We start from the raw sequence: 57,671 nt of genomic DNA, 5'->3' as shown, positions 1-57,671 counted from the left end.
AGGTTGTCGTTCAGTTTATGGGTTTTAGTCTACAGTTGAATAAAACCCAAAACGAACGAAAACCTTATCGTTATGAACAACCTGCTAAGGAATGCATGGGGTGGACTACTGTTAGCGGCGCTGCTCGCAGTAGTATTCCTGCTCCCCGGATTTTCAATCAGCAGCACCAGGCCAGTTGAAACGGATTTTCTGCGTCAAACCTCAGCCGACAAAGCGCTGGTATTTTTCGGCTTTACTGGTTGTGGCGATGTGTGTCCCGCCAGCATGACAATACTCAGACAGGTGCTGAACCACTGGCAGGTTGCAGAGTCGCGTCCTGCCGTATTTTTCATCGACATTGATCAGCGCAGTTCTGCACAACGAGCACAGGCTTATGCCAGCCAGTTTCATCAGGATTTTATCGGTGTACACGCCAACGAACCGATACTGCGATCACTCAGCGCTGACTTTAACCTGAATATTCAGCAACGCGACGACCAGATTCTGCATCGCGGACGCACCTACCTGCTGCAAAAGAAACAGCAGCAGTGGTACCTGACCAAAACATACAATCCCACCACTTTTGACCATCAAACTCTGATTCAAGAGCTATTCGAATAAGGAATCACCATGCTTCGGAACCTGCTGATTTGTTACGACGATAATATGAATGACTACCTCAAAGGTTGCTTCGAGGAAGACTTCAAGCTCGCCGATAAGATTGTGCTGATCACCCTTTTTGCCTACTTCGTGATCGTTGCCGGGCTAACATCACTGCACAATGGCTACTACATTCTTGGCCTGGTCGGCGGCGGACTGGTCTTTGGGATTTGCTTCGCTGCCTATAAGACCATTCCCGGCACATTGATGTCGCGGCTGATTATGGCAGTAGGTCTTACGGCGATGATGGCGATCAGTATTCAGCAGGCAAATGGTTTGGGAGAAGGCCATTTTCTGTTCTTTCTTAATTTCGCCATTCTGATTCGCTATCGCGATATTCTGCCCCTGCTCATGCTGATTGCAGTAACCGTGGTCCATCACCTGACAATGACCTACTGTCAGTATGTCGGTGCCGAACTATGGGGACAGTCCATCATGATTTTTTCCTGGGGGGATCAAACCGAACTCGGATTGCTGGCACCTCTGATTTATCACGTAGTGATCGCGGTAATTGGCGCCATCATTGCCACGTATTACATTCTTGAAGGGAATATCCGCTTTCTGGAAGCGAGCCGTGTAATTGGCCTGGTGCAGGAAGGCGCCAAAGGTAATCTTGCAGAGCGTATTAAGACCGACTCACCTACTGCGGTGGTGACGGCGGTGAACGGTTTCTTTGATCGACTGGGTAAGGCATTACAGGAAACATCAACCACTGCAACAGCACTAACCGAGCAGGCGTCACAGAGTTCTTCACTCGCTCATGCCAGTTCAGAGCAGGCCAATCAGCAGCAACAGGCCATCAGCATGGTGTCATCAGCAGTACACGAGATGACCTCAGCGACACGCGATATTGCACAAAATGCGGAGACAACGGCCAAAGCACTGGATGACACCGTGCACATCAGTAAAGACGGTCAGCAATTAGCGAAAAAGTTTGAAGACACCTCCACCCGACTGGCTCGCCGGGTTGAAGAGGCTACAGAGGTATTAAGCAAGCTGGAAAAAAACAGCCAACAGATCAACAGCATTGTCTCTACTATTCAGGGCATTTCTGAACAAACCAACTTACTGGCCCTCAATGCAGCCATTGAAGCAGCACGGGCAGGTGAACAGGGGCGAGGCTTTGCCGTGGTGGCTGATGAAGTGCGGGTACTGTCCCAGCGCACCCATGACTCTACAGAAGAAATTTCAGATATGATTACTGCCCTGCAAAGTAATGCAAACTCGGCCGTGACTATGATGAGTAGTTGCGTCGATATGACAGAAGAGAGCGTCAACGACGCCGCCAACGCATCGAAAAGCTTTACGCAAATTGCAGAGGCTATTCAAGACATCAGTGATATGGCCGGCCAGATTGCCACTGCAGCCGAGCAGCAAACTACCGTGACCGAGGAAATCAATAAAAACACGGTGGATATTCAATCAGTGTCAGAGCGGTTCCTTGAAGATGCCAAGCAAAGTCTGGAGAAAGCCTCTGAGCTCAATACGCTATCGACGGACTTATCTGCTCAAATCCAACAGTTCCGACTGTCTTAATAGCAGCAGGCTCTCGATAGGCAGATACGTCAGTCCTTGGAAACTGAATTGAGCCGGCCCTAGTAGTGGCTGGCCAAAAACTGGCTGGCAACACCCAAGCTTGCTGTATAAGACAAATAATCGGTAATAACGGCCAAAGCCCTTGCTAAGTATTCGCAGATTTCATTTACTGGTATTCATACAAATGATTTTGCGGAGTACATCATGAACATTGGTGAAGCGGCTAAGAAAACCGGTCTCAGCGCTAAGATGATTCGCCACTACGAGTCTCAGGGGCTGTTTCGTCCCGCCGGGCGAACCGCCGCGGGATACCGGCACTACAACCAAGAGGATATTGAAATCCTTGAATTTATTGGCCGTGCCCGGGCGCTGGATTTTTCTCTGCCACAAATCGCTGAATTGCTTGAACTCAGAAGCAACCCCAAACGGGCTAGTCGTGATGTTAAACACACCGCCGAACAACATCTGTCTACGGTAAGATTCAAAATCCGCCAGCTCAAAGCCATGCAAAAAACCCTGGAAACCATGATTGCTCAGTGCCCCGGAGATGATACGCCAGATTGCACTATTCTTAGCGCGCTGGAGACACGTTAACTTTCGCTGGCATACCGCTTGACCTTGACATAATGTCAAGGTTCATACTGATGACATCGCAATCATAACGACGAGCCAAACCGCATGGACAAAGGCGCTACAAAGCAAAATAAGTTGCACTTAAAGCTAACCGGGCTTAGCTGTGCATCCTGTGTCAAACGGGCTGAGAAAGCCTTAAACGACACCCCGGGCGTCAGTGAAGCCAGTGTGAATCTGGCTACCGAGGGTGCAGAACTCCTGCTTTCCCAGCAGGCTAAACTGAGTGATGTCACTGAATCCCTCAAAAAAGCGGGTTACCCGGCTCGCACACAACAGATTACCCTGGCGCTATCGGGTATGAACTGCGCTTCCTGTGTGGCCAAAATTGAAAAGGCGTTGCAACAGCAACCCGGTGTGCTCAGGGCCCATGTCAACCTGGCCTCCGAAAAAGCCAGAGTCGACGTGCTGGAAGGCATGGTTAATACGCAGCAACTGATCTCAATCATTCGTGAGGCCGGATATGATGCCCGCACTGAGCAGAACAATGCAGATGAACAGAGCAATCACAAGGCGCAGGAACAGCAACGTCTGAAAAAGGCCTTCTGGCTGGCCGCCCTGTTAACCCTGCCGGTATTTGTTATGGAAATGGGGGGCCACCTGGTTGCGCCGTTCCATCATTGGTTAATGGATGCCATTGGGCAGCGCACCAGCTGGGCAGTACAGTTTGTGCTGACCACCTCAGTACTTGCCGGACCCGGCAGACAGTTCTTTCGGATTGGCTTTCCCGCCCTGTTCAAAGGGGCGCCAGATATGAATTCGCTGGTTGCACTGGGTACCAGTGCGGCCTGGCTGTATTCCACTGTCACCTTGTTTCTGCCCTCCATCCTGCCCGAGGGTACGCACAACGTTTACTTTGAATCCGCTGCGGTCATCGTCACATTGATCTTACTCGGGCGTTTTCTCGAAGCGCGGTCAAAGGGCCGTACCGGAGATGCCATCAGTCGCCTGGTCAATATGCAGGCAAAAACCGCCCGGGTAAAACGCGATGATCAAAGCGAAGATGTGCCGCTGGAGGAGATTGTTAAAGGCGATCTCATTATCGTCAGGCCAGGAGAACGCATCGCCGTGGATGGCACGGTAGTCTCCGGAGACACCTGGGTGGACGAGTCCATGCTCACCGGCGAGCCTATACCGGTTGAGAAACACCCGGGCGATAAGGTAGTGGGCGGTACGGTGAATCAGAAAGGCTCTCTGGTGATCGAAGCCGAGAATGTTGGCGAAGACAGTGTTCTGGCCAATATCATTCGTATGGTGGAACAGGCGCAGGCCACACGACTGCCCGTACAGGCTCTGGTGGACAAAGTGACGGCCGTGTTCGTACCTGTGGTTATGACGCTGGCGCTTATCACACTGCTCATCTGGTTCTGGTTCGGGCCTGAGCCCTCACTCACCTTTGCACTGGTGAATGCCGTGGCGGTACTCATCATTGCCTGCCCATGCGCCATGGGATTAGCCACACCGGTGTCTATTATGGTGGGCACCGGAAAGGCAGCAGAAAACGGTATCTTGTTTCGCAAGGGCGAAGCACTGCAAATCTTGCAGGACGCCAGAGTCATTGCCTTTGATAAAACCGGCACCCTGACCCGCGGCCAGCCAGAATTGACAGATTTCCATGTGAAGGACCAACAGGATGAAGACAGGCTGCTGGCCATGGCGGCGGCGATTGAGGATAATTCTGAACACCCCATCGCCCAGGCCATTGTGCGGGCAGCCAGACAACGTAGCCTGAACTTACCCCAGGTCAGTGATGTTCAGACCCATTCAGGATTAGGCATTGAAGCCCGAATTGATAATCAACACATTCAGCTCGGTGCCGATCGCTATCTAAAAGAAAGCGCCAACTTAAGCGAATATCAGGATAGCGCCGCAAAAATGGCCGATGAGGGCAAAACCCCACTATACATGGCGGTAGATGGCGAAATTGTCGCGCTCATTGCCGTGGCCGACACCTTGCGTGAAGGCGCAAAAGAAGCCATTGAGGCATTGCATCAGGCTGGTTTTGCTACGGCAATGATTACCGGGGATAACCGTCGCACCGGCGAGGCGATTGCCGCAAAGCTTGGTATTGATCAGTGCATGGCTGAAGTGATGCCTGAGGGAAAAGTGGAAAGTATTAAAAACCTTAAAGCAAAGTATGGACAGGTGACGTTCGTTGGCGATGGCATTAACGATGCGCCGGCACTGGCAGAAGCGGATACCGGCATTGCCATTGGTACCGGCACCGATATCGCCATTGAATCTGCCGATGTGGTGCTGATGCGGGCCGATATTGGTGGTGTGGTCAATGCGCTTAAGATCAGCGGCGCCACATTGACAAATATTCGCCAGAACCTGTTCTGGGCCTTTGCTTATAACGCGTTACTGATACCGGTTGCGGCCGGCATACTGTATCCTCATTTTGGGATCCTGCTCTCACCCATGCTGGCGGCGGGCGCAATGGCCCTTTCCAGTCTGTTTGTGCTCTCTAATGCACTCAGACTGCGCCATGTTCCGATGAACTGACATAAAAAAGGCCAGCATTGGCTGGCCTTTTCTAGCGTTTCTGGGGTTAAGAACCGGTTTTTTTGGTTTTGTCCCGATGAAGTGTGGTGATGGTCTCGGCCAGTATTTCATTCTCTTCAAAAATACCGATATTAAAATCACCGGTCACCGAGACGAACTCGCCTTTATCAATTTGCTGATACCCCTTGTCATCCATCGGGTTGTACAGCATCTGCGAGGTATCCACTTTGATCTTTCTGTTGCCAGTATCAATGGTAAATTCGCGGCCATTAACCTGGGTCACCGTACCACTCAGTCTCAGATCGTTGTCGATGTAGACCGTGGTAACAGCGGGTGCCATGAGGCTTTCCTCATCGGCATCATTGGCATAAAAGTAGGTGTTCAGATCTTTTACGTAAACGCTCCCCGCCTCGATAGAGGTGGTCTCGTATAGATCATCATCCACCCGGCCATTTACCTTAACCTGGTCGCCATCAAGAATCGGGTAGGCATCGCCGTACCAGTCCCAGTCATCCATTTCGACCGTGACATAGCCTTCACCGTAATCCAGTACAAAGCTGTCAGCATCGGACTCCACCACCGTGCCATTAAGGCTAATCCAGCTTCCGTCAGGGCGAACATAGGGGTTATCTGCCATTGCCGGTGCAACTACTGCTGACGCAAGGGCAATAGAGAGTAAAGATTTGGAAAATCTCATACTTCCTCCTTTAGTCAATGAGTTTGCACGCGGTTTGATGCGCAGGCGCATGACCTGCGAGAGAAAATATTAAGACGACTGCGTATCTCTTAACGTCTTAACTAAGACCTTTGGGCACAAATAACATTTTCAAGAGCATATCTACCAGACAGGCTGATGTTTTAACAGAAGCAGACATACAAAATGTTTCAGAAGGAGCAGACGCCGCCTCTGCAAGAAGAAAATCCATTCGGATCCAACCCATACAGGCGTTTGAGCTGGTTTATCTCTTCCACTTCCTGCACCAGATAATCATTGAGTGATGCCAGCAAGGGTTCATGGTGCAGAGTAGACATCTGATAAGCCACAGCAGATTCCGGTACTGCCTTGGCAGCGACAACCAGTTGAGAGGGATCAAAGCCAAGCTCCGACGCATAATGCGCCACCGCAGTTTGGTGCAAATCCAGACCATCGATGGCTCCCATATATAAGAGCCTGACCAGCACCCGGATGGAACGATCCCGTACCAGTGTCACATCGCCGCTTTCAATACGCTGTTGCCAATGGGTACTGGGGGTAAAGCCATACAAAATACCGAGGCGCTGAAACTGTTCAAACGGCAGATTCTCGTGGGATTTGAGCACCACGGTGGTAGGAAAAAATTCAAACAGTGCGTCACTGTAGTGTAAATCAAGTTCATCGCTGCCGTTCCACAGCGGATTGTCAGGCAGGCGAAAATCAATATGCTTCTCACGGTACCAGTGATTGAAACGGGTAATGGGCAAGGACACATAATCAAACTCAATGCCCTGCCGGCGCGCGAAACGCTCGAGTATCTGGCGCAGTAACCCGAAGTCCTCAGCACTGTGGCCGTGCTCACTGGAAAAAAGAGGGTAGTAGTCAAGGTCTTCAATGCCTATCCGGTAAACCCGCTGCTCATGGGCGTGGGCCGCGACGAAAAAAAACAGCGATGCCCCCATCCACAAGAACGCTAATATTGAACCGAATGTTTTCATTGTTTACCTCTGTTGCTATGGCGGCGCGCATCTTAGAGTGACAGAGCAGCCCACGCAACAGCACAAAAGGTCTGAGGTCTTACCAGAGAGGCTTGGTTATTTCGTTCCATAACCATTTTTTCAAAAAAACTTGTCAGAATAGTCATCGCGGTGAGGTTACAAAAGACGTGCCTGTGCCTAAGTAGTAAAAAAACAAAGGAATTAATTTATTAAGGGATAAATCATGGCCTAGCGACAACTGACCATAAGCGCGTTAATGTAACGCTAAAACAGATACGTTATTTTTTATAATTAAAATGCTAATCCTAATCCAATATAAAGATTGAGCGGTGCATCGAAGGCTCGTTACAACTAACTACCAGCGCAGCTTGCCGGTCAGCACGTCTTTGAGCATCACCCAGTCCCCCATCAGGCTATAGAATGGGTACTTAAAGGTAGCCGGCTTGTTTTTTTCAAAGAAAAAGTGACCCACCCAGGCAAAGCCATAGCCCAATACGGGCAATAACCATAACAGGGCATAGTTGGCGGTCAGTAGCGAAGTAGCCAGTGTCGCCAGTACCAGCAAGCTGCCCACCACATGCAAGCGCCGACAGGTGCGATTCTTATGTTCTTGCAGATAATAGGGGTAAAAGGCCCTGAAGCTCTCGAACCTCTTATGTTGTAATGCTTCGCTCATATCACTCTCCTGGTATCGGGTTGCCCGGGCGCAGCAGCCTTATTAATAAATACCTGTAGCAATCTGCGCTATTGTCATTGTTAGCACTACAACCTCGCCATGGCAATAGCGGTGGATTACCCGGCTCAGATGAGCATTGCTCACACCACAGTGCAGATGTGCCTTGCGGGATGAGCAGTGCCATCAGCCCGCCGCAAGGTACCAAAGGCGTGCGATCCATTTTTTGACATTTACGTTACCCCTTTGAGCCTGATATCTGGCGCAAGGATCACAGTTTTATTCATCACATGATTTATGACATGCTCGGTCAGGCTTATTTTTTAGGTAAGATTAACCCGCAACACAGGAGGCAATTTATGTCCAAAGTCATACTGATAACCGGTGCTTCCAGCGGCATCGGCAAAGCCACAGCCCTGCAGGCGGCCAAAGCCGGTCATAAGCTCATTGTTACCGCGCGTCGCCAGGCCCTGCTGGATGAACTGGTCGCAGAGTGCGGTGAGGACAACATGCTTGCCATAGCGGCTGATGTGACTGACTACACGGCCCTGAAGAAAGTGATTAATCAGGGCATAGAGAAGTTTGGGCGACTGGACGTGGCCTTTGCCAATGCCGGTACAGGCGCTTCAACACCCGGCACAGAAGCAGGGGATCCGACAGAATGGGATAAGATGATCCAACTGAACATTAATGCCCTGCTCTACACCGCCAAACTGACGCTGCCCCACCTGCGAAAAACCACAGGTCATTTTATTATGACCGGCTCAGCAGCCGGACGTATTACCCTCAAGGGCTCGGTATACGGCGCGACTAAATGGTTTGTACACGGATTTGCCAGTAATCTGGCCGAAGAAATGAAAGAGTGGCAGGGGCGCCTGACGACCATTGCTCCGGGCATGGTTAACACGCCGTTTTTTGACGAGCCCAAACCCGATAAGCTTGATCCACAGGATGTGGCCGACGCCGTACTCTATGCCATTAACGCCAACCCAAGAAACTGTGTTCGCGAAGTGTTTCTGATGCCGGCGTATTAAGCAACATTAAATATAACCACCGGGTTAGAGGGAAGGGCACTGGATTCCCGCCAAAAACACGCGGGAATGACAGACGGTCATGCCCGAATGTTGTTATCGGGCATCCAGCGACCTTTTTATTTTTTACAGATCTATCTGCTCTGTATCGATGCGGGTTTCCATCAGTTCACCGTACTCACTCACCACCGGCCGTAGTGCTTCAGCATTACCAATCACCACCATCTGCAGATGGTCTTGAGGGAAGTACTGCTCAATCAGCGCACCCGCCTTGTCGAGATTCAGCGCATTAACGTTGTCGCTGAATTCATTGATGAAGGCCTCATCGTACCCATAGATATACATGCCGCTGAGCAGGTCAGCCAGCTCACCAGAGGTTTCATACTTAGGCGGAAACTGGCCTTTTACATAAGCCTTTGCAGAATCCAGGGTGGCCTGATCAATACCTTTTTCCCACAGTCTGTCATAGGTCTTGAGCGTCAAATCAATCGCTTCCTTGGTGGTTTCAGTCTTGGTGAACGTGTAGATACTGAAGCTACCGCCTTTCTGGTAAGGCCTGAAGCTGCTTCTGGCACCATAGGTTAGGCCCGTATTCACCCGCAACTCATCATTCAGCCAGGACGTGAAACGTCCTCCCAATATGGTGTTGATCACCTGCAAGGCCACATAATCAGGATTGCTGCGGGCAATGCCTGGGCCTCCGATGATGTAAGTACTCTCGCGGGCATCAGGCTTATCCACTAACAGCACTCTGGCCTTCTGCGGATTGACCTCGGCGACTGGCAAAGCAAACCCTGCACCTTTTCCTTGCCACTGACCAAACAGCGCCTTGATTTTTTTCACCATCGACGCTGTATCAAAATCACCCACGATACTGATGGCAGCATTATCAGGCTGATACCATTTGCTATAAAAATCTTTTATGTCAGCCAGTTGCATAGCTTTCACCGACGCTATGCTGCCGTTTTGAACGCTGGCATAAGGATGCTGACCAAATAACAGCGCATTGAAATAGTCACCGACTACCGCCTTTGGACTCTCCTGTGCCTGTTGCAATGCGGCCAGGTGACGCTGTTGATATGCCTTAACTTCCTGCTCGTTAAAGGCAGGACGTAACAATGCATCGGCCAGCATCTTCAGCACTTTGTCCTGATCTTTACTGGCAAATGAGGCATACAACTGACTGGCTTCCATTCCTCCGCCAGCATTAATATTCGCACCGATAAAGTCCAGTTCACGCTCGAAAGCAGCACGATCCAGTTCGCCACTGCCAAGCAACAATGCATTGGCTGTCATCTCAGCCTGACCAGCCTTATTGTCCTGCACCGCACCGGCTTTAACAGTAATAATGGCATCTATCAGCGGCACTTCCTTTTGCTCCATCAGATAGAGTGTCAGGCCATTATCCAACACCATTTTTTTGTAGGCTGGCAGGGTAAATTCTGCTGCGGAAAGGCTGAATGCGCCAAGCGCCAGCAGTACCCACAGTCGATTAATTATCTTGTGCATAGGAATCTTCCTTATTGTCCAGAATGCCCACAGTGCTGTTGGCCTTGCGCAGGTAGGTTTTAGCGACGCGCTGAATATCTGCCGCAGTGACTTTTTCCAGGGCTTCGGGCAGTTCAAACAATTGCTGGTAATCACCGAAATAAACCTGATAGGTACCGATAGTGTTGGCTTTACCATTGATGGTTTGCATTTCACGATAGAAATTCACCAATTGGCTGTTCTTGACCTTTTGCAGCTCTTGTTCAGTGACACCCTGTTCAATCACCTTGTTAATTTGCTCCACCAGCCCCTGCTCCAGCGCCTCTGGCGAAGTACCTGGTGTGGCAATGGCATACAGATAAAATAAATTGGCGTCAAAAGACTGGGGAATATAGGTCATTACATTTGTGGCCAGCTTTTGTTCAAACACCAGCGACTGTTGCAGTCTGGAGCTGTTACCCTGGCCCAGAATATCGCCCAGCATCTGCAAAGCGTAATAGTCCTCATGGCCCGTCTCAGGCACATGGAAGGCCATGAGTAAATTCGGGCTGGTGACGGACGATTTGTGCACATATGTGCGCCGCTCACCCACTTGCTTTGGCTCCACCGTATGCACTTCACGGGGTGCGGGTTGTGCCGGAATCGGACCGAAATACTGCTCGGCCAGTTTCTTCACCTGATCGAATTCGACTGCGCCGGCGATCACCACCACGGCGTTGTTGGGGGCATAATAAGTCTTGTGATACTGACGAAGATCTTCAAGGGTCCAGTTGGCAATATCAGAATCATGACCAATCACCGGCCAGCTGTAGGGATGCGCCCGAAACGCAACGCCCTTAACCTCTTCATGAAGGGTGCGAAAATTGGAATTTTCCAGGCCGGTGCTGCGCTCTGAGGCCACCACACCACGCTCACTTTCGACCACCTCGGCATCAATATCCAGATTGGCAATGCGATCGGCTTCGAGATCAAAGATCAACTCCATCGCATCACTCGGGAACCAGTTGGTATACACGGTCAGGTTTTCCGTGGTGTAGGCGTTGTTAGCCCCACCTGCGGCTTCCATGGTGCGGTCGAACATTTTCGGACCATACTTTTCTGAGCCGTTAAACATCATATGTTCAAAGAAATGGGACAATCCGGTGATGCCAGGGTACTCATTGCGTGAGCCCACTTTCCAGAACAGGTACATATTGGCATTGGGAATAGAGTCATCCTCCAGCACCAGAATGTGCATGCCATTATCCAGGGTAAATTGCTGTATGTCCTTAGCCTGGGTTGCAAGCGCAAAAGGGCTTGCTAACGCCAGCGCCAGTAACAGCGCATTGATACTTTTCATTGTTTGTTTTTCTCCGTGTCAGCACAGCGCTGAGGTTACACCGCGGGTCAGTCTATCCGTGTTATATCGCTATTTCCAATAGGCATATAGAAATACTGCACAACAAAATGTAAACAGCTATTTCAGCCTCGGACTTGGCTTTGTCTGTATCAGGCGATATGCTCTGAGCCCTCTATACTCACAACCCACACTCCCTGAATATGCCAAATCCTGTAGACACCATTTACACCGTGAGTCGCCTTAATCGTCAGGCACGCATGGTGCTTGAAAGTGAAATCGGTCAGGTATGGGTCAGGGCTGAGATTTCCAATTTTGTTGCCGCCAGCTCCGGCCACTGGTACTTCAGTCTCAAGGATGACAGAGCACAGGTGCGCACCGCCATGTTCCGCAACGCCAACCGCAACGTATCGCTGCGTCCGAAAGAAGGTGACCGGGTGCTAGTCAGAGCCACCCTTAGCCTGTATGAGCCGCGCGGTGATTATCAGCTGATTGCAGAGCACATGGAGCCTGAGGGAGAGGGGCTGCTCAAACAGCAATTCGAACAGCTTAAACAGCGGTTGGCGGCTGAGGGATTGTTCGCCCAGCAACACAAACAGCCCCTGCCTCATCCCATACTCAAAGTGGGCATTATTACATCGGCCACCGGTGCAGCACTGCATGACATTCTCACCGTGTTAAAGCGGCGTAACCCGGCTATCGACGTGATCATTTATCCGTCTCAGGTACAGGGAGAGAGCGCCGCCTTGCAACTGATACAGGCATTGCATGTTGCCAATCAGCGTAACGAAGTGGACGTGCTGATTGTTGGTCGTGGCGGCGGTTCACTGGAAGACTTATGGTGTTTTAATGATGAGCGCCTGGCGCGGGCTATCTTTGCCTCCGGTATTCCCATCATCAGTGCGGTAGGCCATGAAGTGGATATCAGTATTGCTGATTTTGTGGCCGATCTGCGCGCTCCGACGCCCTCTGCAGCGGCGGAAATGGTGAGCGAGGACAGACTGGAACTTCAGAAGCGTCTGCTCAACACCCAAAGGCGCCTGCACCGCGCCATGGCCAGTCAATTACAGCAACTGCAAGGTCGCCAGCAACTGGCTGTCGAACAACTGCAGCGCACTCACCCCAAAGCCAGACTGGCCCAACAAAGCCAATACCTGGACAGATTGTACAGCGATCTCCATCATTTGATGTCAGGCCAGTTTAATCGGTCTCTTCAACAGATAAACCATTTGCAGGCGAGGCTGCAACAGCACTCACCGCAGCACAAACTGCAGCAGATGCGTCAACAGCTGGCCTATCAGTCTCAGGGCCTTCATCGCCAGATGCACAAATTGCTGCAGGACAAACAGCAAGGACTGGCCAACTCCAGCCATTTACTCAATACCGTCAGTCCGCTGGCCACCCTGAGCCGGGGCTACAGCATCAGTCTGAAACAGGGTGAAGTGGTCAAACGGGCAGCAGATCTGCAATCGGGGGATAAGCTCACTACCCGTTTTGTCGATGGTGAAATCAACAGCAAGGTCGAGTAATCAGTCAGAAAGGTTCAGAATGTCCAGCTCATCGGAAGCTGCACACTATGTTCTGGCTTATAGGGCTGTTGCTAGGCAAGGAAGGGCATCAACAGTCGATCCAGCCACCCACTATGTTCCATTTGTACCTGACTGCCCCAGTCATCCTCTCTGATCCCAGGCAATCACAGCTCTGCCAGTCAGTTTGCCAACGTGGTGTGGAGAAAGGCTGATTTCAAAATCAGTTCACAGTGAGATAAAAATAACAGGGGAGATCGCAGAAGCCGGGCAGCGAGTAAAGCCCTACTGCACAGACATCAAAGTGACAAACGCACGGTCAATACGTTGTCACCGCTTACATTAAGCTGGTACACATCACCATAATCAGACTCACTCATCGCCTCTGCCTCACCGCCTAACAGTTTGACCAGTTCAGGCGTGGTATTGCTGTGCCCGACAACAACAACATTTTTCTGCAGTTGCCTGAGCTCCATGGCCAGCACATCAAGCCGACGGGGATCGTATTGACGGATATCCACACCCAGCTGTTGTGACAGCGGCAATACCGTCTCACGTGTGCGGCGATAATCTGTACTGTAAATCCGTTGAATGCCGGCCTGGTGCAGCAAAGTGGCTAGACGCTCGGCCTGAGCCTGACCAGCCTCGCTAAGCGCCGGATCCGATGTTCCGTCAGCCTGTTTGTGAGCATGGCGCAATACATAAAGACTGTAGTCGGCCATCGCAAGGGGCGCTATCAACAACAGTGCCAGCAGGGTGAACACTCTTGTCATTATTATTTCTTCTTATGAAAGGCCATCAGACGCCTGCGCTTACGCTGCTGCGACAAGGTAAGCTGATTTTTTTTGCCCTCAAAGGGATTCGCCCCCTCTTTGAATTCAATACGAATGGGGGTACCCATGACTTTGAGGGACTTGCGGAAGTAATTCATCAGATACCGTTTGTAGGCATCCGGCAGATCTTCAACCTGATTACCATGAATCACGATCACCGGTGGGTTATACCCGCCTGCGTGAGCATATTTCATTTTCACCCGACGCCCGCGCACCAATGGCGGTTGGTGATCATCCTGCGCCATTTCCATAATACGTGTCAGAATTGACGTATTGATACGCCGGGTCGCCGACGCATAAGCTTCCTGCACAGATTCAAACAAATTCCCCACACCGGAACCATGCAGTGCCGAGATAAAATGCAAACGGGCGAAGTCAATAAAACCCAGGCGGCGATCCAGCTCGCGCTTAATCTCGTCTTTAATATCCGAGTCCAGACCGTCCCACTTATTGACCGCCAGCACCAGTGAACGTCCAGAATTGAGCACGAAACTGAGCAGACTGAGATCCTGATCGGTAATGCCTTCGCGGGCATCAACCACCAGTAAAACCACATTGGCTTCTTCAATGGCTTGCAACGTTTTGACGATGGAGAATTTCTCCACCATGTCTGAGACTTTCTTACGCTTCCTGACACCGGCAGTATCGATCAATACATATTCGCGCTCGTCCCGGCTCATGGGAATAAAGACACTGTCACGGGTTGTGCCAGGCTGGTCATACACCACCACCCGCTCTTCACCAAGAATACGGTTGGTGAGTGTGGACTTACCAACATTCGGTTTACCCACAATAGCAAGTTTGATGGGCAGATCCTGCAAGCGCTTAAGCTGCGCTTCGGCGTCTTCTTCTTCGTGATCAACCGGGGCTTCAACCGCCAGCATATCGGGAAAGGTCTCGGAAAGAGGATAGAGTAGTTTTTGTAATAACTGACTGATACCGCGACCATGTGCCGCCGCAATCTGATGCACGTCGCCCAGCGCCAGGGCATAGAACTCAGCACTTTCGCTGTCACCGTCAATACCGTCCACCTTGTTAGCCACAATATGGACGGGCTTGTTTTGCAGGCGCAGATGACGGGCAATGCCCTGATCTGCAGCGGTAATACCGGTGCGGGCATCCAGCAAAAACAGCACTAAGTCGGCTTCTTCCACCGCCAGCAAAGATTGCTGTGCCATCTCCGCATCAATGCCTTGCTCATCGCCACTGATACCTCCGGTATCAACAACGATAAACTGCATACCTTCATAATTGGCCTGACCATATTTACGATCCCGGGTCAGGCCAGGAAAATCCGCCACCAGTGCATCACGACTGCGGGTCAGACGATTAAAAAGTGTAGATTTACCTACATTGGGACGACCGACCAAAGCGACGACGGGTAACATAATAATTTTTCCTAATATTCAGCTGTTCAGGGCGTATCAATGGCTTTGAGCTGACCATCACGGGTCACTGCAAACAAACGCTGGCCCTGCACCACTGGCTCAACGTAGACCCCTTCATCGATATCATCATCGCCTACGGCCAGGCGCGCGACAATCTTGCCATCGCTCTGATTCAACCAATGCAAAAAGCCGTATTTATCGCCGACCACAATGTAGCTGGAAACCGGTGCCGCAGACGTCAGGACTCTGCCACGCAAGGTATTCTGGCTCCACAATTCCACGCCGTTACGGCGATCGAGGGCGTACACCACGCTGTTAGTGTCAACCACGTATAGGTTGTTACCATCCAGAGTGATGCGGCGATAGGAACGATACTCCCGTTTCCAGATCACCCTGCCACTGCGCAGTTCCAGCGCCGCCAGGGTACCGTCGAATGAAACGATATAAATGACGCCGCCGAGGACCAGTGGCTCCACATCAATATCCACAATCCGGTCCAGTTCGGTGGCACCGGAAGGGGAAGAAATGGTCTGCTCCCAGGCAACCTGACCGTTGTCCATGATGACGATAGCCATTTTACCCGATGCGGTACCAACCATGGCACCGCCACTACTGATAGTGGGGGTGGCGATACCACGCAGTGACAGTGGCGGCACTTCTGACTCGTAACGCCATTGCTCTTCACCGGATTCGGCATCGAGTCCCAGCATCAGCCCTGAGCCGGTATTCACCACAACCATGCCCTCTTCCACGGCAGGTTTGGCCAACACTTCACCTTTCACATCCTTATGCCAGATGACCTCACCGGTATTGATGTCCAGTGCAAAAACGTGACCGTGCTCAGTACCGAAATAGAGTTTCTCGTAACTGGCGGTGAGCCCACCACTGATTTTGGCGGCTTCACCGGATTGCCATAATCTGGCAATACCGGACAAAAAGCCTTCGTCTTTATAGGTGGCAAAATTCTTCTGCCAGACCACTTTGCCGGTATCCGGCTCAAAGGCCTTGACCTCGCCATGGCGACTGGCGGCAAATAACGTGTCATAGGCCAGCACGGGCTGCAGCCGCGAGAAATGCTCACCGACGCCGTCGCCCACTTCTTTTTCCCATACCAGCTGCGGCGTAAATTCCGCCTGAATGGGGGCAAGCTGCTGAATTTTCAGCTCTTCCTCATCAGTGAACCAGGTGGAGGCATCCATCCATTGCGGCATAATGGAGCAACCAGATAAGCCGAATAGCATCATCAGGCTGAGTGCCCGCAACGGATTTTTCAGTTTAGAATCACTCATAGGCTTGCCAATACCTGCAGGTTATCCAGTTTGAGCTTAAGCAGATTGTTACCTGCATTAAGCTGCAGCGCTTCACTGTATGCAGAACGAGCCTGTTCAGGCTTCTCCTGAGCCACATAGACATCGCCTTTCAACTCCAGCACCAAAGACCGGTAGCTTTCATTGGTCACCTTATCGAGCGTGGCCATCGCATCATCGTAAGCCTGTTGCTGAAGCTGCACTCTTGCCAGACGAATGCGGGCAACGCCTGCCAGCGCATCCACACCGGCTTTCTCAGCAGCCAATTGCAGCTGGGTAGCAGCGTCATCCAGATTACCGGCATCCACCGCCTGTTGGGCCAGTTGCAAGGCAGCCAGTGCCGCATAGTGATTATCAGGATTTTCGCTGACGAACTGCTTAGCCGTTTGGTAACCCTGTTCACCTTCTACCAGTTGGATTACAGCCTGTTCGTATTGTTCAGAGGCCTGCTCCTGGGCAGCGATGCGCTCTTCGTTGTAGTAGCGCCAGCCCCATAATCCGCCAAGACCAATCACGGCGCCAAGAATGATCGAGGTGCCGTTTTCCTTCCAGAATTTCTTGATGGCTTCAACCTGTTGTTCTTCTGTGCTGTATTCTTCCACCACATTCCCCTACTTATGGTTAAATATCTGTTTTAACATTGGCAATAACACTGCCTCTGCAACCTGTTCCTGAGGGCGATCTTCGCGCAGGTATTTCAGCGAAACCTGCTGTTGCTGTGCCTCTTCCTCACCCACTATGAGCGCAAGACTGGCACCGCTTTTATCAGCCCGTTTAAGTTGTTTTTTAAAGTTCCCGCCACCGCAATGGGTCTGCAACCTCAGTTGCGGCAAATGATCACGCAGGGTTTCTGCCAGTTTCATGGCATAGGGCTGAGCCTGTTCCCCCATGATACACAGGTACGCCTCAACCGCAGGCCGGGCCTCTCCTTTACCCAGCGCATCCAGCAACAGCACCAGTCGCTCCAGCCCCATGGCAAATCCTACCGCCGGGGTGGCCTTGCCGCCCAATTGCTCGACCAGTCCATCATAACGGCCACCGGCACAGATGGTTCCCTGTGCGCCCAGCGCATCGGTTACCCACTCAAACACCGTGCGGTTGTAATAGTCCAGCCCCCGCACCAGACGAGAGTTAACCCGGTATTCGATGCCCAGTTGTGTCAATCGTTCACATAGCATATGAAAATGTTGCGTGGACTCTTCATCCAGGTACTCGAGTAAATCCGGCGCATCGGCGAGCAGCAGCTGCACATCGGGGTTTTTACTGTCCAATACCCGCAATGGATTGCTATGCATGCGCTTCTTACTGTCTTCATCAAGACTTGATTCATTGCGCTCGAGGAATTCAACCAGCGCGTCTTTATAACGTGCCCTGGCTTCATTGGAACCCAGTGAGTTAATCTCCAGCGTCACCTGATCACTGATGCCCAGACGTTGCCACAGTCTGGCACTCATCAGGATGACTTCAACATCGATATCCGGGCCATCCAGACCAAAGGCTTCTACACCAAACTGATGAAACTGACGATAACGCCCCTTTTGCGGCCGCTCGTGGCGGAACATGGGCCCCATATACCACAGGCGTTGTTGCTGATTGTACAACAGGCCGTGCTCATTGCCCGCACGCACACAACTGGCCGTTCCTTCGGGCCGCAGGGTCAGGCTGTCGCCATTGCGATCCTCGAAGGTATACATTTCTTTTTCGACAATATCCGTCACTTCACCGATGGAGCGCTTAAAGAGATCGGTGCTTTCTACAATGGGAGTACGGATTTCCTGATAGCCATAAGCAGCCACCAGATCACGAATTTTGTTTTCGACCCACTGCCATGCCCCTGATTGCTCGGGCAAGCAATCGTTCATGCCGCGAATAGCCTGAATTTGTTTTGCCACCTGTGACCTATCTTCTTTTGCTTAATAAAACCAAACCGCTACAGACGCGATATTTTTTGCGACCGGCGATTATAGGGATTTTGTACCCAAAGTCATACCTAAATCAGGCGTTTTTCACATCGATACGCTGGTTCTGATCCAGCATGGCAGCCTTAGCCCGGATGCGTTTTTCCAGTTGGTCCACCAAATCGTCATTGTCCAGTCGCTCTTTCTGACGCTGTCCGTCAAGATAAAAACCACTTTTATTGCGCGCGCCGGTGAGTCCCAGATCAGATACCTCCGCTTCACCAGGGCCATTCACCACACAGCCAATGATTGACACATCCATTGGTGTCAACAGATCTTCCAGACGTTGTTCGAGCGCGTTGACCGTGCCGATAACATCAAACTCCTGCCTGGAGCAACTTGGACAGGCAATAAAATTGATGCCGCGGGAACGAATGCGCAGTGATTTGAGAATATCGAAGCCCACTTTGATTTCTTCCACCGGATCGGCGGCCAGCGAGATACGAATGGTATCACCAATGCCCTCAGCCAGAAGCATGCCCAGCCCTACCGCGCTTTTTACGGCCCCGGCGCGCAAGCCACCGGCTTCCGTAATGCCAAGATGCAGAGGCTGGTCAATTTGTGCCGCCAGCAACCGGTACGCGCCCACTGCCAGAAACACATCGGAGGCTTTAACACTGACCTTAAACTGGTCGAAGTTGAGCCTGTCGAGTATGTCCACATGTCGCATGGCCGATTCCAGCAGGGCTTGTGGCGTGGGTTCGCCATACTTTTCCTGCAGATCTTTTTCCAGTGAGCCGCCGTTCACGCCGATTCTGATCGGAATATTTTTGTCTCTGGCACAATCCACTACGGAGCGAATGCGCTCTTCGTTACCAATATTGCCAGGGTTGATACGCAGACAATCCACACCGTATTCGGCGACTTTGAGCGCAATGCGGTAATCAAAGTGAATATCCGCCACCAGCGGGATATTGACCTGCTGACGAATCTGTTTAAAACCCTCGGCGGCATCCATAGTGGGCACCGACACCCTGACAATTTCACCGCCCACAGCCTGAATTCGCTTTATCTGTGCAACGGTTGCCTCAACATCAGTGGTAGGGGTATTGGTCATGGATTGCACCGCGATCGGTGCACCATCCCCGATTGGCACACTGCCAACGTTAATCCGGGTTGATTTACGACGTTTTATCGGTGATTCACCAAACATGATCCTGGCTTCCTGAAAATCGTTGTTCTGAAGTATTACTGACTTAGCGGTAAATTAAATCGCGCGGTACGGCCACTGGCGAAACGGGACATGTCAACGGCTTCGCCGGCGTAAGTGATACTGACCACCTCGGGGGCGCCTAACGTCACTTCAAAAGGAGGTATGCCGGACACCGGCATGACGCGGCCCTGCACTTTTACACCATAGGCGATGGCTTCACCTGTGGCATCGACGATATTGACCCAGCAATCGTCGCTAAATTCAAAAACCAGTTCCACGGCATCGAGCATTTCATTGGCAGGCGGTTGCGGCTGGGCTGACGCCGTTTCCTCAGGTGTTGTTGTTTCCTCAGGTGCAGCCCCTTGCTCAGTGGCGACATCGCCCGCGTCGGCACTTTGCGTTGTGGTATCCTGACCCTGACTGGTCAGAGCGCCGTTCTCCTGCGCCCCGGAATTATCCGGTCCCGACTCTGGTGCTTGTTCAGAGCTTGTTTGCGCCAACTGCGGCGTCTGCTCCAGCGGCTCGTCTTGTTGTTCCTGAACCGAAAAATCAGATACCGACTGACTCTCCGGCTGTGTCGACTCGATAGGGGTGCTCACTTCAGGCAAAATATCGCTGTCGCTTTGCTGGAACCACCACACCACCACCAGCGCCAGAATCACGGCGAGGATCAGATAGGAGACCATCATCAGCCTGTCGTCATTGGCCTGCAACGACATCTTGCGGGAAAAGCTTTGTAGCTTAGCAGGCTCTGGTGTCACGGTATTGACCCGCTCATACGCTTCCAGCACGCTTTCTACCGGGAGTTCGAGCAACTTGGCGTAAGCCTTCAGGTAGCCGCGGATAAAGGTCACTGAAATGGCTTTATCGAAACGTTCTTCTTCCAGATCCTGCACGTTGGTAAGCCGCAGGTTCAGCCGGCTGGCAACGTCCTCCTGACTCAGGCCTTTTTCAACCCGGGCATTTTTAAGTAGGGTGCCGGGCCCTGCAAGTTGTTCTTCGGCTGACTGTTCGTCTGTCATAATACTGCTTAAACTCTGTGCTTATTTTATTGGTGATAGACCCAGCAACATTTTATGGTTGAGACACCCGCAATGTTTGCCCCATTTTGATGTCCTGCGCGTCTGCAAGGTTATTCCACTCAATCAGCTTATCCATGCGGATATTGTACTTTAGCGAGATACGGTACAGGTTCTCACCCGGCTGAACTTCGTGCCATTGTGCTTCGTCCTGGACTTCCTGATCCTGAGACTGCAATGCAGCCGTGTCGGTCTTTTCCGCCAGGCGGGCCGCCGTTTCACTGCGCACCTCAGGCTGAGGTGCTGATGTCACAGCGCCTTGTTGTGCCTGTGCCGTTAAGGGGTGCTGTGGATATAATTGCATGAGCATCTTAGCGTATCCGCGCGCTCCTTGCAGGTTCTGTAATCCCGATTCCGCCTGATACGCCATATATAAGCTACGGGGCGTCACCCGTCCCTGACGTTCATAGCGTGCCAGTGCATCTTTTGCTGCCTGCCACTGCTGAGCATCTAATAAGGTCTCCGCCAGCAGCATCAGGCTCTGACTGCGCCCCGGCTGATGATTCAGTGCCCGCTCCAGATACTCAATGGCATCTGCGGTCTGCCCCTGGCTACGGCTACACAAGGCCAGGTTTTCATAGGTCTCGGCAACCCGGTTATAACTTTGGCTATTGACCGCCTGCATAAAGTAGCCCTGGGCCTGGTCATAACGGCCGAGCTGGCATAAAAACGCCCCGTAGCTGTTGAGGATATCGGGATTGTTGCGGTCAAACTGCATAGCCTGGCGGTACGACTTTTCTGCCTGTTCAAATTCTTCTACACGCTGATAGTAATAGGCCAGGCTGAAGTGCACGTCAGCCATCTGCGGGGCAAACTCCAGCGCTTTATCCAGATTACGCTTGGCCTGACTGAAATTACCATTTTTGAGGTAGGTAAGCCCCAGCGAGATACGGGTTTTCGCCGCCTCTGCGGCATCGAAGTTGTTCATTCTGTCCTGTGGTGATTGGCTGGCACAGGCAGTGAGCAGCAGACAGATTGAAATCAGAACAAGCTTTTTCATAGGTTCCCGATTTAAAAACATTAATTTATCAGGCCATTCTTACTGATATTTGTTCACCCTTCATCTGTTTTTTCATCATTCGCCGGGTTCTGTCCACCACATCCCCCACCAATTGCCCACATGCAGCATCAATATCATCCCCACGAGTCTTGCGCACCACGACCGTGTAACCATACTCCATCAGCACTTTAGAAAAACGATCAATACGCGAATTGCTGGAACAGGTATAGGGCGATCCCGGATAGGGGTTAAAGGGAATCAGGTTGATCTTACTCGGTGTATCTTTGAGCAACCGTCCCAGCTCATGGGCCTGATCTGTGCTGTCATTGATACCATTAAGCATCACATACTCGATGGTAACCCGGCCCTGATTAGCATTGGATTTACCCAGATAACGACGGATCCCCGCCAGCAACTCAGCGATAGGATACTTTTTATTCACCGGGACAATTTCATTACGCAGTTCATCATTAGGCGCATGCAGTGACACCGCCAGCGCAACATCTATCTGATCACCAAGCATATCCAGTGCGGGTACCACGCCAGAGGTGCTCAGGGTCACCCGACGCTTAGACAGACCGAAACCAAAATCATCAAGCATGATGTCCATGGCCGGTACCACATTTTTAAGGTTCAGCAGGGGTTCGCCCATGCCCATCATGACCACATTAGTAATGGGACGGCGCGACGTATCATTAGACAAGCCAATGGTTTTGGCGACCCGCCAGACCTGACCAATAATTTCCGAAACAGACAGGTTACGGTTAAAGCCCTGCTGGGCCGTTGAACAAAATGTGCATTCCAGTGCACAACCAACCTGCGAGGAAACACACAGGGTTGCTCTGTCTGTTTCAGGGATCCACACAGCCTCGACTTCCTGACCACCAGACACCGTTAACGCGAACTTGATCGTGCCATCGGTCGCTCGCTGCAAATAGGCGATTTCCGGCGCCCTGATCTCCGCCTGCTCCGCAAGTTTGGCCCGCAACACCTTGTTGAGGTTGGTCATCTGCTCAAAATCTTCCACACCATACTGGTAGATCCATTTCATGATCTGATCGGCACGGAAAGGTTTTTCACCGATGCGGGTTAGAAAGTCCCGTAATCCCTGACGGTTAAGATCGAGCAAATTGGTTTTAGCGGCGGCCATAGTCATACCTAAATTACAACGGGTGCGTATTGTACATTTTTTATACGCAGTTACCAAACATACTGCCTGTCAGCACAGGGAGCGGTTTCAATTAAAAAGGGAGCCGCAGCTCCCTTCTTGGTTCACAGTAACTGCGACTTAGCGAGTGCGGGGGCAGACTTCTTCATCAGAGAAGAAGTAAGCGATTTCCCGCGCTGCGGATTCAGGGGCATCTGAGCCATGAACCGCATTCTCATCGATAGACACGGCATAATCTGCACGCAAGGTACCGGCAAGGGCTTCTGATGGGTTAGTGGCACCCATGATCTCACGGTTTTTCTTCACTGCGTTTTCGCCTTCAAGCACTTGTACCATCACAGGGCCAGAAGTCATGAATTCAACCAGAGCACCAAAGAAAGGACGCTCTTTATGCTCTGCATAAAAACCTTCTGCCTGCTCTTTACTCATGTGCAGCATTTTCGATGCAACAATGCGCAGTCCGGCTGTTTCAAAACGGTTGTAGATTGCACCGATCACGTTTTTCGCAACGGCATCTGGCTTGATGATAGAAAAGGTACGCTCAAGAGCCATGTAAGTCTCCGAAATAGATAGAGTTGAAAATTTGAGCGCGGATTATATGCAAAAAGCGCGCGCTTTGCTATCCATTGCCGACAACAAAATCATGCCGATGACGCGCACAGGCCGGTAGGGCCCGTTCATGAGTCCAATCGCGCCCAAAAACTCATTCCTGTTTCGCCTGAGACAGTGCCAGGCCCATCAGCCGTTTTGCAACTGGCACCCATTGCCATCCCCTAAGTGCCCAAGCTGGCACCATGGTTCACCGGCAAGTGCAGGCGGCGCGAAATAAGGGCGTCTGATCCTGTCAGATTTTTCATTTAAGCCGCTATAGTTATAGGTAAATTCTTAGTCGTAATAGTCTTAGTCGTAACAGTGATGAAAGCACTTTTATTGGCGGGCCCGCTTCTGTGCTTTGCCTCGATGGTGATGGCACAACCCCGATTACTGGTGGCGACCGACCTGTGGCCACCAAACTTTACGCTGCGCTCAGGCGATGGACTGTATCAACAGATATTGCAACAGGTGTATCCCGAACACCGTATTGCTTATGTTTATACCAGCTATGCCCGCTCCAAAAATATGGTGCTCAGTAAAAAGGCCGATCTGTGGCTTGCCTCCTACAAGCACGAAGTGCCTGACGCCCTCTATCCCAGTTTACCCTATGACGCAGACATCCTGACTCTGGTGCGAAAACACAGTACCCAGTGGCAATCCATGGCTGATCTGAATAACACGCAGGTTGGCTGGATTCAGGCTTATGAACTGGATCAGTATCTGCCCGAATCCGGGTTGCAAATCTATGAAGTACCGAGCATTGAAGACGGCATCAGAATGCTATTGGCCGGACGCATTACCTTTTATCTGGATGACAGCTGGAATGTGCGGGATTATCTTCATCAACATCCTGAGCTGACACATCAGCTGGCGAGCAACAACCTGGCTTTACTGCCTCTTTATCCGGGTTTTGCCAACACAGCGCAAGGAAAGCAGTTATCAGCACACTGGGACCAGGCCCTCAAAGAACTCTATCGAAGTGGTGCATTGCAGGCGATTTACGCGCGCTTTGAGAATGACTATGTGGCCGCATCCTGCCATGCCGACAGCGCACCACCAGCAGCATCGCAGTGGGCTCACTTACCTTGCCTGACACGCTACCCAGCACCTTCATACGACACCCAGGCATCCGCCTCACATCGCCCATAAATCCTGTATTTTTGCGGGCACCAATACTTGAGTAAAACGCTCAGGTAATATAGAATCGGCACAAGTTTAAAACCGTTGTCCGCGTTTGTCCTGGTTTTTTCCTGCCTTCACAGGTGAAGAATGAATCATTTACTGCCAGGCCTATCAGTAGAGCGTTAGGAACAACAGCATCAGGGTGAAACCAGACTATGAGTGAACAAATCGATCAGGCGTTATCTCGCAAATACGATGCCGGATTTGTCTCTGACATTGAGTCGGAAACCTTTCCCATTGGCCTGGATGAGGATGTTATCCGTCGCATCTCAGCAATGAAGGGTGAGCCGGAGTGGATGCTGGAGTGGCGTCTGCGTGCCTATCGCAGTTGGCTGACTATGGAAGAGCCTGAGTGGGCCCATGTGCACTATCCGAAGATCGATTACCAGGCAATTTCTTACTACTCTGCGCCCAAAAGCATGAAAGACAAACCCAAATCTCTGGATGAGGTTGATCCTGAGCTGTTGCGCACCTACGAAAAACTGGGCATCCCCCTGCATGAACAGGAAATGTTGGCAGGCGTCGCGGTGGATGCCGTGTTTGACTCGGTTTCAGTGGTGACGACGTTCAGAGAGAAACTGGAAGAGGCCGGGGTGATCTTTTGCCCCATCTCAGAAGCCGTACACAAATATCCGGAACTGGTGAAAAAGTACCTCGGCTCTGTGGTTCCGCGCTCTGATAATTACTTTGCGGCGCTGAACAGCGCGGTATTTACTGATGGCTCTTTTGTTTACATTCCCAAGGGCGTTCGCTGCCCCATGGAGCTGTCCACCTATTTTCGTATCAACGAGCAAAATACTGGGCAGTTTGAGCGCACCCTGATTGTTGCCGATGAAGGCAGTTATGTCAGCTACTTAGAAGGTTGTACTGCCCCGCAGCGGGACGAAAATCAGTTGCACGCCGCCGTGGTCGAACTGGTGGCCATGGATAATGCGCAGATTAAATACTCTACGGTGCAGAACTGGTATCCCGGTGATGAGGATGGCAAAGGGGGAATCTATAACTTTGTCACCAAGCGGGGCATATGCCATACCAATGCAAAAATTTCCTGGACCCAGGTGGAAACCGGCTCCGCCGTCACCTGGAAATACCCCAGCTGTGTGCTCAAAGGCGACAACAGTGTCGGAGAGTTTTATTCTGTGGCACTGACCCGGGGCCGCCAGCAGGCCGATACCGGCACCAAGATGATTCATCTGGGGAAAAACACCAAATCCACCATTATTTCCAAGGGTATCAGTGCCGGTAACAGCAATAATGCCTATCGCGGGCTGGTACAGATGGGCCCCAAGGCCGATGGTGCGCGGAACTTCACTGAATGTGACTCATTATTGATCGGCGATCGTTGCGGCGCCCATACCTTTCCTTATATAGAGAGCCGCAACCCGTCCGCCATCGTAGAACACGAGGCCACAACGTCCAAAGTCAGTGATGAACAATTGTTTTTATGCCAACAACGTGGTCTGGATGCAGAAAAAGCCGTATCCATGATCGTTAACGGTTTCTGTAAAGAAGTTTTCAAAGAATTGCCAATGGAGTTCGCCGTAGAAGCAGGCAAACTGCTCGAGATCAGTCTCGAAGGCTCAGTAGGATAAGCGGGGAAGTATCATGCTAAAAATCGAAAATCTGCACGCCAGTGTAGAGGAAAAGAACATACTCAAGGGCCTGAACCTCAACATTCAGCCCGGTGAAGTGCACGCTATCATGGGCCCCAACGGCGCGGGAAAAAGCACCCTGGGATACATTCTCTCTGGCCGTGAAGGCTATGAAGTGTCGGAAGGCAGCGTGGAGTTCAATGGCGAGGATTTACTCGATATGGACGTGGAAGAACGGGCCCGCAAAGGCTTGTTTCTGGCCTTCCAGTACCCGGTAGAAATTCCCGGTGTCAGTAACATGGAATTCATGAAAGAAGCCGTCAACGCGATGCGCGAGCAACGTGGTGAAACACCACTTAGTGCTGCAGAATTTCTGAAAAAAGCCAAAGAGGCCTGCAAGCAGGTTCAGTTGCCGCTTGATTTTCTCAAGCGTGGCGTTAACGAGGGCTTTTCCGGAGGTGAGAAAAAGCGTAACGAGCTGATGCAAATGATTCTGCTTGAGCCTACGTTGTGTATCCTTGATGAGTCCGATTCAGGTCTGGATATTGATGCCCTGCAGGTGGTGGCCAATGGCGTCAACAGTCAGCGCGACGGCAAGCGTAGCTTTATCGTCATCACCCACTATCAGCGTCTGCTTGACTATATCGAGCCGGATCACGTACATATTCTGGCCAAGGGTAAAGTGGTGAAAAGCGGTGACGCCTCATTAGCCAAAGCGGTGGAAAAAGAAGGTTATGCCTTTTTAGGACAGGATAACACCGAGGAGGCTGGCGCATGAGTCAATGGTTGGATCAGGTCATCGAGCGTGGCCAGGCCATTGATGACTGGCTCAGCCCCGTGCGGACTCAGGCGCTGGAATCCCTGCGTCAAAGCCAGTGGCCTAACCGGCGCACTGAAGCCTGGAAATACACCTCATTAACGCCCGTTGAAAAGCTGGAGCTGAGCCCGACCACTGCAGCCGATAACGCGGCGGTCAGTGATATTGACGGCCTCAATAGCCTGAATCTGGTCTTTGTGGACGGCAAGCTGGTCACTGATATTGATAACCTGCCCTTGCCAGCGGGATTGCACATACACAGCCTGCGGGCCATGCCCGCATCGCTACAGGAAACCGCCAGGGAACTGTTTGGTACCATCAAACCGCCTCGTCATCTGTTCGGGCTGGTGAATGATGCGCTGGCAGAAGACGGGCTCTTCATTGATATTGACGCCGGTGCACACATTGAGCGCCCTCTTCGTCTGGTCAATTTCAGCAGCGCTGGAAAAGAGTCTCATCATCGCGTGCTGGTCAGACTCGGTACCGGTTCCACAGCAACCGTTATCGAACATGGCCAGGGCCATGATAGCAGTATGAGTACCGGCTTTGCTGAATATGAGCTGGGTGAGAAAGCGCATCTGGAGCACTATCGACTGGCGATGCATACCCATCAGGCCATTCACATTGGCGGCTGCCATTTCAGTCTGCATCAGGAATCCAGGCTCAACAGTACCCTGATTGGCTTTGGCAGCCAGTTGTCGCGTCTGGATGTGGACATCATTCACAGCGGCGAACATGCCAAAGCCAAATTCAATGCAGTGTATTTGTTAGGCGAGTCCGAACATTTTGACCTGCATAGCACCATAGAACATGCTGTGCCTAATGGCACCACTGAAGAAAATGCCCGCGGCATCATTGGCGACAAGGCAAAAGCGGTATTCAATGGCCGTATCCACATCCACCGAGATGCACAGAAAACCCTGGCAGAGCTGAATAACCGCAATCTGTTACTGTCCCGACGCGGCCAAATCAATACCAAGCCAGAACTTGAGATCTATGCCGATGACGTTCAGTGTGCCCACGGCGCTACGGTTGCAGAGATCGAAGAGGAAGCCTTGTATTGCCTGCGCTCTCGCGGCATCTCGCGCTCACAGGCCCTGGTCATGCTGAACTTTGGCTTTATACAGGAACTGGTCAATCAGATGCCCAATCAGGCCCTGGCGCAGTGGCTACAACCCCAACTCAGAGACCGTTTCGTGGAGATGGAAGTAAAATGACCCACTCTTCAGGTGTGCTGGATGTGGATAGCATCCGTGCCCAGTTTCCCATTTTGCACCAGCAGATTGATGGTAAGCCTCTGGTTTATCTGGATAATGCTGCAACCACACAAAAGCCCCAGGCAGTCATTCAGGCACTGACGGACTTCTACACGCAGTGTAATGCCAATGTGCATCGCGGCGCCCATCACCTGTCAGACGAGGCCACCCGGCGCTACGAGCGGGCCAGAGATTGTGTTGCCGGTTTTATTCATGCCGGCAATCGCAAAGAAGTGGTCTGGACCAGCGGCACCACAGAAAGCATCAACATCGTTGCCAATGGCATGGCGCAGCGTTTGCAGTCTGGCGACGAAGTTCTGGTGACGCAGATGGAGCATCATGCCAACCTGGTCACCTGGCAACAGGCCTGCCTGCGCAGCGGAGCGACCCTCAAAGTGGCGCCGATACTGGATAATGGTGCGCTGGATACCGATGCCTTTACCGAGCTATTAAACGAAAAAACCAAATTCGTGGCGTTGCCCCATGTGTCAAATGCTCTGGGTACCATCAATCCGGTTAAGGCGCTGAGCGCGCAGGCCAAGAGCGTTGGCGCTCTGGTGCTGATTGATGGCGCACAGGGTGTGGCGCACGGCAATGTCAATGTCTGCGATATCGGCTGTGACTTCTACGCTTTTTCCGGGCATAAGCTGTTTGGCCCTACCGGCATCGGTGTGCTGTGGGGTAAAGAGGAAGTGTTGCAGAATTGGCCCGTATGGCAAACCGGCGGCGAGATGATCGCCAAAGTCACCTACGAGTGTTCTACCTGGGGAGAGTTACCCAATCGGCTGGAGGCCGGCACCCCTAATATTGCTGGGGCCATTGGTCTGGCCGCAGCCATCGACTGGTTTACCGGACTCGATTGTGACGCCATTCAGGCACATGAAAAGGCACTGATGGCCTCAGCACTGGAACAGGCTGACGCCTTTGACGGCTTGAAAGTCATTGGCAATGCACCCAATAAGATAGGGGTGTTAAGTTTTATATTACAGGGTACGCACCCGGCCGATGTGGGCTTTATTCTGGATCGCCAGGGTATTGCCATACGTACCGGTGATCATTGTGCCCAGCCGCTGATGAGACGGCTGGATGTACCGGGTACCGCCCGCGCATCCTTTTCGGTGTATAACACCCTGGCAGAGGTGGATGCGTTATTTGTTGCCCTGAAAAAAGCCCAGAGCATGTTGGGCTGAGGAGAATCCAATGAGTGTAGAAACCTTTGTACCAGAGCAAAAACAGGGCGATGTGATAACACTCACCCCTGCGGCCATTAAACACTTTGAAAATAAGCTGGCTGGTCATCCCGGCCAGCTGGTTCGCCTGTCGACAAAAGTCAGTGGCTGTACCGGTTACGCGTATGTGCTGGATGTTGTAGAGCAGGCTGAAGCCGATGACACCCTGATTAAAGCCAGCGAGAAGCTCACTCTGGCCATTAGCGCCAAGGCGCTTGATCTGGTGCGAGATACAGAAATTGATTACGTCAAAGAAGGCATCAATGGTGTGGTTAAGTTCAATAACCCGAATGTGGTTAACGAATGCGGCTGTGGCGAGAGCTTTAATGTCAGCTAAGCAGCTTATTCTGGCTAAACAGAGAGGGAACCATTAGTGCAACAAAAGATGGTGGTAACGGAACGGGAGTGCAAAGCCCGGCGTGTGCCCAGCGGCGAAGTAAAAATTATTCCGGAGGGTGAGTTTGTCACTATCACCCAGGACCTTGGCGGCAACTACACGGTAACCTGGCGGGGCAATATGCTACGCATCGACGGTACCGACGCCGACGCCATTGGCCGCGCTCCGATGAAACTCGACTTCGACACCCCCACTGACGAACGTATTCATGAAGACCAGGTCATGCAGGCCCTGGAAACCGTCTATGACCCTGAGATCCCGATTGATTTAGTCTCTCTGGGACTGATTTATAAAGTCCGCATCGACCAGGACCAACACACCGTTCACATCGACATGACGCTGACCGCCCCCGGCTGTGGCATGGGCCCGGTACTGGTAGGTGATGTGGAATATCGGGTGAGTATGGTGCCCAATGTCAAACAGGTTAGTGTTGAGCTGGTATTTGATCCGCCCTGGTCCCGTGACATGATGAGTGAGGAAGCCCAGCTGGAAGCTGGCGTGTTTTTCTAAAGAGAGAAGATCAATGACATTACCCAGTAGCGAAGAGATTGTTGAAGATATTGCCTTTTTTGATGACTGGGAACAGCGTTATCAGTACATCATCGATCTGGGTAAAAGCATTCCGCCAATGGATGCGCAGCTGAAAACCGATGATCGCTTAGTGCGTGGCTGTCAGAGCAGTGTGTGGCTGGTCAGCGATGAAAAAGACGGTAAGCTACAGTTTCAGGTGGACAGCGATGCCATCATCGTCAATGGACTACTGGCGCTGGTCATGGCCGCCTACAATGACAGAACACCCGCACAAATTCTTGATTTTGATATCGATGCGTATTTTAACCAGCTCGATCTTGAGCGTCATATCACCCCAACCCGGGGTAACGGCCTCAGGGCGATTGTTTCCAAAATCCAGGGCATTGCCCGGGAAAGCCGCTGACAGCTCTCGTCTCTGTCTTTGATAAGTCATCACACTGGTTGTCGATTTCTATCTGGCTGTATTGAATGCTAACGCTCAGTTAAATCAGATTGCACAACGCTTTCGATCGCATCCGTAATCCGACTGTAAGTGCCACAACGACAAATATTCCCGGTCATATGACTTTTAATGGTCTCTCTGTTTGGATGTGCATCGACCTTAAGTAAAGCAGCAGCCGACATGATTTGACCGGATTGGCAATAGCCACATTGCGGTACACGATGCTCCAGCCAGGCTTTTTGTAATGGGTGCTCACCCTGCTCACTGAGTCCTTCTATGGTGGTAATCGACTGGCCCAGTACACTGGAAACCGGGGTGATGCAAGCGCGTACCGCGCTGTCATTTACCAACAATGTGCAGGCCCCACACAGCCCTTGTCCGCAGCCGAACTTTGTCCCGGTCAATTGCAACTTCTCTCTCACCAACCAAAGCAATGGGGTCTGATCGTTATCGTCCACCTCAATCGGTTGGTTATTGACGGTAATTGTGGCCATAGATTCACTCCTGCTCAGACTAGTTTCACGGGTAAGGACCGGACGCGGATACCACTGGCATCGAATATAGCGTTGGTTAATGCGGGGCTCACAGAGGGTAAACCGCACTCGCCGACGCCGGCAGGTGTGTCACCATCAGTGAAAAGGTGGATATCGATCTCAGGCATTTCATGGTGACGCAGAACCGGATGGTCATGGAAATTAGATTCTCTGATAGCCCCGTTTTCGAAGTGGATCTCATTGTAAAGCGCCGAGCTGAGCCCAAATACGATACTGCCTTCAAGCTGCGCCCTGACACCATCCGGGTTAATGGCCACCCCCACATCAAATGCACAGGCCACTTTTTTAACCTTAATGTTTTGGCCGGCCACTTCTACCTCGACAATATGGGCTGCATAGGCATGAGTGTCGTAGCAATGGCAGGCAATACCCAGGCCAGTGCCCGGTTGACTGGCTTGCTTACGTGTTTTCCACTGCATCATATCAGCGACTTTGGTCAGGACTCGCTTTAACTTCTTGTGTTCAATTTCAATATCACTGTCCAGGAAATGTTCGACTTTGGTATCTGCCTGTAACAGCTTCAGTCGGTACTCCAAAGGATCCTGCCTGGCAAGGTATGCCAGCTCATCCATCAGCGATTCGATGGCAAAACAGTGATGATTGGCGAAGGTACCTCGCCAAGCTACCAGGTTGACTTGGGGTAAGTCGATTAACTGATGGCTCAGACGCAGATTCGGGACGTGGTAGGGAATGCTGCGCAGGCCCATCACCGCCGACCAGTCCAGTCCATTCTTGAAGTGTTGGTGATCTGTTTTAGCCAGAATGCTGGGGGACGCCGCCTTAATGTCCAGATTTGACGGGTAGCCCCGCTCATCCAGAGCCACCTGCACCCTATCCTTTCCATAAGGGCGCAGGAAGCCGTTTTTGATATCGTTTTCCCTGGTCCACTGCAGTTTGATCGGACGCTTGAGTTTTTGGGAGATGCGCACCGCATCCATGACGAAATCATTTTTCAGCTTACGACCAAAGCCACCGCCGATCAGTGTGGTGTGGACCACAACATTGTCAGCATCCAGGTTCAGAAACTGAGCAATCTCACTTTGCGCTTGACTGGCGGTTTGCGTAGGCGCCCAGACTTCAGCCCGGTTTTCGAATACTGAGGCAAGGGCAACTGGCGGCTCCATCGGGACATGGGCGACAAAAGGCAAGTAGTACTCGGCACTGAATGTGTGTGCGTCAGATGACTGTATTACCGACTCTTGCTGACGACAGACGATGCCAGGCTGTGCCAGCGCGTACTCCATCTGTTGTTGCAGCCAGACATCATCAACCGCCGTGTCAGTTGGCGACTCCCAAACAACATCGATCTTATCTTTAGCAACAAGCGCAGGCCATTGGTGCTGGCAGACAATGGCGAGCGCGTTCTCCAGTGCCACCAGTTCGACTTGTTTATATAGTCGCGGGTCGGCTTTCAGGCGAGAGATATCCCATCCTTTCAGCTTATAGCCCGGTAACGGGGGATGGACGATACTGGCACAAAGCATATTGTCGACCGAAAGGTCTGCCGCATATTGGGCTTGCCCTGTAACGATCTGGTTAGTGTCGAGCCGGCCCATATTTGTGCCGATATACTGATAATCCTTGCTTGGTCGCAAGGGGGCGTTGTCCACAGCGCTGAGCTGACGAGCCACAGAAACCAACTCACCAAAACTGAGTCGCTGCCCACCCAGCTGGTGCACCACCTCACCTGCTATGGCCAAGCATTGCTCCTTCGGGCATTGCCAGATCTGAGCGGCTGCAGATTCCAACAGAAACCGGGCATTGGCCATCAGTTGACGCAAGGGCACCCAGTGACCGGGTATGGACCAGCTTGCGCCGGTAAATATGTTGCTAAAAGGTGACCGGGTGTCTGCCATATGCACCCGGACCTGCTTTAAATCAGCACCCAGTTCATCCATGGCGATTTGCGTTAATGCCGTATGCACATGCTGGCCCATTTCCGCCTTTTTAACCCAGAAGTGCACTTCGTTATTGGGCAGAACTTTCAGGTAAATATTGGGTTCCAGTGACCCGGCCGCAGGGGCTGTCCCAAGCTGCTTACCGCGCACGGGGGGAAGATAAGCGCTTAGGCTGAGGCCCAGCGCCAGTTGAAAGCTGGCTGTGATAAATCGGCGGCGTGTAACCAAGATTCGGCTCCTGAAGAATTCACCTGTTCAGAAGCCAGTAAACTCGCAAGAAGCCCGTTAGACAACGCTCCAGTGACAAACAACCGATAGCCGTGACAGACGACAGGCTCAGATTTTAAACTGTGAAAGGGCGGCTTTAAAATTACGTCCCACAGGTAATAAGGAACCGTCAGACATGCGCACCACAAGCTGACCGGTTTTTTGAGTCATCAGTGTGTCAATCCACCGTGTATTCACCAGATATTGACGATGAATGCGGATAAAGCTGTGGCTCTGCAACTTTTCAGCCATGGAGCTTAACGTCGCCCGGTACAGATAACTTTTACCCTGGCTGAACAATTCCAGGTAATTTCCCGATGATTGGACGTATATCACGTTGTTAATGTCGATTAGCTTCTGATCTGCCCCCGCCATCACCAGTAGTTGCGAGCCGGGTTGTATCACCTGCTCCGCCTTTTTTTCTTTAACCAGTGTCTTTGATCTGAGGTCCCGGACCACCGCCATGAGTATGATGACGCCACTGGCAATGAGCGCTTTAGGTAGATACTGATAGCTGAGGTAGAGTATGCTGGAGAGGCTTTCGGGCCACCATATCAATAGTTGTACTGAAAACCCCATCAGGCTGGTGGTCACCGCCAACCCCACCAACATCGCCAGCCTTTTGGTGACACTTACCACAGGTAAAACCTGCTCGCACAGACTGAGCAGCACAGGCAAAGCCAGTAGCCAGAAAAGCAGGATCTCAAATGCCCAGCGTAGGGAAAAAACTAAGTCTGGTTGTCCGTCACTGGAGACAAGGCCGTGGCTATAGCAATACAAAGTGGTGGCGGATAGCGCGATGCACCATATAACGAAAAGCTGAAGCAAGGTTTTCTGTGATGGCCAGACCTGCAGGTTATCAATCTTCTCCATGACCATGCCTGTCAATATAGCGCCGCCCTTGAAGCGATGCGCTGTCGAATACAATGGATAAATCCATTATACGCACTTGTGATGCCTGTGTAACACCCGCTCTGAAGCTGGCTAATCGGCCCATAGCCATATCAAAAGCGGGGAAACGACGGAGCTGTCCAACAGCCTTTACCAGCTAACCGTCATCTTGTGCAATGTCGTGAGCGTCTGATTAATATGCTCAATGGCAAAGTCAATGTCTTCTTGCGTGGTAAAACGCCCAATAGACAGACGGATCGAGCTGTGCGCCAGTTGATCAGACAAACCTAACGCTTTGAGTACATAGGAGGGTTCCATGCTGGCAGAGGCACAGGCCGAGCCACTGGATACCGCAATCTCCTGCAAGGCCATTAACAGGGCCTCACCATCCACGCCGGCAAAGCTGATATTCAGGTTGCCCGCAACCCGAGCCTGCTCATTACCGTTGAGGCCGATACCTTCAATGTCACGAATCCCCTGCCAGAGTCGCTGTCGTAACGCCAGAATACGCTGATTTTCTGACGCCATCAGCTCACCGGCCAGTGCAAAGGCTTCTCCCATGCCGACTATCTGATGGGTCGCCAGTGTGCCTGAGCGCATTCCACGTTCATGACCACCACCGTGGATCAGCGCCTGCAATTGTATGCGTGGCTGACGACGCACATATAACGCACCTATGCCCTTGGGACCGTAAGTCTTGTGTGCAGAGAAAGACATGAGATCAACAGGCAGTTGCTGCAAATCGATGCTGACTTTGCCCGTACTCTGTGCTGCATCCACATGCAACAGTACCTCATGCTCACGGCAAATCTGACCTACCGCAGCAATATCCTGTACCACACCGGTTTCATTATTGACCTGCATCACAGAGGCCAGGATGGTGTCGGGGCGAAGGGCCGAACGAAACTTGTGTAGGTCCAGCAATCCGTCGGGTTCAGGATCCAGATAGGTTACCTCAAAACCTTCTTCTTCCAGCGCGATACAGGTGTCCAGTACGGCTTTGTGTTCTGTACTCAGGGTCACAATGTGACGACCTTTGTGCAGATAAAAGCGGGCGGCACCTTTGATGGCAAGGTTATCTGATTCGGTGGCGCCGGAGGTGAACACAATTTCGCGGGGATCGGCATTGACCAGTTCAGCAATCTGACTGCGGGCAACCTCTACGGCCTCTTCTGCCTGCCAGCCATAGCGATGTGAACGGGACGCCGGATTACCAAACACGCCATCCAGCGTGAGGCACGCGGCCATCTTTTGCGCCACCGCCGGATCAACGGGAGTGGTGGCAGCATAATCCAAATAAACAGGCTTTTTCATACTCTGGCTACGACTTAAACTTGTAGGGTAATCTTCATTCCGGCATCGGCCTGGTGCTTATTGGTGTCCTGACGCAGCGCCACCTGTTTGATGTCCTGCTTGGCCATGAGTTCACCCAGGGTAATGCTGTTGAGGAAATCCGCAATACGATCGCTGAGATCGCTCCACAGGCTATGGGTAAGACAACGCTCGCCCCCCTGACAGTCAGACTTTCCACTGCAGCGGGTGGCGTCGACGGATTCATCCACGGCGCGAATCACTTCCCCGACCGAAATCTCTGTGGCATTGCGTCCCAGTTTATACCCGCCGCCGGGGCCTCTGACGCTGGAAACCAGCTGTTCACGGCGTAGCCGGGAGAACAATTGTTCGAGATACGAAAGAGAGATTTCCTGACGCTCGGAAATATCAGCCAGAGGCACAGGACCTCGCTGTGAGTGCAGCGCCACGTCGAGCATGGCTGTCACTGCATATCGACCTTTTGATGTTAGTTTCATGCCCTTAGCCTGTGCATTTTGATGCCAGAAAGCATGCCATACCCGACTAATTTAGTAAAGTATATATCCCACCAAAACACTCAAGTATTCAGTCCGGTGGAATCACACCCAGGGCTATATTTTCGGATCGAAGCCTTCCGGCTGCACATTCTTATGCTGCTCGGGTTCCAGTCCTTCAAAATCATCCAAATCGATACTCGGCAGCGAGTCGGCGCACACATCGCCACCCATCTTATTAATGGCTTTGCACATGTCTTCTACTTTAGTGTCAATCAGATGGACATGATCCAACATGCGGCCAATCGCATTGGCCACCGGATCCGGATTGTCTGGTGACACTGCATAGGCATCAAAGCCATATTTACGGGCGATGCGGTCTCTGTCATTGGCTTTTTGCTGATCCTGGACCTGAGCAACGATCCGTCCGGGGATCCCCACTACCGTGGCATCATCGGGTACATCTTTGACCACCACGGAGTTTGAGCCCACTTTGGCCCCCTCCCCGATGGTAATGGGGCCCAGCACCTTGGCGCCGGCGCCCACCACCACATTGTTCTTCAGCGTCGGGTGGCGCTTGCCCGCATTCCAGCTGGTCCCGCCCAGTGTCACCCCATGATACAGGGTGACATCGTCACCAATCTCGGCGGTTTCACCGATGACCACGCCCATACCATGGTCGATAAAGAAACGGCGTCCCAGTGTGGCCCCCGGATGGATTTCAATGCCGGTAAGCCAGCGTGCCAGATTAGACAATGCCCGGGCCAGCCACTTCCAGTTTGCGCGCCAGAGCTTGTGACTCAGCCGGTGCACCCAAATGGCGTGCAATCCCGGATAGGTAGTCAACACTTCAAAGGTGGTCCGTGCCGCCGGATCACGGTGAAAAACACTCTGGATATCTTCTTTTATGCGCTCAAACATAATGTCTCTGGGCTCTAGTCCTGACTGTCAATCCGCTTGTCCACTGACGCCAGAATCCCGCGCAGAATATTCAACTCCTGCGCCTCTGGCCTTGCCCGATTAAACAAGCGGCGTAATTTAGTCATCACCATACCCGGATGCTTGGCAACAATAAAATTCGTTTTATTTAGGGTTTGTTCCAAATGACTATAAAAACCTTCCAGCTCCCGGGTCAAAGGGTACTGTCCCTCTTCAGATGGTGCCATCTCGGACTGATTCTGGCGCGCCAAATCGGCCATACGCACTTCATAACACAAGGTCTGCACGGCCGCGGCAAGATTCAAAGAACTGTACTCCGGATTAGCCGGAATACAGACGTGAAAATGGCATTGCTGTAATTCTTCGTTACTCAGTCCGTTATTCTCGCGGCCAAAAACCAGGGCCACAGGATACTGCGCCGCCTCTTCCACCAGCTTCAGGCCACACTCTCTGGCATCCAGCATGGGCCATGACAGGGTGCGGGAACGGGCGCTGGTGCCCACTACCAGGCCACAGTCCGCCACCGCCTGTTCAAGATCAGGCACAATCTGACAGTTCGCCAGAATATCACCGGCGCCGGCAGCCAGCGCACTGGCCTGGCCGTCCGGTGCTTTAACCGGATCAACGAGGTACAGTTCAGACAGCCCCATGGTTTTCATAGCCCGGGCGGCTGAGCCAATGTTGCCGGTATGGGAGGTATTGACCAGTACTACACGAATATTATGCATGTGTTCATGACGGTTTATCTGAAAAATGTGGCCGCGATCATAGCACAGACTCAGCCGGGACTGGCACAGGGGCATTGCATTATTCGTAGTCTCTGCTAGACTGCGCGCCGGTTTCTTTGCTGGCTGTTTTTTCGCCAGCCCAAAAGAGATACCCGGACAGTTAAGCTGTCTGCTAACACATCAGCGGTTCAACTGCCGATATGTGAAGCGCTCTGGTATCTGTTTGTTCTTTTACAATTGATGGTGACTTGTTATGCATGCAATGCTCAATATTGCCGTGCGCGCCGCGCGCGTGGCTGGAAATATTATCGCTCAGGGTTTTGAACACCGTGACGATCTGATGACCGAATCCAAATCGGAAAATGATTACGTAACCCGTGTCGACAAAGAAGCGGAACAGGCCATCATCAATAAGATCCAGCAATCCTACCCCAACCACAGCTTTGTGGGTGAAGAAGGGGGCGTGATTGAAGGGGACGACGATTTTAAATGGATCATCGACCCGCTGGATGGCACCACCAACTTTGTTCGTGGCGTACCGCACTTCGCCGTTTCCATTGCACTGATGCACAAGGGTCGTCTTGACCAGGGCGTGGTCTTTGATCCCATCCGCAATGAACTGTTCACTGCCAGTCGCGGCGCCAGCGCTCAGCTCAATGGTTATCGTATTCGCTGTTCAAATGCCAAAGAGCTCAGAGGCAGCCTGCTAGCCACCGCCTTCCCGTTCAAAAACAAAGAAAAAGAATTGCAGGAGTCAATGCAGTTGTTCTCCAGAGTGTATCCCCAGTGTGGTGATATCCGTCGCAGTGGCTCTGCCTCACTGGACATGGCCTACGTGGCCGCCGGACGACTCGATGGTTACTGGGAAAAGGGCCTCAAGCCCTGGGATATGGCAGCGGGCGCGTTGCTGATTCAGGAAGCCGGTGGTCTGGTCACAGATTTTAAAGGCGGCCATGAGCCCATGAAAACCGGCAGCCTGGTTTGCGGTAGCACCAAACTGGTCCCTGCCCTGCTCAAGACATTTAAAGGCTAACGCTATCTAAAGGCTTAAATAAAAAAGACCGCCAGTTGGCGGTCTTTTTGTTTCTGCACTCTTTATGCTTTTACACCACAGGGGTATGCCTTTACACCAGTGGGTCCTGGTCGGCACCTTCTTTTTCCACCTCGGGTGGCATCAGATCTTCCTTGCTGATCCCCATCGCCAGTGAAATCGAGCTGGCAACATAAATAGAGGAATAGGTACCGATAATGACACCCATCAGCAGGGCTGTTGCGAAGCCATGAATCAACGCACCGCCTTTGAAAAACAACGCCAGCAACACCAGCACGGTGGTCAATGAGGTAATCACCGTACGGTTAAAGGTCTGCGTCAGTGACCAGTTAATGATCTCCTCAGGTGAACCTTTTCTGAGTTTACGGAAATTCTCACGGATACGGTCCATGACCACGATGGTGTCATTCAGTGAGTAACCAATCACCGCCAGCAGCGCCGCCAGTACGGTCAGATCGAACTCCAGCTGAAGAATTGAAAACAACCCCAGGGTAATGATGACATCGTGCGCCAATGCCGCCACCGAGCCGACGCCAAAACGCCATTCGAAACGCATGGCCACGTACATCAGAATACAGATCAGCGCCACCAGCATGGCCAGACCGCCCTGCTCGGTGAGTTCCTGTCCCACCTGTGGTCCGACGAACTCAATGCGGCGCATCTCTACCTGCTGACCGTCGCTGCGAAGCGCTGCCATAACCTGGTCGCCCATGGTGGCTGCTTTGACCCCCTCACGGGGTGCCAGTCGGATCAGCACGTCTAAACTGCTGCCAAAATTCTGCACCACGGCATCGCCAAACTCAGCTTGTTGCAGCTGACGGCGAACCTCGCTGAGATCCGCAGCGCCCTCATAGCCCACTTCAATGACCGTACCGCCGGTGAAATCCAGCCCCCAGTTCAGCTGATTGAACGCCAGGGAGACGATAGAGCCGATCACCAGGAAGGCGGACAAGAGCATTGCCGGCACACGCAGTGACATAAAGGGGATTTCTTGATCAAACTTAAACAGTCGCATACTACATTTCCCCTAGATTGAGAGTTTGTTCAGGCGCTTACCGCCCCAGACCGCATTCACGATGGCACGTGTGCCAACAATAGCGGTAAACATGGAGGTAAGAATACCGATGGCCAGGGTGATGGAGAAACCTTTCACCGGCCCGGTGCCAACAGCAAACAGGATAACCGCCGCAATCAGCGTCGTGATGTTGGCATCAGCAATGGTCGACAAGGCGCTGTCATAACCATGATGGATAGCCTGCTGTGGACTGCGACCATCGCGCAGTTCTTCACGAATACGCTCGAAAATCAGCACATTGGCATCCACCGCCATACCTACCGTCAGCACGATACCGGCCATACCGGGTAAGGTCAGTGTGGCACCGGGAATCATCGACATCACGCCGACAATCATCACCAGGTTCACCACCAGCGCAGCATTGGCGACCAGACCAAATTTCTTGTAGTAGGCCACCATAAACACCAGTATCAATACCAGACCCCAGACAATGGCCTGCATACCCAGATCGATGTTTTCCTGACCCAGGCTGGGCCCGACGGTGCGTTCTTCGACAATCTGAATAGGCGCTACCAGTGCACCGGCACGCAGCAACAACGACAGATTCTGTGCCTCAGCCGGTGAGTCGATACCGGTAATGCGGAAACTGTTACCCAGGCGGGCCTGAATTGTTGCCACATTGATGACTTCTTCGTGTTTATCGAAAATAATCTTGCCGTTAGCATCGGTCCTGCCACTTGGCTTGTATTCAATAAATACGGTGGCCATGGGCTTACCAATGTTGTCCTTGGTGCTGCGGGACATCTTACTGCCGCCTTCAGAGTCCAGGTCAATATTAACCTGCGGACGCCCATATTCATCGAAGCTGCTGTTTGCATCAATGATGTGGTCACCGGTGAGCATCACCTGTTTCTGCAGCAGTTGCGGCTGGCCGTTACGGTCCATCAACAGCTGTGAACCCGGCGGTACACGCCCGTCAACGGCATCACGCACATCATGATCCAGGTCCACCAGGCGGAACTGCAGTGTTGCGGTGGCGTTGAGGATTTCTTTGGCACGGGCAGTGTCCTGAATGCCGGGCAATTGCACCACAATACGATCGGCGCCCTGACGCTGAATCACTGGCTCGGCAACACCTAACTGGTTCACCCGGTTACGCATGATAGTAATGTTTTGCTTGAGGGCGTATTCCTGAATTTCGCGGGCACGTTGTTCTGACAACCCGGCTTGAAGGGTCTGTTCGCCCGCTTCTTCGATAACCAGATCCGGATTGTTGGTGCTCAGAAAGCGAATCGCCTCTTCCAGCGTTTCCTGATCACGGAACTGCACCTCGACCTTGTCTCCTACCTGCTCAACCCGGCGATAACGCAGGCGCTCTTCTCGCAGGCTATTGCGAAAATCATCCACCATCTGTTCCTGCGCACGGGTAATGGCGGCATTCATATCCACTTCCATCAGAAAGTGTACGCCGCCACGCAAATCGAGGCCGAGCTTCATCGGACTGGCACCGATGTTTTGCAACCAGTCTGGCGCAGCAGGTGCCAGGTTCAGTGCCACCACATAGTTACTGCCCAGCAAGGCCGCCAGCGAGTCCCGGGCATTGAGCTGCTCATCACCATCGGCTACCCGTATCAGTAACTGGTCATCTTCCATCTCAACGGATTTTACTGAGATCCCAGTCTCGTCAAGATGCTCACTGACTCTGTCCATCAGACTCAAATCCACCACCGCATTACGCCCGGCAGATATCTGCACAGCGTGATCCTCACCGTAGAGGTTCGGAGACGCATATAAAGCACACATGGCAATCACCAGGATGACCATGATGTACTTCCATAAGGGATACTTGTTTAACACTGACTTATCCTTTTGATCTAAACACCGAAATGCCTGAATGATTCCGGTACTGCTGCCCACTCTGCGGGCCGGGATGAATAAAGAAGGCGGCCACGCCGCCTTTTTTCATCCTCAGATATTTTTCATGGTGCCTTTAGGAAGCACGGCTGCGACCGATGACTTCTGCACCACCACATTGGTGCTGTCATTCAGTGCCAGTTCGATAAAATCTTTGTCATCGCTGACCTTTGCAATTTTACCGACCATGCCGCCCTGGGTCAGCACTTCATCGCCTTTGCTCAGTGACGCGATCAGGTTTTTGTGCTCTTTGGCACGCTTCGCCTGTGGACGATACAGCATAAAGTAGAAAATCAGGCCGAAAATACCCAGCATGATCAGCATTTCAAAGCCACCACCCTGATTGCCCGCAGGCGCTGCCTGGGCGTAGGCGTTAGAGATAAAAAAGCTCATATTATTCCCCTAGTTTGTTGTTTTCGTTGTTTTTGCGACGGCTTTTGCCGCACGCTCATTGTTCGGGCTGCCTGTCAGACAGCAAATCATGACACTATTCCTGCGTCTCGTTCAGCGGTGGTACCGGCATGTCTTTAGCAGCATAAAAGTCGGCCACAAACTGATCCAGCGTATTATCGGCAATGGCCGCTCTCAGCCCTTCCATTACCCGCTGGTAATAGCGCAGGTTATGGATCGTATTAAGGCGCGCACCGAGTATCTCATTGCACTTATCTAAGTGATGTAAATATGACCGTGAATAGTTTTTACAAGTGTAACAGTCACATTTTTCATCCAGTGGCGCAGTATCCGTCTTGTGGCGGGCGTTGCGAATCTTAATCACGCCCTCTGTCACAAACAAATGTCCGTTTCTGGCATTACGGGTGGGCATGACGCAGTCAAACATATCAATACCACGGCGCACCGCTTCGACAATGTCTTCGGGTTTACCCACGCCCATCAGATAACGGGGCTTGTTTTGTGGAATGCGGTGAGCGGTATGATCCAGCACCCGAATCATGTCTTCTTTTGGCTCACCAACCGACAGGCCGCCAATGGCGTACCCATCGAAACCGATTTTTTCCAGTCCTTCTAATGATAACTGGCGCAGTTCCTCATACATACCGCCCTGCACTATGCCAAACAGTGCTGAGGGGTTATCGCCATGGGCCGCTTTACTCCGCTCAGCCCAGCGTAATGACAGCTCCATGGACACCCGCGCTTCTTCATAGGTGGCCGGATAAGGCGTACATTCATCAAAAATCATGACAATGTCGGCCCCTAAATCGCGCTGCACCTGCATGGAAGTTTCCGGCGTCAGCATGATTTTTTCACCATTGATGGGTGAACGAAAGGTCACCCCTTCTTCACTGATTTTACGCAAGTCGCCCAGGCTGAAGACCTGAAAACCACCGGAGTCAGTAAGAATAGGTTTTTGCCAGTGCATAAAATCATGCAGATCACCGTGCATCTTCATGATTTCTGTGCCGGGACGAAGCATCAGGTGAAAGGTATTACCCAGGCAGATTTCTGCACCGGTGTCTTTCAGCTCTTCCGGCGTCATGCCTTTTACCGTGCCATAGGTACCAACCGGCATAAACGCGGGGGTTTCAACCGTACCCCGCTCAAACTCAAGACGACCACGACGGGCCTTGCCGTCAGTGGCGAGTAATTCAAATTTCATAATGTTCCTTATCAGCACATCGGAAAACAGTCCAAGGCTGAGTCGCCTGCAACCCAAATTCGGGGCAAAAAAGAGCAGCGATTATATACCCTCACAACGCCAAAGTGTATGTTTGACTGCCCCGAACTTATTTACTGCAACTTCAACCCACGCTGGCGCTTTATGGCACGCAAGGTTTGACACCGCCTGACTGACACAATGACTGTTGATGCCGGTCTGACTCAGGCCGGCACCTTTACTCATTGACGCTCAAGAAACATGGCATCGCCGTAGCTGAAAAAACGATACTGGTTGGCAACCGCCTGCTCGTAGGCGTGCATAATGTTGTCTTTTCCGGCAAAGGCACTTACCAGCATGATCAGTGTGGATTCCGGCAGGTGAAAGTTCGTTAACATGGCATCCACCACTTCAAACTGATACCCGGGGTAAATAAAGATGTTTGTGTCACTGAAAAAAGGTTGCAGCGCCTCACCCTTTTCCAGCGCGGCCTTGGCGGCCGACTCCAAAGAGCGCACCGATGTGGTGCCCACGGCCACCACCCGTTTACCGGCCGCCTTGGTCGCCAATACCGCCTCCACGACCTGCTCAGGCACTTCTGCGTATTCAGAATGCATCTGATGCTCTGTCACCTCTTCCACGCGCACCGGCTGAAAGGTACCGGCGCCGACATGCAGGGTCACAAACGCCGTGTTGATACCTTTGGCCTTTAACTTATCCAGTATCGGCTGGTCAAAATGCAGGCCGGCGGTGGGTGCAGCCACTGCGCCGGGTTTACTGCTATATACCGTCTGGTAACGTTCTTTGTCGGTTTTTTCATCCGGACGGTCAATATAAGGCGGAAGCGGCATATGGCCGTATTGTTCAAGCAATGTCAGTACTGGCTGTTCGTGCTCAAAACGCAGTTCAAATAAGGTATCGTGGCGCTGCACCATTTCCGCATTGAGCTCACCTTCGAGTCTCAGCATAGTGCCAGGTTTAGGGGCTTTACTGGCACGAACATGGGCAAGCACCCGGTGGTCATCCAGAATGCGCTCGACCAGCACTTCCACCTGACCGCCACTGTCCTTTTTGCCTAACAGCCGCGCCGGGATCACCCTGGTGTCGTTAAACACCAGCAAATCTCCGGGCTCCAGCAGGTCCACAATATGAGGAAACTGCAAATGCGCCAGCTCACCGGTGCGACCATTTAGGTGCAGTAAACGGCTGGCGGAACGTTGCTCGGCAGGGTACCGGGCAATCAACTCATCCGGCAGGTCAAAACGGAAGTCAGATACTTTCATCAGGTGCACCCTTTAATGCTGTCAGTCTTTGTGCTGTCAAAAAGGCCGCTATTCTATGCTTTGCACGGCACAACGGCAATCGGACAGCGCGCAACCGACAAGCGGCTGTCACAAAACTTTCATCTACTGTGCAGGCATTTCTTTTACAATGCCGGCGCCGTTTATTCGGCGACCCATCTTCCCGCTATTTGTCAGAGGTGTTTATGTTACCTGAGCGTTTTCAAAGACTTCGTCCCAAAATTCTGGGATTGCTAGGGGCCGGTATTATCGCCGTGGGGCTGATCGCCGCCATGGGTATCTGGATGCTGTCGTCGCAAATTGCCCGTTATGACCAGCTGGTGCAACAGGAAGTGGCCGCCACCACATTGTCCGACAACATTAATCTGAACTTTAAACGCCAGGTACAGGAATGGAAAAACGTGCTGCTGCGAGGCCATGACGCCGCACGCCTGCAAAAATACTGGAACAGCTTTATGGCGCTGCATGAAAAGATTCAGCAGGACAGCAACCGTTTTTTAAGCATACCGATCAACGACGGGCTCAAGGGCCAGATGTCAGCCTTTCAGGCCACCCACAAAGCCATGCTGGCAGAATATCAGAAAGGGTATCAGGCCTATATCGACAGCAATTATGATCATCGCGCCGGTGACCAGGCCGTTGCCGGAATTGACAGAGCGCCCACCAAGCAGCTGGAAGCGTTAAGTGAGCAGTTGCACGACATTATTGTGCAACAGAGTGAACAAACCCGTGCTCAGGCTAACCGTGCCATCAGCATGAGTATAGTGGCCATTGCCCTTGCCATTGTCATCAGCATTGCGCTGAGCGCCTTATTTATGAATGCCAAAGTGGTGCGTCCGCTGACTACTTTGATTGATCATCTGCGCAATGTGAGTAAGGGGCGGTTGCAGGAACAGGTGATTATTCAGAGCCAGGACGAAATCGGGCGTATGTCACGGGCCATCGAGAGTCTCAGGCAAAGTCTGCTCGACATCTGCAGCGACCTGGATACCACGCAAAAAGAGCTCGATACCGTCTGTATGAGCCTGACCGACAGCGCCAGCGCTATCAGTGATGGGGTGACCGAGCAAAACCGGGGCACCGATGCCATGCATCAGTCGGTGCAGCAAATGACACAATATGCCAGCGAAGTCACGCATCATGCCGATGATGCGGCGGGTGCTGCCAATGAGGCCCGCCATGCCGCCGGTAGCAGTATTGAAGTAATGAAGCAAAGCATCAGCACCATTAGTCAGACCTCGGAACAAATTCAGCAAACCGCTGGCGTCATCGGTGCACTGGATGACGACGCCCGCAAAATTGGCACCGTACTGGATGTGATTAAAGGCATTGCGGAACAAACCAACCTGTTAGCCCTGAATGCGGCCATTGAAGCAGCGCGGGCAGGTGAACAGGGCCGTGGTTTTGCCGTGGTTGCCGATGAAGTCAGGACCCTCGCTGCCCGTACCCAGCAATCCACCGAAGAAATTCAGCAGATGATTCAGAATGTTCAGCAAGGGGCCAGTAATGCTGTGCAGGCCATTGAACAAGGGCAACAACAAACCAGTGAAAGCGTCAGCAAGGTGCACGCCGCCGATGAGCACCTGCAAAAAATCAATGATGCCATTGCCCACATTGACGAGCTGAATCGGCGTATTTCGGGCACCGCGGGGCAACAAAATGGCGTCAGTGAACGCATTCTCAGCAACCTGAATGAATTGTCTGAAATTGCCAGAGTAAACGGTGAACATGCCGGGTCTTGTGAGCAGGACAACCGCACCTTACTCGAGGTAAAAGACCGTATGGCCAGTATTATCGCCCGGCTTATGCACAAATAACCAGTTGCCAGTTGTCAGTTACCAGTTGTCAGTCGTCAGTTGCTTTTTACTGAGAACTGCCAACTGAAAACTGACGACTTTTAATCAGGCAGTGTGACCCCCATTTCCTTGAAGATATCCAGGATCTCTTCTCGCTCAATGGGACGGGCATTGAGCACAAACATAATTTGTAACAATAGATCCGCCCCCAGAATTCCCTTATTCACTTTATTTCTCAGGTTGTCTGCGCTTTGATCAATACCGATGCGGGTAAGACGCTCACTCAAATCCTGATATTTGACGCCACGCCGGGACATCTGCGCTTTTATGAGCCGCTGAACCAGTTGACGCCAATTTGCATTGGGCCCTTGCATACCCCCTCCAAAACATCTATTTGTGACATATAATTTACATTAAGACTTTATATATTTCAAAAATAAATAAAATAATATTTGACGTCAAAGATTTTGTCTGGCTATGATATTTGCCTGTAAGAATTGCTGCGTCCGTTAAAGGAGTAAAACATGACCTGGGACCTTGCTCAGTTAGAAACCCTGTTCAGCGACAACAAAGATCTTGTCGTTACCCGCCAGCAGGACTGCTTGTTGGTTGCCAATGAAGACGGCATTGATGCCTGGCTGGCTATCAGCGGTGAACAGATTATCGTCGAGACCTTGCTGTTCTCTGTGGCAGAAGTGAAAGACAAGGCCGCGTTGAACGAAGAAATTCTCAAAACCCATATGCTTTTCCCGCTGACCACAGTGGGCATCTCTGTTGTGGCCGATGAAGAGTACTACACCGCCTTCGGGGCGTTGAGCTCTCAGTCCAAAGCAGAAAGCATCGTGATTGAAGTGGAAACCCTGTTCCAGAATGTGGCGTCTTTCCTGGATGCCTATCAGGATCATTTAAAGTAAACGAGGAGGCACTATGTCTGTTTGGAAAAAACTAATCACCGCGGTAAAAGGCGGTGTCACTGAGGCTGCCGAGTCCGTAGCCGACAGTCAGGCCATTCGTATCCTGGAGCAGGAAATCCGTGAAGCGAAAGAAGAGCTGCGCAAGTCGGATCACGCCCGTACGCAGATTCTGGCCAAGTGCAAACTGGCTCAGCAAAAAGTAGACAGTCTGGCCGGCTCTATCAGTGAGTATGAGAACCATGCCCGTCAGGCTGCCGACAAAGATCGTCAACTGGCACTGGATTGTGCGCAAAAGGTCTCTGAATTGCGTGCCGAGCAGGACGCTGAGCAGCAAATGCTGGATCAGTTCAAACAATCGGAAAAGAAGCTGGCCGCCAATATTACGCAGGCAAAAGCCAATCTGCGTCGATTGGAACAGCAAGTCGATATGGTCAAGGCGACCGAATCGGTGCAAAAGGCTCAGGTTGCGGTGTCATCGCGCCATCTTGGAGCCAATAGCAAAATGAAAACCGCCACGGAGTCGCTGGACAGAATTCAGAAGCGCCAGAATATGCGCAGTGCTGAACTCGAAGCCGCCGAAGAACTGGCCAGCACTGAGGATAACGACGATCTGAGCGCCAGACTCGCCGCCGCAGGTATAAAAGGAGGCCAGTCCTCCGCCGATGACGAACTTAGCCGGATTCTGGGTAAGTAACGGGGGCCGTTTTGGTACTGTTTAAACTGCGCAAACTGCTCAGTCGTTATCTGCAAGAAATGCGCTGGTACGTTATCGTATCGGCGTTTTTCGTTTATGCAGCGGTCAGCTGGTTGTTATTGGTATGGGCCAATGAGCCATCGCTTTATCAATGGCCCGACTACCTGTACTGGTTGGTGGTCACCAGTTCTACCGTGGGCTACGGGGATTTGTCTCCGGTCACCGACGCCGGTAAATATGTGGTCTCACTGGTTATCATACCGGTGGGACTGAGCTTATTCGCCCTGATCCTGGGGCGGGCCGCCGCCTGGGTCTCTCAGCAATGGTTTAAAGGAGCGAAGGGAATGAAAGATCTGCATCTGGATCACCATATTCTGGTGATTGGCTGGAATGGCCAGCGCACCATTCAACTACTCAATCTGCTGTTAAGGGAAAAGGAACATGCGCCTAATTCCCCTGATATTGCCCTGTGCGTGAAGGCCGACGTAGAGAATCCGATGCCGGACAAGGTGGAGTTTGTAAAGGTCGAGTCCTTTAATCAGGATGCCGACATGAACAGAGCCTGCATTGCCGATGCCAGCGTTATCATCATTGATAACGACTTTGATGACATGACCATGACCGCGGCGTTGTATGCCAGTAAACGCAACCCTGACAGCCATATTATTGCCTATTTCAAAGATGAAAGTCTGGTGAGCCTGCTGCGACAGCATTGCCCCAACGTGGAGTGCACACCCAGTGTGGCCGTTGAAATGCTGGCCAAATCGGCCTTTGACCCGGGCTCCAGTGCCCTGCATCACGATTTACTCAGTGTTCAGGAAGGCCAGGCACAATACTCCGTCGCCCTGCCCCAGCTCTCAAAGCCCCTGACCGTCGGACAACTGTTTACCGGCATGAAGAAACATTATGATGCGACGCTTATCGCTCTGGCTGACGGGCAGAAAAACATCACCCTCAACCCCTTGTCAGACAGACAAGTCAGTGACGGTGATAAGATTTACTACATTGCCGAGCGACGTATCGCTAATCCAAACTGGGAGGCGTTTTATGCTGAGTAAATGGTTTGGCAAGAAACAACCACCCGCAGGCCCCAAAGCCCCTGAGGTGATGGGGTTGTATCTGGGCGGCTCGTTTCAGTTAGATGAGCTGAAACTCAGACTGTTACAACCACAGCTTCTTATCGATGGCGCGGCCAGTACCCACCTGATTCAGGCCGTGGGCGAAGTGGAACTGGACAGCGGCGGCAAGCTGTTACGCTTTTACACCGATGACGACGCGTTTTTGCAGGTGGTGCTGGATGGCGGTGACACCGAACAACATATCACCGATGTCAAACTCTGGTACTTCTACGACACCAAAACCGTGGGTTCAGACAGTCAGTGGCAAACGCTTATCAACACTGATATTTCAAAGCCGCACTATGACCTGGCCGACCATCAGTTCACCCGGGTGTGGGATGCCATAGGCGAAGATTCCCCGCCCGTGGCCATGACCGAAAAAACTTATGAAGAAGACGGCGACATCAGTGAAACCGACCAGTTTGTGATGCTGTACGAGCGGCCACTGGAAAACAATGACGCCGAATTTGTAATGGTCAGCGGTGAAGAGAAAATTATCGACAACAATGCCGACCGTTGTCTGGTGATCAGCACCGGTTTCAACCTGCAACCGGCAGACATTAAAATTAATGGCTAACAGGGTTTAACGCTCTTAAGCGTTTGTCAGCAGCGCGATACAGGCCGCTCACACCCTGATACCGATTGCCGCTTTACCCTTGCTGACGATCGCGTATGCTGGGTAAAACAAACAGAACAACACTAACAACGAGGAATAGTTATGGACGCCGTGATGTTATCACTCTCCGGTTTAGGAAACTTTGCCCTGTATTTTATAGTTTCAATCATTCTGCTGTTTGTCTTTAAGGTGCTCTATGCACTGGTGACACCCCACGACGAATGGAAGCTGGTAAAAGAAGACAAGAGCATTGCCGCAGCCGCAGGTTTCGGTGGCTCTGTGGTCGGTTTCAGTATTGCCCTAGCCGGTGCTGCCAGTAACGCCGTGTCGTTAATTGACTTTGCGGTCTGGGGCGCAGTGGCATTGATAGCGCAATTGCTGGCATTTGCATTGCTGCGTTTCACCTTCATGCCAAAAATTGTTGAGCGTATTAACAACAATGAGATCTCTGCCGGTGTAATGCTGGCCGCCATGTCTATTGCCATCGGCCTGCTCAATGCCGCCTGTATGACCTACTGATAGGAGGAGAGTATGCAAGATAAACTGCCCGAACTTCAGCAGGACTCGTCACAACCTCAGGGTCAGAAACGTTCCAGCGGAATTAATCTGAATCGGATGCGCAAAGGGTTTGCCGTTAAACCGCTGGCCATTGGTGTGGCCACGGTGATGCTCAGCGCCTGTGGCAACCGTCAGGAAGCCAGTGTGTATACCTCGCCTGATGACTGCATTGATGACAACCCCGAGTTTGCCCAGCAGTGCCGCGCGGCCTATGAGCAAGCCTTGCAGGAAGCGGCACGCACGGCACCGAAATATAACAGCGCACAGGATTGTGAATACGACTTTGGCCAGCAGCAATGCCGCCAGGTTGAAACCAATAGCGGCTCGTTCTTTATGCCCTTTATGGCAGGCTACATGCTGAGCAACCTGATGTCTCCGCGGGGCTATTATTCACAGCCGCTGTTTACCTCCTATTCGCCCTACTCCTCTTACCGTAATCGCTGGATCACCTCAGATGGCTACGACTATGGCAGCTTGCGCAATCGTAATCTGCGTGTGGGAGAAGACGCGTTTAAGAAAAAGCCCGCCGTGACCCGTACCATCAAGCGCGGTGGTTTCGGCTCAACCGTACGGGCAAAATCCAGCTGGGGTAGCAGCTCCAGAAGCTGGGGCGGATAACAAGTTATCAGTTAGCAGTTTTAAGTGTTCAGGGAATGAACAATGAAATTTGAAGAACTGGAAGTATGGAAGCGCTCAGCCAGATTATCTGCTGAGCTGTACAAGTGGTTCAGAGAGACTCGGGACTATGGCTTTAAAGACCAGATTACCCGTTCAGCCCTATCCATACCGAGTAACATCGCGGAAGGGGCAGAAAGGGATTCTAAAAAAGACTTCCTGCGTTTCCTCGACTATGCAAAAGGCTCAAGTGCAGAGCTAAGAACACAAATTTACATTGGACTTGAGGTAGGTTACATCGAGAATCAAACTGCTAAAGCCTGGCTAAAGGAAACCCGGGAAATTTCCGCCATGATAGTTGGATTAATGCATGCGATACGAAAATCTCACCAAACCAGTCTGAAAACTGAGACCTGAAAACTTTGAACGACTCTTCATGTTAAGACTCCCAATTACGCCGCGGGCTAACTGGCAACAAAAGGCGGCTGAATTTGGCTTCCACTTTCATACCATGTACGGGGAACCCTACTGGGACGAAACCGCCTACTATCAGTTTTCCCTGCAACAAATAGAACAGGATCTTGAAGCCCCCACCGAAGCATTGCATCAGATGTGCCTGGAAGTGGTAGACAAAGTCGTACGGGACGAACAATGGCTGCGCGCCTTTTGTATTCCCGAAGCATTTTGGCAGCCCGTTGCTGATTCCTGGAAGCGCCGCGACCCAAGCCTGTATTCAAGATTAGATCTGGCCTATCAGGGCAAGGGGCCCGCCAAGCTATATGAGAACAACGCCGACACCCCCACCAGTTTGTATGAGTCGGGCTTCTGGCAATGGTTGTGGCTCGAAGAGCAGGTTAACCGGGGCATAATCAGTAAAGGGGCCGATCAGTTTAACTCTTTGCAGGAAAAGCTGGTGCAGCGCTTTGCCGACATTGCCGCGCACTATGCTATTGATCAGATGCACTTTGCCTGCTGTAAAGACACCGAAGAAGATCGCGGTACCGTACAATACCTTCAGGACTGCGCCCGTGAAGCCGGCCTGATGGATGATTTTGTGTTTATTGAGGACATTGGTCTGGGTGAGTCGGGGCACTTTACGGATCTGACCGACAGGGTGATTTCCAGTCTGTTTAAACTTTACCCCTGGGAATTTATGCAGCAGGAAGAGTTTGGCGAGCACCTTGAAACGGCCGAGGTGAACTGGCTGGAGCCTCTGTGGAAATCAGTACTCTCAAACAAGGCCCTGCTGCCGATGTTATGGAAGCTGTTCCCGCAACACCCGAATTTGTTACCGGCCTGGTTTGAACAGGACTTGCCTGCGGGCTATTCCAGCAAGCTGATTAAAAAGCCGATTTTTTCCCGCGAAGGGGCCAATATCAGCCTGGTGGAAGGGGAGCAAACATTGCTGCACAGCGACGGCCCCTATGGCGAAGAAGGCTTTATTTATCAGGCCTGGTATCCCCTGCCCCGGTTTGGCAATAATCACACCCTGATTGGCTCCTGGCTGGTTAATGACCAGGCGGCGGGGATTTCGGTGCGCGAAGACAGCGGGCCGATTACCCAGGATATGTCGCGCTATCTGCCGCACATCATACTCTAGGAAAACCCGCCGGCTTTGGGCAACCCGACGTGGTTCCGCCTATGCTTGTGGTGCAGCCATAATAGACACCTGTTTCCTGCGCCGGGCAGATGGCCCGGATAAAGTAAAACGCTGGGCTGAGCGAATGCACGTTTCATTGACGGGATACTTTTTATTCACGCGATATTGAGGGCAACATGCTGAAAAAGAATCTTAAACTTATTCTCGGTTTCACCGCGGTATTTGCCGTCATCGAAGTGATTAATTTATTTACGGGCCGCAGCCTCAACCAGCTGGGTTTGCTGCCCCGTGAGGTGCAGGCGCTGCCCGGCATTCTGACCGCGCCCTTTTTACACGGCAGCCTGGCCCATTTTATTTCCAATATGCTGGTACTGCCCCTGTTTGCTTTCCTGATGCTGGAATACGGTCACAAACGGGCCTTTTTTGTGCACCTGTGGATCATTGTCATGTCGGGACTGATGGTATGGCTGTTTGGACGCTATGCTCTGCACATTGGTGCCAGTGGGCTCATATACGGCCAGTTTGGCTTCTTGCTGTTGGCCGGGTTTTATCATCGCCATCTGATTAAGATTCTGATTTCTTTGGGTGTTGGCGCCATTTATGGCTCGATGATCTTTGGCGTATTTCCCAGCCGGCCTTTTATTTCATGGGAATACCACCTGTTCGGCTTTGTGGCCGGCGTGCTGGCAGCCCATTACTTCAACGGCAGAAAAACCCAGAAAGGTCATTAAACTGGTCAACGCCCCTCAGTTAAGGCTAAAATTCGCCCCCACAGATTTTATTCCCGAAAACCGCAGCGGCGTCTGCGGTTTCTATGAGTCAGTTAAAAAAGAGAGCATTTTATGGGCAGAGCATTTGAGGTTCGCAAGGTTGCGATGGCCAAAACCCAGGCAGCAAAGAGCAAGGTATACTCAAAATATGGTAAAGAGATTTATGTCACCGCTAAAAATGGCGGCCCTGACCCCGATACAAACCTCTCCTTACGCCGTTTGATTGAAAAAGCGAAAAAAGACCAGGTACCGGCCCACGTCGTCGAAAAGGCCATCGACAAAGCCAATGGCGCCGGGGGTGAAGACTATTCAACCGCCCGCTATGAAGGTTACGGCCCCGGTGGTTGTATGGTGATTGTGGATTGTCTGACCGACAACAACAATCGCACCATTACCGAAGTACGCAATTGCTTTACCAAAACCAATGCCAAAATTGGCGCGCCCGGCGCAGTGATGCACATGTTTGATCATCAGGCCATTTTTGCCTTTAAAGGCGACGACGACGAGCCCGTACTCGAAGCCCTGATGATGGCCGATGCCGATGTCACCGATATTGAAGTAGAAGACGGCATGGTCACGGTTTTTGCCCCACACACGGAATTCTACAAGGTCAAAACGGCGCTGAGCGAAGCCTTCGAAGATATCGAATTTGATACCGAAGAAATCACCTTTGTACCCCAGACCACCACCACCATCACCGGTGATGACATTCCCCTGTTTGAGAAGTTTATGGATATGCTGAACGACTGTGACGACGTGCAGGATATTTATCACAACGCTCAGGTCGCCGAGTAACTCGCCCCGATAAAGAATGCACTGAATGCCCTCCCTTTCGAGGGCATTTTTGTTTAGGGGGCCTGCATTTCTGCGCGAACAGCGACGGGCACGCTCTGCTATCACAGAAGGCTGTTTTTTATCTAGCATTAGACCAACTTCCTGATAACAGCACAAAAGAGGAACTTTTCCTCTTTTCCCCAGCAACAAATTGCGCGCAGCGCCACAGAGCAGACATGGCGGGTGGTACAGACGGACTAAACATGCTACAAAAACAAAAAAGAGGAAGTCTTCCGCGTTTAAACAAGGAACTCTTCCCGCTATTAAACTGTTAAGCATCATATGGAAAAAGCATGATTACCGAATTCGAAGCTAAAGTGAAAATCGAAGACGAGATAGCTTCTTACCCTCAACCAGAGGGAGATAGGTACATCGTTCTAGATGAATCTACTATTTCTAGAGAGTGGGGCTGGGTATTTTTCTATACCTCGGAAATGTGGCATAAAACCGGCGAGTTAAGTTATGCGGTTGCTGGTAATGCTCCATTTATCGTAGAGAAATCTACCGGTAATGTTATCGTCACTGGCACAGCTGAGCCAATTGAAAACTATATAAAACGGTACGAGGCTACTGGCAGCCCAAATGCTTAACAAACGCCTCAAACATCGCGCATTGCATGCGCTGGACTCGCAACAAGTTGCTCGCCGTTTAGGCGGGCGTTAGCTTTCTGGAGAAATTATGCGCATAGGAATAATTCTAATGATAATACTATTCTTTTTCTCAGGAGTTTCTGCTGAAGAAGGTGATAAGTATTTAGTGTTTATTGGGGGAAAAATATCTATTAAAGCTGTGGAACCCGAAAAAGATGAGGTTCCTTTTGATAGCCAATTCAGGGCAAGGTATAAAGTATTAGAGACATATCGAGGCTCCTATAGTGAATCGGAAATAGAATTCACAGTTTTCGATCATTATGGCAAGCCACCTTTTTCAAAATACGAATACGTTCTTCTCTATTTAGAAAAACATGAGGGGAAGTATTACCACTCGAAGTATCAATTCACGCCACTTTATAAAACAAAAGATGGTAGATGGGCAGGGGCTTACGCGACATATGATTACACGCATTCATACAATGAAAATACAACGATAAAGCCCGAAATAATTGAATTTGCGAATCCAGTTGTCATTGATATTGGAAATTACGACAAAGAGGATATAGAGCATTGGTTTCCTGAACCCTACTACAAAATAGAGGGTCAAAAAGCTATCGCTGTATATGGCAATTACATTGATGAGTTGTTTCGCTTAAAACAGAGTGGTGTTTTAAAAGCACGTGGAGATTTTCAATAAAAGCTAACAAGCGCCTCAAGCATCGCGCACTCTGTGCGCTGGACTCGCAACAAGTTGCTCGCCGCTTAGCCCAGCGTTATAATCCAGGGAAGCTATGAGACTAACTTTCGCCATTTTTTTATTCGTCTTTTCGTCAAACTCTCTGGCGTCGAACAAAATCTCGATTTTTGGTGAGGACATTCAGCTTCCAGAAAGTTGCAAAATGATCGTGCGAAGCAGCGACGACATTAGTTATTATTGTTGGTCGCAAGATTCACGCTATCAGTCAATAAACTTTCTCTCACCTAAAAAACAAAGCGATAAGTTGAAGGAACTGTCAAATTTACCTGTGGAGTCAGACATCTCCGTTATCTCAATTTCTTCGAAGATAATCGGAAAAAGAGAACATTATTTGGTCCAACTGATGATGGACTCTTCTGAAAGCTTCGACTATTCAATCTGTGAGACAGAACTTTGTATTTCCGTTCTATCTGGGGATATCCGTTTCATCAGTGAAGTGATTGGCCAGTTGAGTCCGCCGGTTCTTTTAAATGGGGAAGATTTTGGCTTATAACAAAGTTTTCAAATCGCCCAAACTACGGGCTGGGACGCAAACTCGCTGGCTTAGCGCTTCGCGCAGTATAGCCAACGGTTTGCGCCCCTTAAAACGGCGTTAGCTGCCAAGGAGGCACTATGAAAATATCAGCAATAATTCTCTTTTTATTAATATTTACTTTTGCAAAGGCAGAGACAAACTATTTTGAACCACAGGGTGAGTTCGCTGAAATAGATTTAAAAAAACAAAATGAAGTATTAAAAGAAGTTCTAGATGGTGATCAAACCACAATTGATCTTGTCATTAATCAACCAGAGAATTACATCCCTCCTGTTCTTTATGTTTTATCTAACTCACTTTTTCAAAAAGGTGACAAAGAGGAAGGCATGTTTTGGTTTTATGCGGGACAATTGCGAGCTAGAAGTGATGCAAACAAAGCTTTGGATAAAAGTGCTCGTCAAGCAGTCAGCGTACTAAATCAAAATTTTGGCCCTTTAATAAATCAGTACGCTTTTAAAGACATATCTGTTTTAGAAAGAGTTGTAGAGAAGGTTGTGCTTTGGGATTCAAACACTGAGAGAAAGTATGACCCTCGTTGGATTTCTTTGCATGGTATGGATGCATTCTCTAAAAGCACAGTAGCTTTTGAGCCCAAAGATAAATGGAAAGAAATTAACGAAAGATCCAGAAATGATTACTTTAAATCATTTAAAGACTATATTGAGCAAATGCAAAATGGCAGCTAACAAAGCACTTAAGTCGTTCCCTTCGGTCACTGAGACGAAAGCGCGCGGCGGCTTCGCCATTTTCGCCGCACGTTCACGCCCCTTAGCTAAGCGTTAGGTAGCTATCAAATGTCAGACCAACCTTTCCAACAATTAGGAAAGTTTATTTATAATTTTCAATTAGTCGAAACTCTCATAAAAGACTTAATTGAGTTAATAGCTAACTCAGATGATGAAATGATTCGAATATTGATGAATGAGTTAAGCTTTTCTCAAAAAGTAAAAACCGTTAATGTTATGTTTTCTAGACTTATCGATGTTAAAAATAACACCATAGAATCAGATAAGTCAGATTTTCATAAACTCATGTCCAAAATATTGAAATTGGCGGAACGCAGAAATGACTTGGTTCATTCTAGATATTATTCGTATTTATCTCAGGAGCATGAAATTGGTCTATTACGGAAGAATTCCAAATTAAGAGGAAAGTCGGGAGTAAGAGAAGAAACAGAAGAGGTTCTTTTCTCAGTAAACTTTAATGATGACTTTGAAAAGCTATCAGAGGTTATCAATCATCTGGAGCAGTTCAGACTAAAGATTATTGACTTGGTTTAATTCGCTACCTAACAAGCGCATTAATGAATGGATT

Annotated in this window: 58 protein-coding genes; 30 read left to right on the top strand and 28 right to left on the bottom strand. The window is 51.2% G+C overall.

The window, feature by feature from the left end; genetic code table 11:
- The first annotated feature begins 72 nt into the window (after positions 1-72).
- From CCY32_RS15925 to CCY32_RS15910, 4 genes are all read left to right on the top strand, one after another.
- Positions 73-600: an SCO family protein gene (locus CCY32_RS15925; protein WP_088332479.1), complete on the top strand. Its 528-nt coding sequence runs from the start codon at positions 73-75 to the stop codon at positions 598-600.
- Between the two features lie 9 nt (positions 601-609).
- Positions 610-2,175 (top strand): methyl-accepting chemotaxis protein, encoded by a 1,566-nt coding sequence (locus CCY32_RS15920; protein ID WP_088332478.1) that lies wholly within the window; start codon positions 610-612, stop codon positions 2,173-2,175.
- Between the two features lie 204 nt (positions 2,176-2,379).
- Positions 2,380-2,769: a Cu(I)-responsive transcriptional regulator gene (gene cueR / locus CCY32_RS15915; protein WP_088332477.1), complete on the top strand. Its 390-nt coding sequence runs from the start codon at positions 2,380-2,382 to the stop codon at positions 2,767-2,769.
- 84 nt (positions 2,770-2,853) lie between these two features.
- Positions 2,854-5,310, top strand: coding sequence for a heavy metal translocating P-type ATPase (locus CCY32_RS15910; RefSeq protein WP_088332476.1), 2,457 nt, complete (start codon positions 2,854-2,856; stop codon positions 5,308-5,310).
- 46 nt (positions 5,311-5,356) lie between these two features.
- Here CCY32_RS15910 and CCY32_RS15905 read toward each other — a convergent pair whose 3' ends face one another.
- The 3 genes from CCY32_RS15905 to CCY32_RS15895 all read right to left on the bottom strand — a co-directional run bounded on the left by CCY32_RS15905 (position 5,357) and on the right by CCY32_RS15895 (position 7,678).
- A complete protein-coding gene (locus tag CCY32_RS15905) occupies positions 5,357-6,007 on the bottom strand; it encodes a hypothetical protein (protein ID WP_088332475.1) in 651 nt (216 codons plus the stop codon).
- 188 nt (positions 6,008-6,195) lie between these two features.
- A complete protein-coding gene (locus CCY32_RS15900) occupies positions 6,196-7,002 on the bottom strand; it encodes a hypothetical protein (protein WP_088332474.1) in 807 nt (268 codons plus the stop codon).
- Positions 7,003-7,357: 355 nt separating this feature from the next.
- Positions 7,358-7,678 carry a DUF962 domain-containing protein gene (locus CCY32_RS15895; protein ID WP_088332473.1) on the bottom strand — a complete coding sequence of 107 codons (321 nt, stop codon included), beginning with the start codon at positions 7,676-7,678 and terminating at the stop codon, positions 7,358-7,360.
- Between the two features lie 356 nt (positions 7,679-8,034).
- On the opposite strand from CCY32_RS15895, the gene CCY32_RS15890 reads away from it, so the two are divergent.
- A complete protein-coding gene (locus CCY32_RS15890) occupies positions 8,035-8,709 on the top strand; it encodes an SDR family oxidoreductase (RefSeq protein WP_088332551.1) in 675 nt (224 codons plus the stop codon).
- A 123-nt stretch (positions 8,710-8,832) separates the two neighbouring features.
- Here CCY32_RS15890 and CCY32_RS15885 read toward each other — a convergent pair whose 3' ends face one another.
- Positions 8,833-10,215, bottom strand: coding sequence for a pitrilysin family protein (locus tag CCY32_RS15885; protein WP_088332471.1), 1,383 nt, complete (start codon positions 10,213-10,215; stop codon positions 8,833-8,835).
- Positions 10,199-11,533 carry a pitrilysin family protein gene (locus CCY32_RS15880; RefSeq protein ID WP_088332469.1) on the bottom strand — a complete coding sequence of 445 codons (1,335 nt, stop codon included), beginning with the start codon at positions 11,531-11,533 and terminating at the stop codon, positions 10,199-10,201. Before CCY32_RS15880 ends, CCY32_RS15885 begins: the two co-directional genes overlap by 17 nt.
- A 200-nt stretch (positions 11,534-11,733) precedes the next feature.
- On the opposite strand from CCY32_RS15880, the gene xseA reads away from it, so the two are divergent.
- A complete protein-coding gene (gene xseA / locus CCY32_RS15875) occupies positions 11,734-13,059 on the top strand; it encodes an exodeoxyribonuclease VII large subunit (protein WP_088332467.1) in 1,326 nt (441 codons plus the stop codon).
- Between the two features lie 296 nt (positions 13,060-13,355).
- Here the strand turns inward: xseA and CCY32_RS15870 are convergent, their stop codons facing one another.
- The 10 genes from CCY32_RS15870 to ndk form a co-directional block, all read right to left on the bottom strand.
- Complete coding sequence (locus tag CCY32_RS15870) at positions 13,356-13,829, bottom strand: phosphoglycerate mutase family protein (protein WP_088332465.1); 474 nt, start codon at positions 13,827-13,829, stop codon at positions 13,356-13,358.
- 2 nt (positions 13,830-13,831) lie between these two features.
- Entirely contained in the window at positions 13,832-15,277 is a 1,446-nt protein-coding gene (der, locus tag CCY32_RS15865) for a ribosome biogenesis GTPase Der (RefSeq protein ID WP_088332463.1), read from the bottom strand.
- Positions 15,278-15,303: 26 nt separating this feature from the next.
- A complete protein-coding gene (gene bamB, locus CCY32_RS15860) occupies positions 15,304-16,566 on the bottom strand; it encodes an outer membrane protein assembly factor BamB (protein ID WP_088332461.1) in 1,263 nt (420 codons plus the stop codon).
- Positions 16,563-17,186, bottom strand: coding sequence for a tetratricopeptide repeat protein (locus CCY32_RS15855; protein ID WP_088332459.1), 624 nt, complete (start codon positions 17,184-17,186; stop codon positions 16,563-16,565). The genes bamB and CCY32_RS15855 overlap by 4 nt, the downstream gene beginning before the upstream one ends.
- A gap of 9 nt (positions 17,187-17,195) precedes the next feature.
- Complete coding sequence (gene hisS / locus CCY32_RS15850) at positions 17,196-18,476, bottom strand: histidine--tRNA ligase (RefSeq protein ID WP_088332457.1); 1,281 nt, start codon at positions 18,474-18,476, stop codon at positions 17,196-17,198.
- A 103-nt stretch (positions 18,477-18,579) separates the two neighbouring features.
- Positions 18,580-19,695, bottom strand: coding sequence for a flavodoxin-dependent (E)-4-hydroxy-3-methylbut-2-enyl-diphosphate synthase (gene ispG / locus CCY32_RS15845; RefSeq protein ID WP_088332455.1), 1,116 nt, complete (start codon positions 19,693-19,695; stop codon positions 18,580-18,582).
- Positions 19,696-19,730: 35 nt separating this feature from the next.
- On the bottom strand, positions 19,731-20,717 hold the full coding sequence (locus CCY32_RS15840; protein WP_088332453.1) for a RodZ domain-containing protein: 987 nt from the start codon (positions 20,715-20,717) through the stop codon (positions 19,731-19,733).
- Between the two features lie 52 nt (positions 20,718-20,769).
- Positions 20,770-21,774 (bottom strand): type IV pilus biogenesis/stability protein PilW, encoded by a 1,005-nt coding sequence (gene pilW / locus CCY32_RS15835; RefSeq protein WP_088332549.1) that lies wholly within the window; start codon positions 21,772-21,774, stop codon positions 20,770-20,772.
- A gap of 28 nt (positions 21,775-21,802) precedes the next feature.
- Positions 21,803-22,924 carry a bifunctional tRNA (adenosine(37)-C2)-methyltransferase TrmG/ribosomal RNA large subunit methyltransferase RlmN gene (locus CCY32_RS15830; RefSeq protein WP_088332451.1) on the bottom strand — a complete coding sequence of 374 codons (1,122 nt, stop codon included), beginning with the start codon at positions 22,922-22,924 and terminating at the stop codon, positions 21,803-21,805.
- Positions 22,925-23,062: 138 nt separating this feature from the next.
- Complete coding sequence (gene ndk / locus CCY32_RS15825) at positions 23,063-23,494, bottom strand: nucleoside-diphosphate kinase (protein ID WP_088332449.1); 432 nt, start codon at positions 23,492-23,494, stop codon at positions 23,063-23,065.
- Between the two features lie 363 nt (positions 23,495-23,857).
- Here ndk and CCY32_RS15820 point away from each other — a divergent pair, with 363 nt between their 5' ends.
- The 8 genes from CCY32_RS15820 (at position 23,858) to CCY32_RS15785 (ending at position 30,943) form a co-directional block, all read left to right on the top strand.
- Entirely contained in the window at positions 23,858-24,685 is an 828-nt protein-coding gene (locus CCY32_RS15820; protein WP_141096251.1) for a transporter substrate-binding domain-containing protein, read from the top strand.
- 188 nt (positions 24,686-24,873) lie between these two features.
- Entirely contained in the window at positions 24,874-26,310 is a 1,437-nt protein-coding gene (gene sufB / locus CCY32_RS15815; RefSeq protein ID WP_088332445.1) for a Fe-S cluster assembly protein SufB, read from the top strand.
- 13 nt (positions 26,311-26,323) lie between these two features.
- Positions 26,324-27,088 (top strand): Fe-S cluster assembly ATPase SufC, encoded by a 765-nt coding sequence (gene sufC, locus CCY32_RS15810; protein WP_088332443.1) that lies wholly within the window; start codon positions 26,324-26,326, stop codon positions 27,086-27,088.
- Positions 27,085-28,344: a Fe-S cluster assembly protein SufD gene (gene sufD, locus CCY32_RS15805; protein ID WP_088332440.1), complete on the top strand. Its 1,260-nt coding sequence runs from the start codon at positions 27,085-27,087 to the stop codon at positions 28,342-28,344. The genes sufC and sufD overlap by 4 nt, the downstream gene beginning before the upstream one ends.
- Positions 28,341-29,573, top strand: a complete 1,233-nt coding sequence (locus tag CCY32_RS15800; protein ID WP_088332438.1) for a SufS family cysteine desulfurase — start codon at positions 28,341-28,343, stop codon at positions 29,571-29,573. Before sufD ends, CCY32_RS15800 begins: the two co-directional genes overlap by 4 nt.
- Positions 29,574-29,583: 10 nt before the next feature.
- Positions 29,584-29,949, top strand: coding sequence for an iron-sulfur cluster assembly accessory protein (locus tag CCY32_RS15795; RefSeq protein WP_088332436.1), 366 nt, complete (start codon positions 29,584-29,586; stop codon positions 29,947-29,949).
- A gap of 36 nt (positions 29,950-29,985) precedes the next feature.
- On the top strand, positions 29,986-30,519 hold the full coding sequence (sufT, locus tag CCY32_RS15790; RefSeq protein WP_088332433.1) for a putative Fe-S cluster assembly protein SufT: 534 nt from the start codon (positions 29,986-29,988) through the stop codon (positions 30,517-30,519).
- A gap of 13 nt (positions 30,520-30,532) precedes the next feature.
- Positions 30,533-30,943: a SufE family protein gene (locus CCY32_RS15785; RefSeq protein WP_088332430.1), complete on the top strand. Its 411-nt coding sequence runs from the start codon at positions 30,533-30,535 to the stop codon at positions 30,941-30,943.
- A gap of 68 nt (positions 30,944-31,011) precedes the next feature.
- Here the strand turns inward: CCY32_RS15785 and CCY32_RS15780 are convergent, their stop codons facing one another.
- From CCY32_RS15780 to trmJ, 7 genes are all read right to left on the bottom strand, one after another.
- Positions 31,012-31,476 carry a (2Fe-2S)-binding protein gene (locus CCY32_RS15780; protein WP_088332428.1) on the bottom strand — a complete coding sequence of 155 codons (465 nt, stop codon included), beginning with the start codon at positions 31,474-31,476 and terminating at the stop codon, positions 31,012-31,014.
- Positions 31,477-31,490: 14 nt separating this feature from the next.
- Positions 31,491-33,662 carry a molybdopterin cofactor-binding domain-containing protein gene (locus CCY32_RS15775; RefSeq protein WP_088332427.1) on the bottom strand — a complete coding sequence of 724 codons (2,172 nt, stop codon included), beginning with the start codon at positions 33,660-33,662 and terminating at the stop codon, positions 31,491-31,493.
- Between the two features lie 108 nt (positions 33,663-33,770).
- Positions 33,771-34,574, bottom strand: coding sequence for a LytTR family DNA-binding domain-containing protein (locus tag CCY32_RS15770; RefSeq protein ID WP_168171552.1), 804 nt, complete (start codon positions 34,572-34,574; stop codon positions 33,771-33,773).
- Between the two features lie 168 nt (positions 34,575-34,742).
- Positions 34,743-35,906: an IscS subfamily cysteine desulfurase gene (locus CCY32_RS15765; RefSeq protein WP_088332423.1), complete on the bottom strand. Its 1,164-nt coding sequence runs from the start codon at positions 35,904-35,906 to the stop codon at positions 34,743-34,745.
- Between the two features lie 14 nt (positions 35,907-35,920).
- Positions 35,921-36,400, bottom strand: coding sequence for a Fe-S cluster assembly transcriptional regulator IscR (gene iscR / locus CCY32_RS15760; protein WP_088332421.1), 480 nt, complete (start codon positions 36,398-36,400; stop codon positions 35,921-35,923).
- A gap of 114 nt (positions 36,401-36,514) precedes the next feature.
- On the bottom strand, positions 36,515-37,318 hold the full coding sequence (cysE, locus tag CCY32_RS15755) for a serine O-acetyltransferase (protein ID WP_088332418.1): 804 nt from the start codon (positions 37,316-37,318) through the stop codon (positions 36,515-36,517).
- 14 nt (positions 37,319-37,332) lie between these two features.
- On the bottom strand, positions 37,333-38,064 hold the full coding sequence (gene trmJ / locus CCY32_RS15750; RefSeq protein WP_088332547.1) for a tRNA (cytosine(32)/uridine(32)-2'-O)-methyltransferase TrmJ: 732 nt from the start codon (positions 38,062-38,064) through the stop codon (positions 37,333-37,335).
- A gap of 253 nt (positions 38,065-38,317) precedes the next feature.
- On the opposite strand from trmJ, the gene suhB reads away from it, so the two are divergent.
- Complete coding sequence (gene suhB / locus CCY32_RS15745) at positions 38,318-39,097, top strand: inositol-1-monophosphatase (RefSeq protein WP_088332416.1); 780 nt, start codon at positions 38,318-38,320, stop codon at positions 39,095-39,097.
- Positions 39,098-39,188: 91 nt separating this feature from the next.
- Here suhB and secF read toward each other — a convergent pair whose 3' ends face one another.
- The 5 genes from secF to queA all read right to left on the bottom strand — a co-directional run bounded on the left by secF (position 39,189) and on the right by queA (position 44,939).
- The gene (gene secF, locus CCY32_RS15740; RefSeq protein ID WP_088332414.1) at positions 39,189-40,130 is read right to left on the bottom strand and encodes a protein translocase subunit SecF; all 942 of its coding nucleotides are present in this window, start codon (positions 40,128-40,130) and stop codon (positions 39,189-39,191) included.
- A 12-nt stretch (positions 40,131-40,142) separates the two neighbouring features.
- On the bottom strand, positions 40,143-41,987 hold the full coding sequence (secD, locus tag CCY32_RS15735; protein ID WP_088332545.1) for a protein translocase subunit SecD: 1,845 nt from the start codon (positions 41,985-41,987) through the stop codon (positions 40,143-40,145).
- A 111-nt stretch (positions 41,988-42,098) separates the two neighbouring features.
- The gene (yajC, locus tag CCY32_RS15730; RefSeq protein ID WP_088332412.1) at positions 42,099-42,437 is read right to left on the bottom strand and encodes a preprotein translocase subunit YajC; all 339 of its coding nucleotides are present in this window, start codon (positions 42,435-42,437) and stop codon (positions 42,099-42,101) included.
- Between the two features lie 94 nt (positions 42,438-42,531).
- Positions 42,532-43,659 (bottom strand): tRNA guanosine(34) transglycosylase Tgt, encoded by a 1,128-nt coding sequence (tgt, locus tag CCY32_RS15725; RefSeq protein WP_088332410.1) that lies wholly within the window; start codon positions 43,657-43,659, stop codon positions 42,532-42,534.
- Positions 43,660-43,898: 239 nt separating this feature from the next.
- Positions 43,899-44,939 carry a tRNA preQ1(34) S-adenosylmethionine ribosyltransferase-isomerase QueA gene (gene queA, locus CCY32_RS15720; protein ID WP_088332409.1) on the bottom strand — a complete coding sequence of 347 codons (1,041 nt, stop codon included), beginning with the start codon at positions 44,937-44,939 and terminating at the stop codon, positions 43,899-43,901.
- 203 nt (positions 44,940-45,142) lie between these two features.
- Between queA and CCY32_RS15715 the strand changes: the two genes are divergently transcribed.
- The gene (locus CCY32_RS15715) at positions 45,143-46,774 is read left to right on the top strand and encodes a methyl-accepting chemotaxis protein (RefSeq protein ID WP_088332407.1); all 1,632 of its coding nucleotides are present in this window, start codon (positions 45,143-45,145) and stop codon (positions 46,772-46,774) included.
- Positions 46,775-46,854: 80 nt separating this feature from the next.
- On the opposite strand, the gene CCY32_RS15710 is transcribed toward CCY32_RS15715, so the two are convergent.
- On the bottom strand, positions 46,855-47,127 hold the full coding sequence (locus CCY32_RS15710; RefSeq protein ID WP_088332405.1) for a DUF6471 domain-containing protein: 273 nt from the start codon (positions 47,125-47,127) through the stop codon (positions 46,855-46,857).
- 150 nt (positions 47,128-47,277) lie between these two features.
- Between CCY32_RS15710 and CCY32_RS15705 the strand changes: the two genes are divergently transcribed.
- The 14 genes from CCY32_RS15705 to CCY32_RS15635 all read left to right on the top strand — a co-directional run bounded on the left by CCY32_RS15705 (position 47,278) and on the right by CCY32_RS15635 (position 57,637).
- Positions 47,278-47,667 (top strand): DUF2170 family protein, encoded by a 390-nt coding sequence (locus CCY32_RS15705; protein ID WP_088332403.1) that lies wholly within the window; start codon positions 47,278-47,280, stop codon positions 47,665-47,667.
- Positions 47,668-47,680: 13 nt separating this feature from the next.
- Entirely contained in the window at positions 47,681-48,361 is a 681-nt protein-coding gene (locus tag CCY32_RS15700) for a PspA/IM30 family protein (RefSeq protein WP_088332401.1), read from the top strand.
- 59 nt (positions 48,362-48,420) lie between these two features.
- On the top strand, positions 48,421-49,419 hold the full coding sequence (locus CCY32_RS15695; RefSeq protein ID WP_088332543.1) for an ion channel: 999 nt from the start codon (positions 48,421-48,423) through the stop codon (positions 49,417-49,419).
- Entirely contained in the window at positions 49,409-50,056 is a 648-nt protein-coding gene (locus CCY32_RS15690) for a YjfK family protein (protein ID WP_088332399.1), read from the top strand. The genes CCY32_RS15695 and CCY32_RS15690 overlap by 11 nt, the downstream gene beginning before the upstream one ends.
- A 141-nt stretch (positions 50,057-50,197) precedes the next feature.
- Complete coding sequence (locus CCY32_RS15685; protein WP_088332397.1) at positions 50,198-50,614, top strand: DUF350 domain-containing protein; 417 nt, start codon at positions 50,198-50,200, stop codon at positions 50,612-50,614.
- 12 nt (positions 50,615-50,626) lie between these two features.
- Positions 50,627-51,271: a DUF1190 family protein gene (locus CCY32_RS15680; protein ID WP_088332395.1), complete on the top strand. Its 645-nt coding sequence runs from the start codon at positions 50,627-50,629 to the stop codon at positions 51,269-51,271.
- A gap of 42 nt (positions 51,272-51,313) precedes the next feature.
- Positions 51,314-51,685: a four helix bundle protein gene (locus tag CCY32_RS15675; protein WP_088332393.1), complete on the top strand. Its 372-nt coding sequence runs from the start codon at positions 51,314-51,316 to the stop codon at positions 51,683-51,685.
- 19 nt (positions 51,686-51,704) lie between these two features.
- Positions 51,705-52,868, top strand: coding sequence for a glutathionylspermidine synthase family protein (locus tag CCY32_RS15670; protein WP_088332391.1), 1,164 nt, complete (start codon positions 51,705-51,707; stop codon positions 52,866-52,868).
- 176 nt (positions 52,869-53,044) lie between these two features.
- Positions 53,045-53,599, top strand: coding sequence for a rhomboid family intramembrane serine protease (locus CCY32_RS15665; RefSeq protein ID WP_088332389.1), 555 nt, complete (start codon positions 53,045-53,047; stop codon positions 53,597-53,599).
- A 111-nt stretch (positions 53,600-53,710) separates the two neighbouring features.
- Positions 53,711-54,433, top strand: coding sequence for a YebC/PmpR family DNA-binding transcriptional regulator (locus CCY32_RS15660; RefSeq protein ID WP_088332387.1), 723 nt, complete (start codon positions 53,711-53,713; stop codon positions 54,431-54,433).
- A gap of 332 nt (positions 54,434-54,765) precedes the next feature.
- On the top strand, positions 54,766-55,062 hold the full coding sequence (locus tag CCY32_RS15655; protein WP_088332385.1) for a YrhB domain-containing protein: 297 nt from the start codon (positions 54,766-54,768) through the stop codon (positions 55,060-55,062).
- Between the two features lie 109 nt (positions 55,063-55,171).
- On the top strand, positions 55,172-55,762 hold the full coding sequence (locus CCY32_RS15650; protein WP_141096249.1) for a hypothetical protein: 591 nt from the start codon (positions 55,172-55,174) through the stop codon (positions 55,760-55,762).
- Between the two features lie 672 nt (positions 55,763-56,434).
- A complete protein-coding gene (locus tag CCY32_RS15640) occupies positions 56,435-57,043 on the top strand; it encodes a hypothetical protein (protein WP_088332379.1) in 609 nt (202 codons plus the stop codon).
- 108 nt (positions 57,044-57,151) lie between these two features.
- Complete coding sequence (locus tag CCY32_RS15635) at positions 57,152-57,637, top strand: hypothetical protein (protein WP_088332377.1); 486 nt, start codon at positions 57,152-57,154, stop codon at positions 57,635-57,637.
- The last annotated feature ends 34 nt before the right edge of the window (positions 57,638-57,671 follow it).

Source organism: Lacimicrobium sp. SS2-24 (assembly GCF_002201535.1).
Taxonomy (GTDB): Bacteria; Pseudomonadota; Gammaproteobacteria; order Enterobacterales; family Alteromonadaceae; genus Lacimicrobium.
The sequence above is the reverse complement of the archived record's forward strand: the minus strand, read 5'-3'. Positions and strand labels throughout refer to the sequence as shown.

Excerpts from the sequence above, each read along its gene's own strand:
- CCY32_RS15925 (WP_088332479.1), top strand. The coding sequence starts at position 73 with ATGAACAACCTGCTAAGGAATGCATGGGGTGGACTACTGTTAGCGGCG.
- CCY32_RS15685 (WP_088332397.1), top strand. The coding sequence starts at position 50,198 with ATGGACGCCGTGATGTTATCACTCTCCGGTTTAGGAAACTTTGCCCTG.
- yajC (WP_088332412.1), bottom strand. The coding sequence starts at position 42,437 with ATGAGCTTTTTTATCTCTAACGCCTACGCCCAGGCAGCGCCTGCGGGC.
- sufB (WP_088332445.1), top strand. The coding sequence starts at position 24,874 with ATGAGTGAACAAATCGATCAGGCGTTATCTCGCAAATACGATGCCGGA.
- CCY32_RS15900 (WP_088332474.1), bottom strand. The coding sequence starts at position 7,002 with ATGAAAACATTCGGTTCAATATTAGCGTTCTTGTGGATGGGGGCATCG.
- der (WP_088332463.1), bottom strand. The coding sequence starts at position 15,277 with ATGTTACCCGTCGTCGCTTTGGTCGGTCGTCCCAATGTAGGTAAATCT.
- CCY32_RS15665 (WP_088332389.1), top strand. The coding sequence starts at position 53,045 with ATGCTGAAAAAGAATCTTAAACTTATTCTCGGTTTCACCGCGGTATTT.
- CCY32_RS15710 (WP_088332405.1), bottom strand. The coding sequence starts at position 47,127 with ATGCAAGGGCCCAATGCAAATTGGCGTCAACTGGTTCAGCGGCTCATA.
- CCY32_RS15830 (WP_088332451.1), bottom strand. The coding sequence starts at position 22,924 with ATGGCCGCCGCTAAAACCAATTTGCTCGATCTTAACCGTCAGGGATTA.
- CCY32_RS15840 (WP_088332453.1), bottom strand. The coding sequence starts at position 20,717 with ATGACAGACGAACAGTCAGCCGAAGAACAACTTGCAGGGCCCGGCACC.
- CCY32_RS15675 (WP_088332393.1), top strand. The coding sequence starts at position 51,314 with ATGAAATTTGAAGAACTGGAAGTATGGAAGCGCTCAGCCAGATTATCT.
- CCY32_RS15705 (WP_088332403.1), top strand. The coding sequence starts at position 47,278 with ATGACCTGGGACCTTGCTCAGTTAGAAACCCTGTTCAGCGACAACAAA.
- CCY32_RS15905 (WP_088332475.1), bottom strand. The coding sequence starts at position 6,007 with ATGAGATTTTCCAAATCTTTACTCTCTATTGCCCTTGCGTCAGCAGTA.
- CCY32_RS15795 (WP_088332436.1), top strand. The coding sequence starts at position 29,584 with ATGAGTGTAGAAACCTTTGTACCAGAGCAAAAACAGGGCGATGTGATA.
- CCY32_RS15880 (WP_088332469.1), bottom strand. The coding sequence starts at position 11,533 with ATGAAAAGTATCAATGCGCTGTTACTGGCGCTGGCGTTAGCAAGCCCT.
- CCY32_RS15680 (WP_088332395.1), top strand. The coding sequence starts at position 50,627 with ATGCAAGATAAACTGCCCGAACTTCAGCAGGACTCGTCACAACCTCAG.
- trmJ (WP_088332547.1), bottom strand. The coding sequence starts at position 38,064 with ATGCATAATATTCGTGTAGTACTGGTCAATACCTCCCATACCGGCAAC.
- CCY32_RS15910 (WP_088332476.1), top strand. The coding sequence starts at position 2,854 with ATGGACAAAGGCGCTACAAAGCAAAATAAGTTGCACTTAAAGCTAACC.
- CCY32_RS15670 (WP_088332391.1), top strand. The coding sequence starts at position 51,705 with ATGTTAAGACTCCCAATTACGCCGCGGGCTAACTGGCAACAAAAGGCG.
- CCY32_RS15700 (WP_088332401.1), top strand. The coding sequence starts at position 47,681 with ATGTCTGTTTGGAAAAAACTAATCACCGCGGTAAAAGGCGGTGTCACT.
- CCY32_RS15650 (WP_141096249.1), top strand. The coding sequence starts at position 55,172 with ATGATAATACTATTCTTTTTCTCAGGAGTTTCTGCTGAAGAAGGTGAT.
- sufC (WP_088332443.1), top strand. The coding sequence starts at position 26,324 with ATGCTAAAAATCGAAAATCTGCACGCCAGTGTAGAGGAAAAGAACATA.
- CCY32_RS15885 (WP_088332471.1), bottom strand. The coding sequence starts at position 10,215 with ATGCACAAGATAATTAATCGACTGTGGGTACTGCTGGCGCTTGGCGCA.
- queA (WP_088332409.1), bottom strand. The coding sequence starts at position 44,939 with ATGAAAGTATCTGACTTCCGTTTTGACCTGCCGGATGAGTTGATTGCC.
- CCY32_RS15780 (WP_088332428.1), bottom strand. The coding sequence starts at position 31,476 with ATGGCCACAATTACCGTCAATAACCAACCGATTGAGGTGGACGATAAC.
- secF (WP_088332414.1), bottom strand. The coding sequence starts at position 40,130 with ATGCGACTGTTTAAGTTTGATCAAGAAATCCCCTTTATGTCACTGCGT.
- CCY32_RS15655 (WP_088332385.1), top strand. The coding sequence starts at position 54,766 with ATGATTACCGAATTCGAAGCTAAAGTGAAAATCGAAGACGAGATAGCT.
- CCY32_RS15895 (WP_088332473.1), bottom strand. The coding sequence starts at position 7,678 with ATGAGCGAAGCATTACAACATAAGAGGTTCGAGAGCTTCAGGGCCTTT.
- pilW (WP_088332549.1), bottom strand. The coding sequence starts at position 21,774 with ATGAAAAAGCTTGTTCTGATTTCAATCTGTCTGCTGCTCACTGCCTGT.
- suhB (WP_088332416.1), top strand. The coding sequence starts at position 38,318 with ATGCATGCAATGCTCAATATTGCCGTGCGCGCCGCGCGCGTGGCTGGA.
- bamB (WP_088332461.1), bottom strand. The coding sequence starts at position 16,566 with ATGAGTGATTCTAAACTGAAAAATCCGTTGCGGGCACTCAGCCTGATG.
- CCY32_RS15765 (WP_088332423.1), bottom strand. The coding sequence starts at position 35,906 with ATGAAAAAGCCTGTTTATTTGGATTATGCTGCCACCACTCCCGTTGAT.
- cueR (WP_088332477.1), top strand. The coding sequence starts at position 2,380 with ATGAACATTGGTGAAGCGGCTAAGAAAACCGGTCTCAGCGCTAAGATG.
- sufD (WP_088332440.1), top strand. The coding sequence starts at position 27,085 with ATGAGTCAATGGTTGGATCAGGTCATCGAGCGTGGCCAGGCCATTGAT.
- CCY32_RS15770 (WP_168171552.1), bottom strand. The coding sequence starts at position 34,574 with ATGGAGAAGATTGATAACCTGCAGGTCTGGCCATCACAGAAAACCTTG.
- xseA (WP_088332467.1), top strand. The coding sequence starts at position 11,734 with ATGCCAAATCCTGTAGACACCATTTACACCGTGAGTCGCCTTAATCGT.
- CCY32_RS15715 (WP_088332407.1), top strand. The coding sequence starts at position 45,143 with ATGTTACCTGAGCGTTTTCAAAGACTTCGTCCCAAAATTCTGGGATTG.
- CCY32_RS15635 (WP_088332377.1), top strand. The coding sequence starts at position 57,152 with ATGTCAGACCAACCTTTCCAACAATTAGGAAAGTTTATTTATAATTTT.
- ispG (WP_088332455.1), bottom strand. The coding sequence starts at position 19,695 with ATGTTTGGTGAATCACCGATAAAACGTCGTAAATCAACCCGGATTAAC.
- CCY32_RS15870 (WP_088332465.1), bottom strand. The coding sequence starts at position 13,829 with ATGACAAGAGTGTTCACCCTGCTGGCACTGTTGTTGATAGCGCCCCTT.
- cysE (WP_088332418.1), bottom strand. The coding sequence starts at position 37,318 with ATGTTTGAGCGCATAAAAGAAGATATCCAGAGTGTTTTTCACCGTGAT.
- iscR (WP_088332421.1), bottom strand. The coding sequence starts at position 36,400 with ATGAAACTAACATCAAAAGGTCGATATGCAGTGACAGCCATGCTCGAC.
- CCY32_RS15695 (WP_088332543.1), top strand. The coding sequence starts at position 48,421 with ATGCGCTGGTACGTTATCGTATCGGCGTTTTTCGTTTATGCAGCGGTC.
- CCY32_RS15640 (WP_088332379.1), top strand. The coding sequence starts at position 56,435 with ATGAAAATATCAGCAATAATTCTCTTTTTATTAATATTTACTTTTGCA.
- tgt (WP_088332410.1), bottom strand. The coding sequence starts at position 43,659 with ATGAAATTTGAATTACTCGCCACTGACGGCAAGGCCCGTCGTGGTCGT.
- CCY32_RS15920 (WP_088332478.1), top strand. The coding sequence starts at position 610 with ATGCTTCGGAACCTGCTGATTTGTTACGACGATAATATGAATGACTAC.
- ndk (WP_088332449.1), bottom strand. The coding sequence starts at position 23,494 with ATGGCTCTTGAGCGTACCTTTTCTATCATCAAGCCAGATGCCGTTGCG.
- CCY32_RS15690 (WP_088332399.1), top strand. The coding sequence starts at position 49,409 with ATGCTGAGTAAATGGTTTGGCAAGAAACAACCACCCGCAGGCCCCAAA.
- CCY32_RS15800 (WP_088332438.1), top strand. The coding sequence starts at position 28,341 with ATGACCCACTCTTCAGGTGTGCTGGATGTGGATAGCATCCGTGCCCAG.
- CCY32_RS15785 (WP_088332430.1), top strand. The coding sequence starts at position 30,533 with ATGACATTACCCAGTAGCGAAGAGATTGTTGAAGATATTGCCTTTTTT.
- CCY32_RS15820 (WP_141096251.1), top strand. The coding sequence starts at position 23,858 with ATGAAAGCACTTTTATTGGCGGGCCCGCTTCTGTGCTTTGCCTCGATG.
- CCY32_RS15890 (WP_088332551.1), top strand. The coding sequence starts at position 8,035 with ATGTCCAAAGTCATACTGATAACCGGTGCTTCCAGCGGCATCGGCAAA.
- CCY32_RS15660 (WP_088332387.1), top strand. The coding sequence starts at position 53,711 with ATGGGCAGAGCATTTGAGGTTCGCAAGGTTGCGATGGCCAAAACCCAG.